The sequence below is a fragment of the Pseudoclavibacter sp. RFBJ3 genome, from assembly GCF_002931375.1.
Taxonomy (GTDB): Bacteria; Actinomycetota; Actinomycetes; order Actinomycetales; family Microbacteriaceae; genus Pseudoclavibacter.
On the sequence record NZ_PSXZ01000012.1, the window covers coordinates 1 to 57,671 of the forward strand.

The 57,671-nt window shown below is 68.0% G+C and carries 48 protein-coding genes and 1 tRNA gene (1 of these 49 running past the window's edge); 20 read left to right on the plus strand and 29 right to left on the minus strand.

What is annotated here, in order from left to right:
* Positions 1-116: 116 nt before the first annotated feature.
* On the minus strand, positions 117-1,586 hold the full coding sequence (locus tag C5E07_RS11940; RefSeq protein ID WP_104299600.1) for an NAD-dependent succinate-semialdehyde dehydrogenase: 1,470 nt from the start codon (positions 1,584-1,586) through the stop codon (positions 117-119).
* Between the two features lie 153 nt (positions 1,587-1,739).
* A complete protein-coding gene (locus C5E07_RS11945; protein WP_104242824.1) occupies positions 1,740-2,774 on the minus strand; it encodes an LLM class flavin-dependent oxidoreductase in 1,035 nt (344 codons plus the stop codon).
* A 341-nt stretch (positions 2,775-3,115) separates the two neighbouring features.
* Here C5E07_RS11945 and C5E07_RS11950 point away from each other — a divergent pair, with 341 nt between their 5' ends.
* Entirely contained in the window at positions 3,116-3,781 is a 666-nt protein-coding gene (locus C5E07_RS11950; protein WP_181057976.1) for a GntR family transcriptional regulator, read from the plus strand.
* On the opposite strand, the gene C5E07_RS11955 is transcribed toward C5E07_RS11950, so the two are convergent.
* Positions 3,778-4,716 (minus strand): NAD(P)/FAD-dependent oxidoreductase, encoded by a 939-nt coding sequence (locus tag C5E07_RS11955; protein WP_104299602.1) that lies wholly within the window; start codon positions 4,714-4,716, stop codon positions 3,778-3,780. The two genes, C5E07_RS11950 and C5E07_RS11955, sit on opposite strands and share 4 nt — an antisense overlap.
* Positions 4,717-4,774: 58 nt before the next feature.
* Here C5E07_RS11955 and C5E07_RS11960 point away from each other — a divergent pair, with 58 nt between their 5' ends.
* The 3 genes from C5E07_RS11960 (at position 4,775) to C5E07_RS11970 (ending at position 8,857) form a co-directional block, all read left to right on the plus strand.
* Positions 4,775-5,416 carry a helix-turn-helix domain-containing protein gene (locus C5E07_RS11960; RefSeq protein WP_104299603.1) on the plus strand — a complete coding sequence of 214 codons (642 nt, stop codon included), beginning with the start codon at positions 4,775-4,777 and terminating at the stop codon, positions 5,414-5,416.
* Between the two features lie 166 nt (positions 5,417-5,582).
* A complete protein-coding gene (locus tag C5E07_RS11965) occupies positions 5,583-6,359 on the plus strand; it encodes an HAD family phosphatase (protein ID WP_104242832.1) in 777 nt (258 codons plus the stop codon).
* Positions 6,356-8,857 (plus strand): glycoside hydrolase family 65 protein, encoded by a 2,502-nt coding sequence (locus C5E07_RS11970; protein ID WP_104299604.1) that lies wholly within the window; start codon positions 6,356-6,358, stop codon positions 8,855-8,857. Before C5E07_RS11965 ends, C5E07_RS11970 begins: the two co-directional genes overlap by 4 nt.
* A 152-nt stretch (positions 8,858-9,009) precedes the next feature.
* On the opposite strand, the gene C5E07_RS11975 is transcribed toward C5E07_RS11970, so the two are convergent.
* Together C5E07_RS11975 and C5E07_RS11980 are read right to left on the minus strand one after the other, a co-directional pair.
* A complete protein-coding gene (locus C5E07_RS11975) occupies positions 9,010-9,588 on the minus strand; it encodes an endonuclease domain-containing protein (RefSeq protein ID WP_104299605.1) in 579 nt (192 codons plus the stop codon).
* Positions 9,589-10,041: 453 nt separating this feature from the next.
* Positions 10,042-10,884: a CPBP family intramembrane glutamic endopeptidase gene (locus C5E07_RS11980; RefSeq protein ID WP_104299606.1), complete on the minus strand. Its 843-nt coding sequence runs from the start codon at positions 10,882-10,884 to the stop codon at positions 10,042-10,044.
* A gap of 461 nt (positions 10,885-11,345) precedes the next feature.
* On the opposite strand from C5E07_RS11980, the gene C5E07_RS11985 reads away from it, so the two are divergent.
* From C5E07_RS11985 to C5E07_RS11995, 3 genes are read left to right on the plus strand one after another with little or no spacing between them, the layout of a single operon-like run.
* Positions 11,346-12,614: a glycine betaine/L-proline ABC transporter ATP-binding protein gene (locus tag C5E07_RS11985; RefSeq protein ID WP_104299607.1), complete on the plus strand. Its 1,269-nt coding sequence runs from the start codon at positions 11,346-11,348 to the stop codon at positions 12,612-12,614.
* A complete protein-coding gene (locus C5E07_RS11990) occupies positions 12,611-13,588 on the plus strand; it encodes a proline/glycine betaine ABC transporter permease (protein ID WP_104242840.1) in 978 nt (325 codons plus the stop codon). Before C5E07_RS11985 ends, C5E07_RS11990 begins: the two co-directional genes overlap by 4 nt.
* Positions 13,589-13,631: 43 nt before the next feature.
* Positions 13,632-14,528 carry a glycine betaine ABC transporter substrate-binding protein gene (locus C5E07_RS11995; protein WP_104242842.1) on the plus strand — a complete coding sequence of 299 codons (897 nt, stop codon included), beginning with the start codon at positions 13,632-13,634 and terminating at the stop codon, positions 14,526-14,528.
* Between the two features lie 120 nt (positions 14,529-14,648).
* On the opposite strand, the gene C5E07_RS12000 is transcribed toward C5E07_RS11995, so the two are convergent.
* Positions 14,649-15,320, minus strand: coding sequence for an HAD family phosphatase (locus C5E07_RS12000; protein WP_104299608.1), 672 nt, complete (start codon positions 15,318-15,320; stop codon positions 14,649-14,651).
* The gene (locus C5E07_RS12005; protein ID WP_104299609.1) at positions 15,317-16,753 is read right to left on the minus strand and encodes a GH1 family beta-glucosidase; all 1,437 of its coding nucleotides are present in this window, start codon (positions 16,751-16,753) and stop codon (positions 15,317-15,319) included. Before C5E07_RS12005 ends, C5E07_RS12000 begins: the two co-directional genes overlap by 4 nt.
* A 268-nt stretch (positions 16,754-17,021) precedes the next feature.
* Between C5E07_RS12005 and C5E07_RS12010 the strand changes: the two genes are divergently transcribed.
* Complete coding sequence (locus C5E07_RS12010) at positions 17,022-19,124, plus strand: Cna B-type domain-containing protein (RefSeq protein ID WP_181057978.1); 2,103 nt, start codon at positions 17,022-17,024, stop codon at positions 19,122-19,124.
* A 183-nt stretch (positions 19,125-19,307) separates the two neighbouring features.
* Here C5E07_RS12010 and C5E07_RS12015 read toward each other — a convergent pair whose 3' ends face one another.
* Both C5E07_RS12015 and C5E07_RS12020 read right to left on the minus strand, forming a co-directional pair.
* Positions 19,308-21,128, minus strand: a complete 1,821-nt coding sequence (locus C5E07_RS12015; protein WP_104242849.1) for a DEAD/DEAH box helicase — start codon at positions 21,126-21,128, stop codon at positions 19,308-19,310.
* On the minus strand, positions 21,118-21,753 hold the full coding sequence (locus C5E07_RS12020; RefSeq protein ID WP_104299611.1) for a TetR/AcrR family transcriptional regulator: 636 nt from the start codon (positions 21,751-21,753) through the stop codon (positions 21,118-21,120). The genes C5E07_RS12015 and C5E07_RS12020 overlap by 11 nt, the downstream gene beginning before the upstream one ends.
* An 82-nt stretch (positions 21,754-21,835) precedes the next feature.
* Here C5E07_RS12020 and C5E07_RS12025 point away from each other — a divergent pair, with 82 nt between their 5' ends.
* Positions 21,836-22,876: an agmatine/peptidylarginine deiminase gene (locus C5E07_RS12025; RefSeq protein ID WP_104299612.1), complete on the plus strand. Its 1,041-nt coding sequence runs from the start codon at positions 21,836-21,838 to the stop codon at positions 22,874-22,876.
* The gene (locus C5E07_RS12030; protein WP_104299613.1) at positions 22,873-24,588 is read left to right on the plus strand and encodes an amidase; all 1,716 of its coding nucleotides are present in this window, start codon (positions 22,873-22,875) and stop codon (positions 24,586-24,588) included. Before C5E07_RS12025 ends, C5E07_RS12030 begins: the two co-directional genes overlap by 4 nt.
* A 175-nt stretch (positions 24,589-24,763) precedes the next feature.
* On the opposite strand, the gene putP is transcribed toward C5E07_RS12030, so the two are convergent.
* Positions 24,764-26,266 (minus strand): sodium/proline symporter PutP, encoded by a 1,503-nt coding sequence (gene putP / locus C5E07_RS12035; protein WP_104299614.1) that lies wholly within the window; start codon positions 26,264-26,266, stop codon positions 24,764-24,766.
* 136 nt (positions 26,267-26,402) lie between these two features.
* Between putP and C5E07_RS12040 the strand changes: the two genes are divergently transcribed.
* Positions 26,403-27,323, plus strand: a complete 921-nt coding sequence (locus tag C5E07_RS12040; RefSeq protein ID WP_104299615.1) for a LysR substrate-binding domain-containing protein — start codon at positions 26,403-26,405, stop codon at positions 27,321-27,323.
* A gap of 28 nt (positions 27,324-27,351) precedes the next feature.
* Here the strand turns inward: C5E07_RS12040 and C5E07_RS12045 are convergent, their stop codons facing one another.
* The 5 genes from C5E07_RS12045 to C5E07_RS12065 all read right to left on the minus strand — a co-directional run bounded on the left by C5E07_RS12045 (position 27,352) and on the right by C5E07_RS12065 (position 33,457).
* The gene (locus C5E07_RS12045) at positions 27,352-28,269 is read right to left on the minus strand and encodes a DUF808 domain-containing protein (RefSeq protein ID WP_104299616.1); all 918 of its coding nucleotides are present in this window, start codon (positions 28,267-28,269) and stop codon (positions 27,352-27,354) included.
* A 77-nt stretch (positions 28,270-28,346) separates the two neighbouring features.
* Positions 28,347-29,963, minus strand: a complete 1,617-nt coding sequence (locus C5E07_RS12050; protein ID WP_104299617.1) for an ABC transporter ATP-binding protein — start codon at positions 29,961-29,963, stop codon at positions 28,347-28,349.
* Positions 29,960-30,883: an ABC transporter permease gene (locus C5E07_RS12055; protein WP_104299618.1), complete on the minus strand. Its 924-nt coding sequence runs from the start codon at positions 30,881-30,883 to the stop codon at positions 29,960-29,962. Before C5E07_RS12055 ends, C5E07_RS12050 begins: the two co-directional genes overlap by 4 nt.
* Positions 30,880-31,845, minus strand: a complete 966-nt coding sequence (locus C5E07_RS12060; RefSeq protein WP_104242866.1) for an ABC transporter permease — start codon at positions 31,843-31,845, stop codon at positions 30,880-30,882. The genes C5E07_RS12055 and C5E07_RS12060 overlap by 4 nt, the downstream gene beginning before the upstream one ends.
* 82 nt (positions 31,846-31,927) lie before the next feature.
* Positions 31,928-33,457, minus strand: coding sequence for an ABC transporter substrate-binding protein (locus tag C5E07_RS12065; protein WP_104299638.1), 1,530 nt, complete (start codon positions 33,455-33,457; stop codon positions 31,928-31,930).
* Positions 33,458-33,614: 157 nt separating this feature from the next.
* Here C5E07_RS12065 and C5E07_RS12070 point away from each other — a divergent pair, with 157 nt between their 5' ends.
* Complete coding sequence (locus C5E07_RS12070; RefSeq protein WP_104299619.1) at positions 33,615-34,358, plus strand: DUF1028 domain-containing protein; 744 nt, start codon at positions 33,615-33,617, stop codon at positions 34,356-34,358.
* Here the strand turns inward: C5E07_RS12070 and C5E07_RS12075 are convergent.
* Positions 34,355-34,954, minus strand: a complete 600-nt coding sequence (locus tag C5E07_RS12075) for a helix-turn-helix domain-containing protein (protein ID WP_104299620.1) — start codon at positions 34,952-34,954, stop codon at positions 34,355-34,357. The genes C5E07_RS12070 and C5E07_RS12075 overlap by 4 nt on opposite strands.
* A 113-nt stretch (positions 34,955-35,067) precedes the next feature.
* Between C5E07_RS12075 and C5E07_RS12080 the strand changes: the two genes are divergently transcribed.
* The 3 genes from C5E07_RS12080 (at position 35,068) to C5E07_RS12090 (ending at position 37,968) form a co-directional block, all read left to right on the plus strand.
* Complete coding sequence (locus tag C5E07_RS12080; protein ID WP_258063922.1) at positions 35,068-35,430, plus strand: hypothetical protein; 363 nt, start codon at positions 35,068-35,070, stop codon at positions 35,428-35,430.
* A gap of 148 nt (positions 35,431-35,578) precedes the next feature.
* Positions 35,579-36,400 (plus strand): CPBP family intramembrane glutamic endopeptidase, encoded by an 822-nt coding sequence (locus tag C5E07_RS12085; protein ID WP_104299621.1) that lies wholly within the window; start codon positions 35,579-35,581, stop codon positions 36,398-36,400.
* A 65-nt stretch (positions 36,401-36,465) separates the two neighbouring features.
* Positions 36,466-37,968: an FAD-dependent oxidoreductase gene (locus C5E07_RS12090; RefSeq protein ID WP_104299622.1), complete on the plus strand. Its 1,503-nt coding sequence runs from the start codon at positions 36,466-36,468 to the stop codon at positions 37,966-37,968.
* Here the strand turns inward: C5E07_RS12090 and C5E07_RS12095 are convergent.
* The gene (locus C5E07_RS12095; protein ID WP_104299623.1) at positions 37,965-39,266 is read right to left on the minus strand and encodes a dicarboxylate/amino acid:cation symporter; all 1,302 of its coding nucleotides are present in this window, start codon (positions 39,264-39,266) and stop codon (positions 37,965-37,967) included. The two genes, C5E07_RS12090 and C5E07_RS12095, sit on opposite strands and share 4 nt — an antisense overlap.
* A 245-nt stretch (positions 39,267-39,511) precedes the next feature.
* Here C5E07_RS12095 and C5E07_RS12100 point away from each other — a divergent pair, with 245 nt between their 5' ends.
* Positions 39,512-40,252, plus strand: coding sequence for a FadR/GntR family transcriptional regulator (locus C5E07_RS12100; protein WP_104299624.1), 741 nt, complete (start codon positions 39,512-39,514; stop codon positions 40,250-40,252).
* A 133-nt stretch (positions 40,253-40,385) separates the two neighbouring features.
* Here the strand turns inward: C5E07_RS12100 and C5E07_RS12105 are convergent.
* The 3 genes from C5E07_RS12105 to C5E07_RS12115 form a co-directional block, all read right to left on the minus strand.
* A tRNA-Ser gene (locus C5E07_RS12105) sits at positions 40,386-40,475 on the minus strand.
* Positions 40,476-40,560: 85 nt separating this feature from the next.
* Positions 40,561-41,019: a hypothetical protein gene (locus C5E07_RS12110; RefSeq protein ID WP_104299625.1), complete on the minus strand. Its 459-nt coding sequence runs from the start codon at positions 41,017-41,019 to the stop codon at positions 40,561-40,563.
* A gap of 152 nt (positions 41,020-41,171) precedes the next feature.
* Positions 41,172-42,128, minus strand: a complete 957-nt coding sequence (locus C5E07_RS12115) for a diacylglycerol kinase family protein (RefSeq protein ID WP_181057980.1) — start codon at positions 42,126-42,128, stop codon at positions 41,172-41,174.
* 121 nt (positions 42,129-42,249) lie between these two features.
* Between C5E07_RS12115 and radA the strand changes: the two genes are divergently transcribed.
* Entirely contained in the window at positions 42,250-43,578 is a 1,329-nt protein-coding gene (gene radA / locus C5E07_RS12120) for a DNA repair protein RadA (protein WP_104242905.1), read from the plus strand.
* 130 nt (positions 43,579-43,708) lie between these two features.
* On the opposite strand, the gene C5E07_RS12125 is transcribed toward radA, so the two are convergent.
* From C5E07_RS12125 to C5E07_RS12140, 4 genes are all read right to left on the minus strand, one after another.
* Positions 43,709-46,015: a 5'-nucleotidase C-terminal domain-containing protein gene (locus C5E07_RS12125; RefSeq protein WP_104299627.1), complete on the minus strand. Its 2,307-nt coding sequence runs from the start codon at positions 46,013-46,015 to the stop codon at positions 43,709-43,711.
* Between the two features lie 124 nt (positions 46,016-46,139).
* Complete coding sequence (locus C5E07_RS12130) at positions 46,140-46,367, minus strand: hypothetical protein (RefSeq protein ID WP_104299628.1); 228 nt, start codon at positions 46,365-46,367, stop codon at positions 46,140-46,142.
* A complete protein-coding gene (locus C5E07_RS12135; protein WP_104299629.1) occupies positions 46,364-46,798 on the minus strand; it encodes a hypothetical protein in 435 nt (144 codons plus the stop codon). The genes C5E07_RS12130 and C5E07_RS12135 overlap by 4 nt, the downstream gene beginning before the upstream one ends.
* A gap of 100 nt (positions 46,799-46,898) precedes the next feature.
* On the minus strand, positions 46,899-47,402 hold the full coding sequence (locus C5E07_RS12140; protein WP_104242911.1) for an amino-acid N-acetyltransferase: 504 nt from the start codon (positions 47,400-47,402) through the stop codon (positions 46,899-46,901).
* A gap of 67 nt (positions 47,403-47,469) precedes the next feature.
* On the opposite strand from C5E07_RS12140, the gene C5E07_RS12145 reads away from it, so the two are divergent.
* The gene (locus C5E07_RS12145) at positions 47,470-48,399 is read left to right on the plus strand and encodes a Ppx/GppA phosphatase family protein (RefSeq protein ID WP_104242939.1); all 930 of its coding nucleotides are present in this window, start codon (positions 47,470-47,472) and stop codon (positions 48,397-48,399) included.
* A 10-nt stretch (positions 48,400-48,409) separates the two neighbouring features.
* On the opposite strand, the gene C5E07_RS12150 is transcribed toward C5E07_RS12145, so the two are convergent.
* Positions 48,410-49,699 (minus strand): MFS transporter, encoded by a 1,290-nt coding sequence (locus tag C5E07_RS12150; RefSeq protein WP_258063924.1) that lies wholly within the window; start codon positions 49,697-49,699, stop codon positions 48,410-48,412.
* A 120-nt stretch (positions 49,700-49,819) separates the two neighbouring features.
* Here C5E07_RS12150 and C5E07_RS12155 point away from each other — a divergent pair, with 120 nt between their 5' ends.
* Together C5E07_RS12155 and C5E07_RS12160 are read left to right on the plus strand one after the other, a co-directional pair.
* Entirely contained in the window at positions 49,820-50,155 is a 336-nt protein-coding gene (locus tag C5E07_RS12155) for a PadR family transcriptional regulator (RefSeq protein WP_104299630.1), read from the plus strand.
* 1 nt (position 50,156) lies between these two features.
* Complete coding sequence (locus C5E07_RS12160; protein WP_104299631.1) at positions 50,157-51,107, plus strand: permease prefix domain 1-containing protein; 951 nt, start codon at positions 50,157-50,159, stop codon at positions 51,105-51,107.
* Positions 51,108-51,182: 75 nt separating this feature from the next.
* Here the strand turns inward: C5E07_RS12160 and C5E07_RS12165 are convergent, their stop codons facing one another.
* From C5E07_RS12165 to C5E07_RS12180, 4 genes are all read right to left on the minus strand, one after another.
* Entirely contained in the window at positions 51,183-53,714 is a 2,532-nt protein-coding gene (locus C5E07_RS12165) for an ATP-dependent Clp protease ATP-binding subunit (RefSeq protein ID WP_104242919.1), read from the minus strand.
* Between the two features lie 198 nt (positions 53,715-53,912).
* The gene (locus tag C5E07_RS12170; protein WP_146080586.1) at positions 53,913-54,629 is read right to left on the minus strand and encodes a hypothetical protein; all 717 of its coding nucleotides are present in this window, start codon (positions 54,627-54,629) and stop codon (positions 53,913-53,915) included.
* Between the two features lie 255 nt (positions 54,630-54,884).
* Entirely contained in the window at positions 54,885-57,425 is a 2,541-nt protein-coding gene (locus C5E07_RS12175) for a LuxR C-terminal-related transcriptional regulator (RefSeq protein ID WP_104299633.1), read from the minus strand.
* A 242-nt stretch (positions 57,426-57,667) separates the two neighbouring features.
* Positions 57,668-57,671: the 3' portion of a hypothetical protein gene (locus tag C5E07_RS12180; protein ID WP_146080587.1), read on the minus strand. The gene runs 1,226 nt beyond the window's last position; 4 of the gene's 1,230 nt are visible here — the last part of the coding sequence; its start codon lies beyond the right edge, outside the window; the stop codon is at positions 57,668-57,670.

The window sequence follows — 57,671 nt, forward strand, 5'->3', positions numbered from 1 at the left end:
GCGGAGGGCAGAGGGCAGGGCGAGGGCGTGGAGCAGACGGCGGAGGGGAGGGAGCGCAGACGAAGATCCCGCCGCCAGCTCTGGGCTGGCGACGGGATCTGCGTGCTGCTTGCTGCTTACGCGTAGGGGTTCGGCGTGAGCGTGTACTTCGTGTACAGGTACTCCTCGATGCCCTCGAAGCCGCCCTCGCGTCCGATGCCGGACATCTTCACGCCGCCGAACGGCGCCGCTGCGTTGGAGAGCACGCCGATGTTGAGGCCCATCATGCCCGTCTCGATGCGGTCGATGAGGCGCTGGCCGCGCTTGAGGTCCTCCGTGAAGACGTAGGAGACGAGGCCGTACTCGGTGTCGTTGGCGAGGCGGATCGCCTCTTCCTCGTCGGCGAACGTCGTGATGGAGAGCACCGGTCCGAAGATCTCCTCGCGGAAGATGTCGCTCGACGATGGGGTGCGGTTGAGCACGGTCGGCTCGTAGAAGGAGCCGTCGCCCTCCACGCGCTTGCCTCCGTGCAGGAGCTCAGCCCCCGCCGCCACTGCGGAGTCGACCAGCGAGGCGACCTTGTCAACGGCCTTGTCCTCGACCAGTGGGCCGATGATGACGCCGTCTTCGGTGCCGCGGCCGATCTTGAACGCGGCGACCTTCTCGGTGACCCGACGCGCGAACTCGTCCGCGACATCCGTGTGCACGAGGATGCGGTTCGCAGCCGTGCAGGCCTGTCCGATGTTGCGGAACTTCGCCGCGATGACACCCTCGACGGCCTTGTCGAGGTCGGCGTCCTCGAACACGACGAACGGGGCGTTTCCGCCGAGCTCCATGGATGTGCGGAGCACGTTCTTCGTGGCCTCCTTCATGAGGCCCTGGCCGACGCCGGTCGACCCGGTGAACGAGATCTTGCGCAGGCGCGAGTCGGCGATGATCGGGGAGGAGACCGCGGCGGTGCTGCGGGTCGTGATGACGTTGACGACGCCCTTGGGCAGGCCAGCCTCTTCGAGGATCTTCACGAAGTAGAGGGTCGTGAGCGGCGTGAGCGACGCCGGCTTCACGACCGAGGTGCAGCCTGCGGCGATCGCGGGCGCGATCTTGCGAGTCGCCATGGCGAGGGGGAAGTTCCACGGCGTGATGAGGAACGCGGGACCGACGGGGTGCTTCGAGACGATCATGCGTCCCGTTCCCTCTGGCTGCGTGCCGTAGCGGCCGTGCACACGGACGGCTTCCTCGCTGAACCAGCGCAGGAACTCGCCGCCGTAGGTGACCTCGCCCTGCGCCTCAGCAAGGGGCTTGCCCATCTCGAGGGTCATGATGAGCGCCATCCCGTCGCGGCGCTCCTGCAGGATGTCGAACGCGCGTCGGAGGATCTCCCCGCGCTCGCGCGGTGCCATCCGGGCGAAGTCCTCCTGCGCGGCGACGGCGGCGTCGAGCGCCTGGATGCCCTGCTCTGGGTTCGCGTTGGCGATGTGCTTGAGCGGCTTGCCCGTCGACGGGTCGTTGACCGCGAACGGCTCATCCGCGCCGTCGACCCACTCACCGCCGATGAACAGCTGGCCGGGGACCTTCGCAAGCAGTTCCGCTTCGTTGGGGTACGTCATTGTGCAAACTCCTCGGTTGTTGGCGAGCTCGCGCTTCCCGGGCCCCGAGTCTCGGGCGCGGTGGCGATGGATGATCCAACGCTACTCGGGCGGGCTGGGCGCTTCACGAGCATTTCGCCCAGCCCGGGGAGCCGAGGTAGTGCATCCGCACAATCAGGCCAGCAGGTCCCTGACCATCGGGATGACCTTCGTGCCGTACAGCTCGATCGCCTTCATGCTGTGCTCGTGAGGCAGCGTGCCTGCGCTGTACTTAAGGTCGAAGCGCTGCAGGCCGAGCACCTTGACCGTGGCGGCGATCTTGCGCGCGACGGTTTCTGGCGAGCCGACGTAGAGGGCCCCGCGCTCGCCGGCTTCCTGCTCGTACTGCGCGTACTGCATGGGCGACCAGCCGCGCTCCTTGCCGATGCGCATCATCATGGTGCGGTAGTTCAGCCAGTGCTCTTCACGCGCCTGCTCGTCGGTGTCCGCGATGTGGCCAGGCGAGTGCGCGCCGATCGGGCCGTTCGGGTGGCCGAACTGCTCGTTGGCCTGCCGGTAGAGCTTCGCGAACGGCGCGAAGCGCGCTGATTCGCCGCCGATGATCGCGAGCATGAGCGGCATCGAGTACTGAGCGGCCCGCACGACGGACTGGGGCGTGCCCCCGACGGCGGCCCATGTGCGCAGGCGGCCCTCTTCGAGCTGCGGATGCACGGTGACGTCGTTGAGCGCACCCCGGACGGTTCCGCTCCAGCTGACGGGCCCACCCGCCGCGATCTTCATGAAGAGGTCGAGCTTCTCGTCGAAGAGCACCTCGTAGTCCTGGAGGTTCAGCCCGAAGAGCGGGAACGACTCGGTGAACGAGCCCCGCCCGAGCATGACCTCTGCACGCCCGCTCGAGATGGCGTCGACGGTGGAGAAACGCTGGAAGACCCGTACGGGGTCATCGGAGCTGAGGACCGTGACCGCGCTGCCGAGACGGATGCGCTCGGTGCGGGCCGCGATCGCGGCGAGCACGGTCTCCGGCGTGGAGATCGCGAAGTCGTCTCGGTGGTGCTCGCCGACGGCGAAGGCGTCGATGCCGACCTGTTCAGCCAGGACGCCTTCCTCGACGACGTCGCGGATGACCTGCGCGTGCGAGCGCGGGGTGCCGTCGAGGTCGTTGGTCGCGTCTCCGAAGGTGTTGAGGCCGAACTCGATCGTGCCGGTCATGGCAGCTCCATCCATTTCAATGCGTTTACATGAACTCTAGTCGCAAGAAAAAGCGCCGCCCCGGGGGAACACGGCATCCCCGAGGCGGCGCAGCTTGTGGTCGAGTGCAACGACGGGCAACGCGGGGCCAGGGGCGGCGTTCCATGCAATCGAATGAAGTTCGATGATCGTGCCAAAAATGCCATGGCGCGTCAACTCAGGCACCCCTCCCCGCGCAGAATGATCACGTTTCGCGGTTCACTTGTCGGTGGCCAGCAGATGCACGCGAAACCGTATATCGTCGCCCGTATCCCCCACCCGAATAGCCCACCCGAGACACCGAGAGGCCGAGCATGACAGGCGTGGCGGAGACCCTTGACCCGAGCCCCTCCGGCAAGACCCAATTGGCCTACGAGTTCATCGAGCAGCGGATCTCGGACGGCACCTTCGCCCCGGGCCACCGACTTGTCCTCGGCGCGATCGCAGGCAAGATCGGCGTCAGCACGCTCCCTGTGCGCGAGGCTCTCCGAATGCTGGAGGCGGAAGGCGCAGTCACCTACGAGCGCTACGTCGGCGCGCACGTGACCGGACTCGAGCCGGAGCGCTACTGGCAGGCCCTGGAATCACTTGCCATCCTCGACGGCTACGCAACCGCGAGCGCCGCCCGTCACCTCACGGAGGACATGCTCAGCGAGGCCCGCAGCGCGAACGCCGAGATGGGTCGGATGCTCGTCGATCCCGACGACCCGACGGGGCTGCATTCGAGATTCCACCACCTCCTCTTCCGGCGGAGCCCGAACACGTACCTCGTGGACCTCGTCGAGCGAACCTGGCGACACCTCGACCGCCTGCGATCCTCGGCGCCGGAATCCGACATCCGCATCACGCCCGCCACGATCGCCGAGCACGACCACCTCCTTTCCCTCCTCGAGATCGGGGCGCCGAGCAGCGTGATCGAGCAGGCGGTCCGCGACCACCACCGGGCGACGTCGCGAGCTCACACGAGCGAGGTGCCCGAGACGGCCTAGACCCTGCCTGCTGCTGCGATCTCGTCCATGAGCAGCGCGAGGGCGATGTCACCGCCGGCCGCTGCACCCTGGCCAATCGAGACCGGCACGTTGGCGCGAGGGTCCCCCGCGTTGCCGACGACCCAGACCCTGGACTCGGGATGCTCTGGGCCGCAGACATCCACGCCGTCGAGCATCCCGGTCAGCGGAACGAAGCTCGGGTTCGTGAAGATCGCCTCGAGCTCGAGCTCTCTGCCGTCAGCGAGACGGACTCCGCGAAGCCGTCCGTCGACACCTGCGAGCACCTCGTCGACCCCGGAGCGCTCGATCCTCACTCCGCGGGCGACGAGTGAGCGCGCCTCCGCCTCACCGAGTGCGAAGGAGCCGTTCACGAGGAGCACGAGGTCGCCGCTCCACTGCCGAAGCATGTGCGCCTTCAGATCCGAGTGCTCGCCGTTGGCAAGAACGGCGATGGGTCGATCGCGGTGCTCGTAGCCGTCGCAGAAGGGGCAGGCGTAGACGCCTCGCCCCCAGAGCGCGCGGAGTCCCGGCACGTTGGGCAGCTCGTCGCGGAGCCCAGTCGCCACGACGACGGCTCGCGCCCGGAAGCCCCGTCCATCCTTGATCATCACCTGCACGCGTGCGCCATCCTCGCCCCCGACAGAGGTGACGCTCGCCACTTCAGCCTCGGCGAAGACACCCTCGTGGGCTTCGACCTCGGCGCGACCCAACCGCCGCAGCTCACCGGGCGCGAGACCCTCGTGGCCGAGGACGCCGTGCATGTGGTCGGTGAATCGATTGCGGGGAACTCCGTGGTCCAGCACGAGCACCCGCCTGCGCCCCCGCGTGAGCATGAGCGCAGTGCTCAGACCGGCGGGGCCGGCGCCGATCACGATCGTGTCCCAGAGCAGGTTCTCGTTCTCTGCCGCGTGCTGCGGCGCATCCAGTTGTGTCATGGGTCGAGTCTCCGGCGGGACTCTCGCGTTTCGCAACCGAGTTTGCTAGTTTCGCAACATGACGGATGCAGCGACGACGGATGCAGCGACACGCTATCCAGACAGCCTTGACGACCCGACCACCGGAATCACCGAGGCGCTCAGCCGCGTCGCGCCCCGACTCCGAGAGATCAGACAGGCCCGCGGCATGACGCTCAGCGAAGTCGCCGAGGAGACGAGCCTCAGCGTCAGCACCCTCTCGCGGCTCGAATCAGGCGGCAGACGCCCCTCCCTCGACGTGCTCCTGCCGCTCGCGCGCTGCTACCGCGTGCCGCTCGACGACCTCGTGGGCGCACCCTCGACCGGCGACCCGCGCATCCACCCCAAGCCCGTGAAGCGCGGCGATCGCGTCTACCTCGCGCTCTCCCGCGCCACGGACGGCATGCAGGCCTTCAAGGTGCTCGTCGCGCCACAGAAGCCCTCAGAACGAGACAAGCCGGTCACCCTGCGCGTGCACGAAGGCACCGAATGGTGCTACGTCCTCGCCGGAAGACTGCGCCTGCAGCTCGACGACGACGTCACGATCCTCGAACCAGGCGAAGCCGCGGAATTCGACACGACGCGCCCCCACTCCATGACCAACGACGGCGACACGACGCTCGAGATCCTCTCGCTCTTCAGCCGGCAGGCCGAGCGCAGCCACATCCACGAAACCGGCTGAACGGATCGTCCGAATATCGGCGCACCGAATACCCGGGAACCCCTACGATATTGAACATCGCGGTGGGGCTCTGCGGTGCGTATCGAGGGCGGAGCGCACCGGGGAATTCCGCCGTGCACCATAGAACGGCGTCACGGCGCCACCCAACGATGCAAGGTTGGATGCAATGATCGCTCCTCGTCTCCGAGACGTGACACAGCTCACCAGTTCAAAGGCCATACTCTTCGACCTCGACGGCGTCATAACGCCAACCGCCGAGGTGCACATGCGCGCATGGGCGCGGCTCTTCACCGACTACCTCGCAGCCAAGGGCGCCGGTCCCGCATACACCGACGACGACTACCTCCGCTACGTCGACGGCAAGCCCCGCTACGACGGAGTCCGCTCGTTCCTCGCCTCCCGCGGCATCACGCTCGAGGACGGCACGCCCGAGGACTCCCCGGAGCTCGAGACCGTCTGCGGCCTCGGAAACCGCAAGAACGACACCTTCAACGCGGAACTCGCCGAGACCGGCGTGCAGGCCTACCCGGGGTCGCTCGAGTTCCTCGACGCCGCCGTCCGGCACGGCCTCCGCGTCGCCGTCGTCTCCAGCTCCCGCAACGCCGTCCCCGTGCTCACCGCGGCCGGGCTGCTCGACCGCTTCGAGACCGTCGTCGACGGCCTCGTCGCCGCCGAGAACGGCATCGCCGGCAAGCCGGCCCCAGACACCTACCTGTACGCAGCGCAGCTCCTCGGACTCACCGCCGCCGAATGCGTGGTCGTCGAAGACGCCCACTCCGGCGTCCAAGCCGGCCGCGACGGCGACTTCGGCCTCGTCATCGGCGTCTCCCGAGAAGCGAGCCACGAAGAGCTCATGTCCTCAGGCGCGGACACCGTCGTCGACGACCTCGCCGAACTCGTGCCGGTGTTCCCGCACTCAGACCTCAAGGAAGATCACGCATGAACCTCTCCACGGAAGACCCCCTGGACCGCCACCGGTTCCCCCTCGACGAGTGGGCGCTGGTCGAGCACGAATTCGACGCCAACTCGCAGGGCCTCGTCGAGACGCTCTTCGCGACCGGCAACGGCTACCTCGGCATGCGCGGCAACCTCGAGGAGAGCCGCGACGGGTACATGTACGGGACCTTCATCAACGGCTTCCACGAGACGTGGCCCATCCGCCACGCGGAGGACGCGTTCGGGTTCGCCCAGGTCGGCCAGACGATCGTCAACGTGCCGGACGCGAAGATCATCCGCCTCTTCGTCGACGACGAGCCCCTCGTCATCAGCGAGGCAGACCTGCTCTCCTACTCGCGCGTCCTCAGCTTCAAGGACGGCATCCTGACGCGCGAGCTCGACTGGCGCACGCCCTCCGGCAAGCACGTGCGCATCCGCTCGCACCGCCTCGTCTCCTTCACGGACCGCCACTACGTCCTCCTCGACTACGAGGTCGAGATGGTCGACCGCGGCGCATCCATCCTCCTCTCGAGCCAGATCATCAACCGCCAGGACGGCGGCGACGAGTTCCAGCGCGGCAAGAAGGAGACCGAGGTCGCCTTCGACCCGCGCAAGGCGGAGTCGTTCACCGACCGGGTGCTCCAGTCCCGCATCGCGCGCGAAGAGGGCCTGCGCTCGATGCTCGCCTACCGCACCACCCATTCGGGCATGACGATCGCCGTCGCGGCCGACCACGACATCATCACCGACAACGAGTGGGACGCCACCACGCGCGTCGACGCCGACTTCGCCGAGACCGCCTTCCGCGTTCGCGCCGAGCCCGGTGTCCCCGTGCGCATCATCAAGCACGTGGCCTACCACACGTCCAAGAGCGTCCCCACCCGCGAACTCGCGGACCGCGCCGACCGCACCCTCGACCGCATGCGCGAAGTGCCCGTCGAGGACGTGTACCGCTGGCAGCGCGAATGGCTCGACGACTTCTGGGACCGCAGCGACATCGTCATCCACGGCCACCCCGTGTACCAGCAGGCGACGCGCTGGAACCTGTTCCAGCTCGCCCAGGCAACGGCCCGCACCGACGGCGGCGGTGTCGCAGCGAAGGGCGTCTCGGGCTCCGGATACGGCGGGCACTACTTCTGGGACACCGAGGTCTACGTCCTCCCGTTCCTCAGCTACACGGCGCCGAACGTCGCCCGCAACGCGCTCCGCTTCCGTCACCAAATGCTCGACGCGGCACGCCAGCGCGCGCACGAGATGAACCAGAAGGGCGCCCTCTTCCCGTGGCGCACCATCAACGGCCAGGAGTCCTCCGCCTACTACGCCGCAGGCACGGCGCAGTACCACATCGACGCCGACATCTCCCACGCGCTCGTGCAGTACGTGGCGGCAACCGGTGACGACGAGCTGCTCGCGCAGGGTGCCATCGACATCCTCGTCGAGACCGCGCGTCTCTGGGCCGACCTCGGCTTCTGGCGCACGGGAGGCGACGACCACTTCCACATCCACGGCGTCACCGGCCCAGACGAGTACACGACCGTCGTCAACGACAACCTGTACACGAACGTCATGGCCAAGGCGAACCTGCGGGCGGCGTACGACGCGTGCGAGCGCCTCCGCGAGACCGACCCGGCCTCGTTCGAGCGCCTCACGATGCGCCTCCACCTTGCAGAGGAGGAGCTCGTCGAGTGGGCTGCCGCCGCCGAGGCGATGTTCCTCCCCTTCGACGAGAAGCTCGGCATCCACCCGCAGGACGCGCAGTTCCTCGAGAAGGAGCTGTGGGACCTCGAGAACACGCCCTCATCGCAGCGCCCGCTGCTGCTGCACTTCCACCCGCTCGTCATCTACCGCTTCCAGGTCCTCAAGCAGGCCGACGTGGTGCTGGCGCTGCTCCTGCAGGGCAACGAGTTCACGCCGGAGCAGAAGCGCAAGGACTTCGAGTACTACGACGCCCTCACCACGGGAGACTCGTCGCTCTCCGCGGTCGTCCAGTCGATCATCGCGGCCGAGGTCGGGTACGCGGACCTCGCCGAGCACTACTTCTCGACGGCGCTGTTCGTCGACATCGCGAACCTGCACCACAACACGAGCGACGGCATCCACATCGCGTCAACGGGCGGCATCTGGAGCGCGCTCGTCTACGGCTTCGGCGGCATGCGCGACCACGGGGGCAAGATCACCTTCGACCCGCGCCTCCCCGCCGACTGGCCGCACCTCGAGTTCCGCATCACCCTGCGGGATTCGCGCATCCGCGTCGATCTCGAGCAGGACTCCATGACGTTCACGGCGGAGACCGGCTCGGGCGCCGAGGTGTTCGTGCGCGGACGCCGCGTCGCGGTCGCCCCGGGTGAACCGACGACCGTCAAGCTGGGTGCCGTTGAGGAGCTCGCCGGCTACCCGACGCTGAGCGACATCGAGGGCTCGATCCGCGAGGACGGGTCCGTCATCACAGCCTCGATCCCGACGATCTCCGTCGACCACGCAGTGCTCGACGCCGGTCTCGACTGACGCGAGCCGCGCATCCACGAACGACGACGCCGTCTGCTCCTGCAGGCGGCGTCGTCGTTCTCTCAGCGGCCCGCGCCCCCGCGCCTCGCCGATCGCCGCCCGGCGTTTCGCCCTCAAGTGGGTCCTCCAGAGGGGGATTCGGCTGGCAGCGATCATGGGCGAAGACCTCGCTCCGCGAGGGCGAGGCGGATGCTCTCGAGCAGGCGTCGAGGCGACTTCAGGTCGGCTTCCGTCACCCTGATGACGCGCCATCCGGCCCGCTGCAGTGCCTCCGTGCGCGCCAGATCCCTTCGCGCTGAGGCCGCGTCCGTGAAGTGCCCCTCACCCTCGAACTCGATGGCGATCTTCTCGCGCACGTCGGCGAGATCGAGGCGAGCTTGCCCGTGTCCCGGCACGACGAGCCTGTGCTGCATGACCGGCTCGGAGAACCCGCCGCCGATGATGAGCAGCCTGAGCTGCGTTTCCTTCGGGGACTCCGATCCCGACCTCGAAAGCTCGAGCGCGGAACGGAGAGTCGCCGCCCCGAGGCGACCCTTCCACTGTCGCGCGGTCATGGTGAGCTCCTCGAGCGTGTGCATCGCGAAGAGCTGGGTTCGACCCGGGTAGTGCTCGAACGACGTGCGGAGTGCATCCGCGAACACCACCGTCTGCGTGAGGGTGAGGCGCGCGGCAAGCTGCGCCAGGAGGGTCGCGGGCGCGAGGGACGGGATGCCCGACGGGCCTGCCAGCACGAACCGCTTCGGGTCCAGTCGATATCCGCGAATCAGCTTCCAGGGCAGCGGAAGCCCCCAGCAACGAGCACCCGAGGCTTCGGCAAGCACTTGGCCGGGCCCGAGGCGCGCTCGAACGAGGCTCAGATCGAGGTCACGTGGTGCGTGGCGACGAGGTCGCTGGCTTCGAGCCGTTTCCTCGGCACAGTGCGCGCCATCGCGGCTGATACGGAGACCCCCTCATCCCTCGTGAGGTCATCGGGCAACGGGCAACGGGCAATGGGCAACGGGCAACGGGCGAGGCAACGGCATGCCGAGAAGATGGAAGCGCACGGCACTCCGACCGTCAGCTGCGTCTCCGACTGTGGACGAGCGTCTCTCCACAACCCCGCCGCCTCGGGAGTCGGTGGAGCCGTCCACCGCGCACCCGCAGAGGGCGAAACGCCGGGCAGCGATGAACGAGAGGGGCGGGGGCTAGTACAGGAAGATCGGGGGCCAGGCGGGGTGATGGGCGTGGACGATCACGAGGAACACGACGAGGTCGAAGAGCAGGTGCACGCAGATGACGTACGTGAGCGACTTCGTCTTCGTGAAGATCCAGCCCTGGATGAGCGCGAACGGCAGCGTCAGGAGCGGACCCCATGACTGGTAGCCGAGCTCCCACAGGAACGACACGAACACGATCGACTGCAGCGCGTTGGCGACCCAGAACGGGAAGTGGCGGAGCAGGAGCGTGAAGACCGTGCAGATGAAGAAGAGCTCGTCCCAGATGCCGACGAACCCGACGCCGACGAAGAGCCGCCCGATCTCGGATGCCGTCGTGACGGCTGGCCAGTTCTGGTACACGCCGGAGGTGATGAAGTAGAACGGCAGGATGAGCCAGCCCAGGACCAGCACGAGGCAGAGCCAGATCTTCTCTGGTCGCGACCAGGGAGTCCCTCGACGCAGCGGGAACCGCACGGCGTGGTCCTTGTAGACCCACCTCGAGATCGCGTAGGGGACGGCGACGGCGAGCGACAGCACGGTGCCCATGACGAAGATGTTGCCCCACGAGATGTCGGCCTTCATCGAGTGGAGGCTGATGATGCCCATGCCGATTCCGACGAGCAGCAGATCGCGCCCGAGGCTCCGGTCCGCGACGAACCCAAGGGCCACCCCTGCGGCGAGCGGAAGGTAGCCGAGGTCGTTCTCCAGGGCGAAGAGGACGGTCGCGCTGCAGACCACCAGCAGGGCGGCGACGAGGTGCAGGAGTCGGGTGCGCGGGGGCGCTTGTTCGGGGGTGCCAGTGACGGGCGGATCCTGCGCTCGTTCGCTCATTCACCCATCCTCGCAGGCCAACTTGGGCGGATGATTGGCCCAGATGGACCCAACGATGTAACGCTCCGGTAACTATCCCGGTTCGCGCCGCGATCCGCATGAGCGTAGGCGAGACGCCAGGTTGACACCCGGCGAATGCACCGACTTTGGCGGAAAATCAGGCCTCTCAGGCAATACCCGGGGAACCCACCTTGCTACCGTTGACTCTCGGAGCAATCGCCGCCACACCGGTTCGGCGCCGCGATTCCCCGCGAAAGACCAACCCAGAGCGCTTTATCCGCTGCCTCAGTTAGGCAATTTTGATCGGCAGCGCGCGCCTGGGGCGACATCTGCGCCCAATCGACGTTCTGGCGCTGATCCGCCTGGTACTCCGCCGCCACCGCGACGACCTCCCCCATCGAGGCACCGTCGAGAAGTGCTGCGAGCTTTCGCGTCCGATCCATCTACCGCAGGGAGAACGCGTGAACGACACAGCTGTGTCTGTGAAAGGCCTCACCAAGGTCTTCGGGCGCAAGCCCAAGGAAGCCGCGAAGCGACTGAGCTCCGGAACGCCGAGATCTGAACTCGGCGCTGGAGTCACCGCGGCAGTCATCGACGCCACCTTCGACGTCAAGCAAGGCGAGATCTTCGTCGTCATGGGCCTCTCCGGCTCGGGCAAGTCCACCCTCATCCGGACCCTCAACGGCCTGCTGGAGCCCACCGCCGGCAGCATCGTGATCCACGGCACCGACCTCGCGACGGCCGACGCCGCCGAGGTCCGCAGCGTGCGACAGAACCATGTCTCCATGGTGTTCCAGCACTTCGCGCTCTTCCCGCACCGCACGGTGCTCGAGAACGCCGCCTTCGGCCTCGAGGTCCAGGGTGTCCCCCGCGCAGAGCGGAACGAGCGAGCCCGCAAGGTGCTCGAGCGCGTGAGCCTCGGGCAGTGGGCCGACTCGCTGCCGTCCGAGCTGTCCGGCGGAATGCAGCAGCGCGTCGGCATCGCCCGCGCTCTGACGGCCGAGACCGACATCCTGCTCATGGACGAGGCGTTCAGCGCCCTCGACCCGCTCATCCGTCGCGAAATGCAGGAAGAGCTCGTCGAGCTGCAGGCCGAGCTCGGCAAGACCATCATCTTCATCACGCACGACCTCAACGAGGCCATGTTCCTCGGCGACCGGATCGCAGTCATGCGGGACGGCGCGATCGTGCAGATCGGGACGCCGGAGGAGATCCTCACGGACCCGGCCAACGACTACGTCGCGCAGTTCGTCCAGGATGTGGACCGGGCTCGTGTGCTCACGGCTGGCAGCGTCATGGAACCCGCGCGCGCCGTCGTCCCGCAGAGCGCGGGACCACGCGGTGCGCTTCGCGTCATGCGCGACACGCAGACCGGCGGAGCGTTCATCACGTCAACGGGCCGCAAGCTCGAAGGCGCCGTCATCGACCGCCACGTCATGCGCCTCGTGAAGGACGGCCAGCCCGACCTCGCGAGCGCCATCAAGCGCGACATCGCGATGGTCTCCCCCGAGACGCCGCTCTCCGACCTGTTCGAGCTGTCCGTCGACTCGACCCTGCCGATCGCGGTCGTCGACGAGAACCAGCGCCTCCTCGGTGTGGTTCCCCGCGTCACGATCCTCGCCTCGCTCGCCAACGTGCCGAGCACCACGGGCCTGCTCCCGATCATCGACCCCGTCACGAGCGTCAGCCCGGCGGACATCGCAGAGACTCTCGAAGGGAGCCACGCATGATCGCGGCCACCGCACTCACGACCCTGCCGGCCACGTTCCGGCTTCCTCTCGGTGACGGGGCGGAGGCGGTCGTCGACTGGCTGACGAACGCACTCTCCGGCGTCTTCACCGTCATCCGCTCGCTCTTCCAGGGCATGTACGAGGGCGTCTACTGGGTACTCGAGACGCCGCCGTTCTGGGCGATCCTCATCCTGGTCGTCGCGATCGCGTACTTCGCGAAGGGCTGGAAGCTCGCTGTCGGCAGCCTGCTCGGCTTCCTCGTCATCGTCGGCGTCAACCAGTGGGAGAACGCCATGGCGACGCTCGCGCTCGTGCTCGTCGCAAGTGCGCTCGCGATCCTCTTCAGCATCCCGCTCGGCATCTGGGCTGCGAAGTCGGATGCTGCATCGAGCGCCATCAAGCCGGTGCTCGACTTCATGCAGACCATGCCAGCCTTCGTGTACCTGATTCCCGCGCTCATCCTGTTCCGCGTTGGCGTCGTCCCCGGCATCGTGGCGACGATCATCTTCGCCATGGCACCCGGCGTGCGCATGACCGAGCTGGGCATCCGCGGAGTCGACAAGGAAGTGGTCGAGGCCGGCCGCGCGTTCGGCGCGACCCCTGGCCGCATCCTGCGTCAGATCCAGCTGCCGCTCGCGATGCCGTCCATCATGGCCGGCGTCAACCAGGTCATCATGCTCGCCCTGTCGATGGTCGTCATCGCCGGAATGGTCGGCGCCGGCGGTCTCGGCGCGCAGGTCGTGCAGAGCCTCAACCGGATCGACGTGGCCCTCGGCTTCGAGGCGGGCATCTCCGTCGTCATCCTCGCGATGTTCCTCGACCGGGTGACCGCCGCATTCGCCGGGCAGAAGCGTCGTGTGCCGTCGTTCCTCCGCTCCAAGCGCACCCAGAAGCGCGAGGCGGCCGGAGATCTCGAGCAGGTCGACACGAGCTCCACCCCGACTCAGGCGCCGGTCGCGGCCGGCACTGCCTGACCCACAGACCTCAACTCCCCCAACCAGAAACGAAAGGACGCGCATGCGTACCAAGAAACGAATCATCACCGGGATCGCGGCGGCTTCCGCCGCGGCGCTCGCCCTCACCGCATGCTCCGGCGACACCGCCGCTGAGACGCTCGAGAACGGCGACCAGAAGGACATCACGATCGCCGTGTTCAACGGCTGGGACGAGGGCATCGCCGCGTCCGAGCTGTGGAAGGCGATCCTCACCGAGCAGGGCTACGACGTCGAGCTCGAGTACGCGGACCCGGCTCCGGTCTACTCCGGCCTCTCCACGGGCGACTACGACCTGACCCTCGACACGTGGCTGCCGGTCACGCACTCCGACTACGTCGCCGAGTACGGCGACGACATCGTCGACCTGGGCGCGTGGAACGACGAGGCGTCGCTGACCATCGCGGTCAACGAGGACTCCCCGATCACCTCGCTGGAGGAGCTCGCCGGCTCGGCCGACCAGTTCGGCAACACCATCATCGGCATCGAGCCGGGTGCTGGCCTCACGCGCGTCACGCAGGAGGACGTCATTCCCGGCTACGGCCTCGAGGGGATGAACTACCAGACCTCGTCCACCGCTGCGATGCTCACCGAGCTGCAGACGGCGACGAACAACGGCGAGAACATCGTCGTCACGCTGTGGCGCCCGCACTGGGCCTACGACGCGTTCCCCGTGCGTGACCTCGAGGACCCGAAGGGTCTCCTGGGCGACGCCGAGGGCATCCACTCGTACGGCAAGGCCGACATCGTGGAGACGCACCCGACCGCGGCTGCTTGGATCCAGAACTTCAAGATGGACTCCGAGCAGCTCTACTCGCTCGAGAACCTGATGTTCAACGAGAACGAGACGGACGACTACGCGCCGATCGTCGAGCAGTGGATCTCCGAGAACCAGGAGTACGTGGACTCGCTCACGGCGTAGCCCGCACTCCGGTCTCGCGGAGCCCGCGAACCACACGAGCCCACCCCGATCTGTCGGGGTGGGCTCGTCTGCGTTCTCGGCGATATGCAGGATGCTGGCTCGAAGCGGAGCCAGCACCCTTCACGGGCGCTGCTGGCGGTCCCGGATGAGCGCCGGGAGCTCGGCCATGCGCTCGAACGTCTGGGCACCGGCATCTTCGAGCCACGCTCGCGGCGTGAGGCCGCCCGCGAAGCCGTAGGCGTGCATCCCGGCTGCCACCGCTGCCTGCACGCCGTACGCGCTGTCCTCGACGACGACGCACGTGGCGGGGTCGACGCCCATTCGGTCGGCGGCGTGGAGGAACAGGTCGGGTGCCGGCTTCCCGTGCTCGACTTCGGTGGCGCTGTAGATGCGCCCCTCGAAGCGCGGGTGGAGCCCGGTGTGCCCCAGCGTCTTGCTGAGCTTCGCGTGGTCTCCGCTCGAGGCGACACAGCTCGCGAGCCCCAGCTCATCCTGGATGACGGCAAGCGCCTCCGGGAGGCCGTCGACCGCCGTCAGCTCGGTGTCGAAGGCACGGAAGAGCGTCTCGCGCTGCAGCTCGAACCACCCCTCCGGCACGGGACGCCCGAGCCCTTCCTGCAGCTTCCGCTCGAAGGTCGCCTGCGAGGTGCCGAGGAATCGGGCGACGTGCTCATCCTGCGTGAGCTGCCAGCCGAGCTCGGCGAGCATCTCCCGCTCGATCCGCACCGCGAGCACCTCGCTGTCGACGAGCACCCCGTCGCAGTCGAAGATGACGAGTTCGACCGGGCTCATGCACCTGCCCCTGGGAGGGTGCGCGTGGCGATGAGCTGCTGGTACCAGCGCCCCGAGTCCTTCCAGGTGCGCTCGAGCGTGTCGTAGTCGACGCGGAGGATGCCGAAGCGCATGTTGTAGCCGAACGCCCACTCGAAGTTGTCGAACAGCGACCAGGCGAAGTAGCCGCGGACGTCCGCCCCGGCGTCGATGGCGTCCGCGATGGCGGCGATGTGGTCACGGTAGTAGGCGACACGCTCCGGGTCGTGCACGAGCCCGTCCTCGCTGACGACGTCGGGGAAGGCCGCGCCGTTCTCGGTGACCATGAGCGCCTGCCCCGGGTAGCGCTCGCTGAGCGACACGAGGAGCTCGGTGAGGCCGTCGGGGAAGATGCTCCACCCCATCGACGTGTACGGCGCCCCCTGGTCGACGAAGTCGATGTCGGTGACCCCCACCCAGGGACTCGCCGCGGACTCTCCGTGGCCGTCGTTGCGCGAGCGCTCCCCCGTACCAAGGTACTTCTTGACGCGGAACGTCGTGTAGTAGTTCACGCCGAGCACGTCGATGCGCTGGTGGATGAGCTGGGTGTCGCCCGGAAGCACGAACGCCCAGTCGGTCACGTGGCGGGTGTCGTGGATGAGGTCCTCGTCGTAGTGCCCCGAGAGCATGGGGCCGAGGAACACTCGGTTCGCGAGGGCGTCGATCTGGCGGACGGCGTCACGGTCGGCGGCGGACTCGGGGTCGTCCGGGCGGATGACGTGGAAGTTCAGGGTGACCGAGACCACGGCGTCCTCGCCGACCGCCGCGCGAATGGCCCGTGTGGCGAGGCCGTGCGCGAGGTTCAGGTGGTGGCAGGCTGCGAGCGCCGCGGCTGGCTCGGTGCGCCCAGGTGCGTGGACACCGGAGGCGTAGCCGAGGTAGGCCGTGCAGAACGGCTCGTTGAGGGTGGACCACGTGTGCACGCGGTCGCCGAACTCGGCCGCCATGCGGGCCGCGTACTCCGCGAAGGCGTACGCGGTGTTGCGGTTCGCCCATCCGCCCTCGTCTTCGAGCTCCTGCGGCAGGTCCCAGTGGTAGAGGGTCGCCACGGGCTTCACACCGGCCGCCACGAGCGCGTCAAGGAGCTCGGAGTAGAAGCGGATGCCCTCCTCGTTGAACTCGCCGGAGCCGCCGGGCTGCACTCGCGACCAGGAGATCGAGAAGCGGTACGCATCCAGTCCCATCTCCCTGATGGTCTCGACGTCGTCGCGCCACCGGTGGAAGTGGTCGATGGCCACGTCGCCGGTGTCGCCGCCCTCGACCTTGCCAGGCGTGTGCGAGAACGTGTCCCAGATCGACGGGGTCCTCCCGCCTTCTGCCGCACCGCCTTCGATCTGGTAGGAGGCGGTCGCAGAGCCCCAGACGAAATCGTCCGAGAAGACTCGAGGGGAAGATGCCGCGGTTGGTTCAGGCACGATACTCCTTGGCTGAGTGGGACGCGCGTCGTCGCGCACGCCAACTCTAGCGAAGCGGTGGACGGCGGCCGTGGCGTTCACCACTGCCCGCTGTTCACGGAGGAGACCACCCCCGAGCGACGGTGAGATGTCTGCAATCGACAGAACGAGCAGTCAACGGCAGGGAATGCTTGTTTACATGATCTCAATCCGTCGGCAGATTGGACCGGGCTATAGTCTGGTTCTTCGTGCTGCGCCAAGGGGCCAGCAGACGGGGGAAAGACGAGAAGTGAAACGCACATTCCGAGACACCGCGGGGGCGGCTCTCAAGACACTGCTCGTCGGAGCACTCGCAGTCGCAGGCCTGACGTTCGCAGCACAGAGCGCGGCGGCAGCAACCGTGCAGCCGACGACAAGCGGCGTCACGTTGACCAACGCAGCTGGCGAGGCCGTCGACACGGTTTCGCCGAACCAGCCCTACAAACTGGGCTTCAGCTTCAACATGCCAACCGGCGTCGAACCGGGCGATTCGTTCGATGTGACGCTGCCAGACGGCTTCGCCGTGGCATCGACCGAAAGCGTGGCGCTCGGCCAGATCGCCACTGCTGTCCCGAACGGCACCGGAAAGGTCACGGTGACCTTCACCGACGACGCTGCTGGTGCCGCCAGCCTCTCGGGTGGCTTCGAGTACGTCATCACCTACGTGAAGATCCCAGATGAGGGCACCCCCGTCGACAACCAGGTCATCATCGGTGGCGAGACGGTGTACTTCCCCGTCGTCAAGTTCGGAGCCGCTCCCGGCGAGAACCCCATGATGATCACCAAGTGGTCGGGGAACAGCAGCGACTCGGTCAACCTCCAGCAGAAGCTGAAGCTCGATTCCTTCGCGTACGACTTCGCGTGGATCCAGCCGGCGAACAGCGGCCAGATCTTCGCGCAGTGGTTCGTGGAGCTGAACAACTGGCAGTCTGGCGAGCCCACGGCCCTGGGCCAGAACATCATCCTGAAAGACAAGCTGCAGAACCTCGGTGGCTTCGCGCCCGAGATCAAGCAGGACCCGGACGGCGGACGACGGACGCTCACCGCGGCCGAGCTCGACGGCCTGCTCGCTGGCCCGTACCTGAAGGACTTCCTCACGCTCAACGTCCGCGACGGCGGCACAACGCAGTCGTTCTCCGGCCTTGCCGACAGTGAGTTCCTCACCTTCGCCGCTGACCCAGACGGTTCGACGACACTCGAGCTGCGCATCAGCGACTACCTCGCGTCGCAGGGTGTGAAGCCGAGCGACAAGGCCCAGTATGCGCTCTCCTACCGCACGGTGCTCCCGAAGATGAACGCCGAGATCAAGAACTCCGCGAGCATCACTTCCACCGAGATCGAGGGCGAGGTCGTCGACGGCGGTTGGTTCAAGTTCGTGAACGCCTCAGGTTGGGGCGAGACCGAGTTCGCCGAGCAGCCCACGACCTCTCTCATGCTCAAGAAGGAGTGGGCGGGCAAGTCCGAGGCCGGCGTGAGCGCCGGAACAGGAACCTGCCCTGCGGCGCCGCCCGCGGGCCCGCTCGACGTGCCTGCCGCGACATTCAAGCTCCTAGCGAACGGCGCACCCGCCGTCGGCCTCGACGGTGCTCTCCTAGCGGACCAGACGGTGACTCTGGAGCCCGGTACTCAGCACTACGTGTGGCGGAATCTGCCGACGCAGCTCACCCCGGGCGAGCCTGTCACGTACACGATCGAAGAGGAAGCCGTCGCCGGTTACACATCGGTTGTATCCGGGCCGTATTCGGTCGACCTCACGAAGTCGAACGCCTGCGGAGTGATCACGGTCACGAACACGCCAACGCCGACCTCAACACCGGAACCGACGCCGACCGCAACGCCGGAACCGACGCCGACCGCTACGCCTACGCCTGCGCCTACGCCGACCGCAACACTGGAACCGACGCCAACGCCAACCGTGACGCCCGAGCCCACAGCTACGCCGACACCGACGCCCGAGCCGACCGCAACACCGGAACCAACGCCGACGCCGACGCCAACCGCGACGCCAGGGCCCACCTCAACACCAACACCGACGCCAACGCCAACGCCAACGCCGACTCCGAAGCCCACGCCGACCGGAACGCCAGCGCCGACCCCGACGCCTGAACCGACCACGACACCGACACCCACGCCCACCGCGACTGAGCCCGCAGTTCCTGCCCAGCCGCCGACGACCCCAGACACGCCGACGACGCAGCCGGGCAAGTCCACGCCACCTACGCCGCAGAGCGGCGGAAGCCTCGCCACGACGGGAGGAGAGATGCCGACCTGGCTGATTCCGGCTGCGGCCCTCGTCACCCTGTCCGGCGGCGCGCTCTTCCTGCTGAAGCGGCGGCGCACCGCGCGCGACTAGTCTCCGCTGAGGAGTCCAAGCAGGAAAGGCGGGTCACTCTCACGAGTGGCCCGCCTTTTCGCCAGCACAGAGACAGGGACCGCCAGAGGGGAAGCAAACACCTCGATACGAGCGAGCGACAACGTGGACGAAGCAGAGATGCCCCTCGCCGCATGGGCGAGGGGCATCTCACGGAGTCGCGACTCAGCTGTCGTAGCGCTTCTTGTAGGGGCGGTCGCCCGAGTCGCGCGACGGCCCGCGGTCTGGGGTCAGCTCGATGAGCTTGCCCGAGATGCGCGTGCCGGTCAGCTTGTCGAGCACGTCGTTCGACAGGTCGGCGGGCAGCTCGACGAGCGAGAAGCCGGGGCGGATGTCGATCGCACCGAAGTCGTCGCGGCTCAGGCCGCCCTCGTTCGCGAGCGCGCCAACGATCTGGCGGGGCTCGACCTTGTGGCGCTTGCCGACGGCGAGGCGGTACATGGCCATGGGCTTGCCGTTCGAGCGCGGGCGGCGGGGTGCACGCTCTCCGCCGCTCTCACGACGGTCGCCCCCGCGCGAGCCACGGCTGTCGCCGCCGCCTTCGCGGTCGCGGCGCTCCTTGCGCTCCGCCTGCTCGCGCTGGTTGCGCTCGAAGCGCTCCTTGCGCTCTGCTTCCGCGTCGAGGAGCAGAGGCGTCTCGCCCTGGGCCACGATCGCGAGGGCAGCAGCGACGTCGGCTTCCGGCACGTCGTGGTGGCGCACGTAGTGCTCGATGATGTCGCGGAACTTCTCGACACGGTCGGACTGCGTGAGCGCCTCGCTGATGGCGTCGTCGAAGCGCGTGAGGCGCGTCGTGTTGACGTCGTCGACGCTGGGGAGCTGCATCTGCGTGAGCTCCTGCTTGGTCGCCTTCTCGATCTGGCCGAGCAGGTAGCGCTCGCGCGGCGTGATGAAGCTGATCGCGTCACCGGTGCGACCGGCACGGCCCGTGCGGCCGATGCGGTGCACGTACGACTCGGTGTCGGTCGGGATGTCGAAGTTCACAACGTGGCTGATGCGCTCCACGTCGAGACCGCGGGCCGCGACGTCGGTCGCGACGAGGATGTCGAGCTTGCCCGACTTCAGCTGGTTGACGGTGCGCTCGCGCTGCACCTGAGCCACGTCGCCGTTGATGGCGGCTGCCGAGTAGCCGCGTGCGCGGAGCTTCTCGGCGAGGCCCTCCGTCTCGTTCTTCGTGCGAACGAAGATGATCATGCCTTCGAAGTTCTCGACCTCGAGGATGCGAGTGAGCGCGTCGACCTTCTGCGCGTAGCTCACGATGAGGTAGCGCTGCGTGATCGTCGACGAGGTGGTGGTCTTCGTCTTGACCGTGATCTCGGCGGGGTCGTTGAGGTACTTCTTCGAGATGCGGCGGATCTGCGACGGCATGGTCGCCGAGAACAGCGCGACCTGCTTGGTGTCCGGGGTGTCGGCGAGGATCGTCTCGACGTCTTCCGCGAAGCCCATCTTGAGCATCTCGTCGGCCTCGTCGAGGACGAGGAACTTGAGCTCGCTGAGGTCGAGCGTGCCCTTCGAGAGGTGGTCCATGATGCGACCCGGGGTGCCGACGACGATGTGCACGCCGCGACGCAGCGCGGAGAGCTGGACGCCGTAGCCCTGGCCGCCGTAGATGGGCAGCACATGGACGCCGCGCATGCGGGCCGCGTACTTCTCGAACGCCTCGCACACCTGGAGTGCGAGTTCGCGGGTCGGTGCCAGCACGAGCGCCTGAGGCGTCTTCTGGTCGACGTCGAGCTGGGAGAGGATGGGCAGCGCGAACGCGGCCGTCTTGCCGGTTCCCGTCTGCGCGAGGCCGACGACGTCGCGGCCTTCGAGGAGGGTGGGGATGGTCGCGGCCTGAATGGCGGAGGGGGTCTCGTACCCGACGTCGCTGAGGACCTTGAGTACGGGCCCGTCAAGACCGAGATCGGCGAATGTAGGCAGGGCCTGGGCCTCTTCGGAGGGAGCCTCGGCCTCGGTCTGAACGGAAGAATTGCTAGAAGTCACGCTTTAGACTAGTCGTTTCTGTAGGAATTTGGGCAGTTTCACTTCTGAGTATCGCATCAAGCACTGAGCGAAGCAGATCAGCGCGGTCTGCATCGCGCCCCCAGCGCACGAGCGCGTGGGCGTTGAGGCCGTCGATCATGCCGAGGATCTGCCAGGCGACGGCGTCCGCCTCGCGCACCCGGAACTCCCCCGTCGCGCTTCCGTCGACGAGGATGCGCGTGATGGCGGCGTGCCATCTGTCCATCTCGGCACGCACCCCCTCGGCGAGGATCTCGTTGCGCCGCCCGAGCGACCATCCGTCGACCCACACGTGCGTCACGGCATCGCGGCTGCCGTCGAGGAGGGTGCCCACGAGCAGGTCCAGCTTCTTGGATGCCGACGAGACGGGCGCGAGCTGCACTTCGAGCTCGTCGAGCTCACCTCCCACGATGGCCCTGAACGTGGAGGTGACGAGCTCGTCCATGTTGGGCTCGTAGTGGGCGACGAGGGCTGGGGCGACGCCGATTCGCGTGGCGACGGCGCGCATGGTGATACCGGCGAGCCCCTCTTCGAGGGCGAGGTCGATCGCGGCCGCGGTGATGTCGGCGCGGCGCTCTGCTGCTGGCTTCCTGATGGCTCTTGACACGATGTCCCGAGTCTACGTACTCTTCGAGCACTTGTTGATCACATGATCAACAATGCTCGCTTCGAGTTCTGGAGGACCGGATATGGCCTGGAAGATGCCCGCCGAGACGGCACCGCACGATCGCACGTGGATGGCCTTCCCCCGCGAGGGGATCACGCTCGGCGACACGGCCGCGCAGCGCGAGGACGGCTACGCGGCCTGGACCGCGGTCGCGCACGCCGTCGCGCGCTTCGAACCCGTCACGATGGTCGTCGATCCCAGCGAGCTGCATCGCGCCCGCCGGATGCTCGGCGAGGAGATCGAGATCCTCGAGGCACCCCTCGACGAGTTCTGGATGCGCGACATCGGCCCGACCTTCGTCACCGACGACGAACGGCCCGGCGTCCTCGGCGCCGTCGACTGGATCTTCAACGGCTGGGGCGCGCCGGCGTGGGCCGAGTGGCAGAAGTCGGCGGGGATCGGCCGCTTCGTCGCAGAGGCCAGCGGTGCTGAGCTCGTGAGCTCGCTGCTCGTCAACGAGGGCGGCGGCATCCATGTCGACGGCGAGGGCACGCTGCTCGCGACGGAGACCGTGCAGCTCGATCCGCGACGCAACCCGCTCGCCGACAAGTCGCGCGTCGAAGCCGAGTTCGCGAGGACGCTCGGCGCGACGCACACCATCTGGCTGCCGCGGGGGCTCACCCGCGACTACGACGATTTCGGCACGAACGGGCACGTCGACATCGTCGCGACCCTCACGGCACCTGGCACGCTCCTCCTGCACGAGCAGCTCGACCCCGAGCATCCTGACCACGAGGTGGTCGCCGGCCTGCGCGAGCACCTCGCAGGTCAGCGGGATGCCGCGGGGCGGGAACTCGAGATCGTCGGCATCCCGGCGCCGAGCACGCTCCGCGATGAGGAGGGCTTCGTCGACTGGAGCTACGTCAACCACCTCGTCACGAACGATGGCGTCGTCGCGTGCGGCTTCGACGACGAGGCGGCGGATGCGCGGGCGCGCGAGGTGCTCGAGTCGGTCTACCCCGGCCGCACGGTCGTGTCGGTGGATGCCCGTGAGCTGTTCGCGCGCGGGGGCGGCATCCACTGCATCACCCAGCAGCAGCCCACGCTCGGGGGTGCACGGTGAGCTTCGACGTGGTCGAGGCGCCGATCGCGCAGCTGCGGGCCGCGCTCGAGGACGGGCGCGCGACGAGCGCCGGCCTGGTCGAGGCCTACCTCGCGAGGATCGCGGCCTACGACTCGAGCGGTCCGAAGCTCAACGCGGTCGTCGTCCAGAACCCGGATGCGCTCGAAGAGGCTCGCGCCTCGGACCGGCGCCGCGCGGCGGGGCGCCTGCTCGGCCCGCTCGATGGCATCCCCTACACGGCGAAGGACAGCTACCTCGTCGAGGGCCTGACCGCGGCGTCCGGGAGCCCCGCCTTCGCGGGCCTCGTCGCGCAGCGCGACGCGTTCACGATCGAGCGCCTCCGCGCCGGGGGTGCGATCTGCCTCGGGCTCACGAACATGCCGCCGATGGCGAATGGCGGCATGCAGCGCGGCGTGTACGGCCGCGCCGAGAGCCCGTACAACGCCGCGTTCCTGACGAGCGCGTTCGGCTCCGGCTCCTCGAACGGCTCGGGAACCGCGACGGCGGCGAGCTTCGCGGCGTTCGGTCTCGGCGAGGAGACGTGGTCGAGCGGTCGGGCCCCGGCTTCGAACAACGCGCTCTGCGCGTACACGCCATCACGGGGCGTGATCTCGGTGCGCGGCAACTGGCCGCTCGTCCCGACGATGGACGTCGTCGTCCCCCACGCCCGCTCCATGGCCGACCTCCTCGAGGTGCTCGACGTGGTGGTGGCCGACGATGCGCAGACGCGAGGCGACTTCTGGCGGGCGCAGCCGTGGGTGCGCATCCCTCCCGTCTCGGAGGTGCGTCCCGCCTCGTACGTCGCCCTCCTCCCGTCGAACCAGGCGGATGCGCGTGCCGGCCTCGCGAGCACCCGCATCGGCGTGCCCCGCATGTACATCAACGCCGACCCGGACGCGGGAACGTCGTCCGAGCCGGGTATCGGCGGTCCGACCGGCCAGAAGATCGACACGCGTCGATCCATCGTCGAGCTCTGGGAGGCGGCGCGGGCCGACCTCGAGGCGGCGGGCGCGACCGTCGTCGAGGTCGACTTTCCTGTCGTGTCGAACTACGAGGGCGACCGGCCGGGAGCTCCGAAGATCCACACGCGCGGGCTCGTCTCCCCCGAGTACCTCAAGCGCGAGATCGTCGACCTGTCGGCATGGGGATGGGAGGACTTCCTCGCGGCGAACGCCGACCCGCAGCTCAACTCCCTGACCCAGGTCGACGGCTCGCGTATCTTCCCGCACCCCGAGGGGGCACTCCCTGACCGCTACACGGGCTTCGACGACGACATCGCCACCTACCCGGACCACGCGCGCGAGCATCCGGTCGCCTCGTTCGCCGACATCCCCGAGCTCGCGGCCGGCGTGCGCGGCCTCGAGGAGACTCGGCGGGTCGACCTCGAGGAATGGATGCTCGCGCAGCGCCTCGACGCCGTCGTCTTCCCAGCGGTGGCCGACGTGGGCCCAGCCGACATGGACGTCGACGTGGCCTCAGCCGACCTGGGCTGGCGCAACGGCGTGTGGGTCGCCAACGGGAACCTCGCCATCCGCCACCTGGGCATCCCCACCGTGACCATGCCGATGGGCACGATGGCGGACATCGGGATGCCCGTTGGGCTCACCTTCGCGGGAAGGGCCTACGACGACACGGCGCTCCTCCGCCTCGCCGCGGCCTTCGAGGCGACGGGTGAGCGCCGCACGGAGCCGCCGCGCACGCCGCGGCTCTGACGTCTCGCCGCGCCTCGCGGCGCCTCGCCGCGCCTCGCCGCGCCTCGCCGCGCTCGGCAAGCCTCGGCGCCGACAGAGTTGTGGCCCGGTGTGCCTCCCGAGTCCGGGAAGCGCACCGGGCCACATCTTCGTGCGACAGGGTCCGACTGGGGTGCGGCAGGGCGCGGCGAAGCCGCTACTTCGACGGCTTGACGATTGCCAGCGCGCCGGTCTCCGCGAACTCTCGCTCGACGTCCACGTCGGTCGTGCTCCCAGGCTTGTGCGTCGCCAGACTGACGCCGACGGCGACGACGAGGTTCAGGATGAACCCGGGGATGATCTCGTACAAGTCGGTGCCGAGCGCTGACCAGATGAAGACCGTCGCGGCACCGACGACCATGCCCGCGAGCGCACCCCAGTTGGTGAGCTTCTTCCAGTAGAGGCTCAGCAGGATAATCGGGCCGAAGGCGGCACCGAAGCCAGCCCAGGCGAAGCCCACGAGCGCGAGGATCGAGTCAGATGGGTTGATCGCGAGCAGGCCCGCGACGACCGCGATGGCGAGCACCGCACCTCGTCCTGCGAGGACGAGTGTCTTCTGCTCCGGCTTCTTCTTCGCGATGACCATGAAGAGGTCTTCGACGAGCGCCGACGAGCACACGATGAGTTGGCTCGAGATCGTGCTCATGATGGCGGCGAGCACCGCGGCGAGGATGAACCCGCTGACCAGTGGATGGAACAGCACCTGCGCCATGACGAGCACGATCGTCTCGGGGTCGGCGATGTCGATCCCATTCTGCTGAACGTAGGCGACACCGACGATGCCCGCGGTGACTGCGCCCAGCATCGAGAGCAGCATCCATCCCATACCGATTCGACGGCCGGCGATCGCCGAGTGCGAATCGCGGAGCGCCATGAACCGCACGATGATGTGCGGCTGCCCGACGTAGCCGAGGCCCCACCCGAGCGCCGAGATGATGCCGATGATGACGGGCCAGCTCAGCTCTGCTGGGATGAGACCCGTGTGGTCGACGCCCGAGGCGACGATGGCTTCGCTCACGCCCCCGAATCCGCCCAACGACATGATCGCGACCACTGGGATGGCGACGAGCGCGAGGAGCATCATCATGCCCTGGACGACGTCGGTGAAGGTGGCGCCGAGGAAGCCGCCGAAGAGCGTGTACGCCAGCGTGACTCCGGCCACGAGGAGCATGCCCGTCAGGTAGTCGCCGTTGAAGCTGCTCTCGAAGAACACGCCTCCGGCAACCATTCCGGACGAGATGTAGAAGGTGAAGAAAACCAGGATGACGACACCGCTCGCGATTCGCAGCGTGCGCGACTTGTCGTGCAGGCGGTTCTCGAAGTAGCTCGGCACCGTGATCGAGTTGCTGGCGACCTCGGTGTAGGCGCGCAGTCTCGGCGCCACGAAACGCCAGTTCAAGTAGGCACCGATCAGCAGGCCGATGCCGATCCAGGCTTCGACGAGACCCGACACGAAGATCGCGCCGGGCAGCCCCAGCATCAGCCAGCCGGACATGTCAGATGCTCCGGCGCTGAGCGCCGCGGTGCCCGGGCTGAGATTGCGCCCGCCGAGCATGTAGTCCTCGTGGTCTTTGGTCTGGCGGAACGCGTAGATCCCAATGCCCACCATGGCCGCGAAGTAGATCGCGAGGGCGATGAGCTGGAAGGTCAGATCGGACATCGGCAGTGACTCCTTCTGGAAGCGACGCGTCGACCCCGGTGGGTACGCGTCCTTTCCAGTGTTGCTGGCATGATTGCGGACGAATAGCGAAGATAGCCGAAACGAACTCATCGATGAAATCGAAAGGTGGTGCAAGATGTGGGACCTCCGCCGCCTCCGCCTGCTGCGAGAGCTGCAGCTGCGAGGCACCATCACCGCCGTCGCGGCCTCGCTCAACTTCAGCGCGTCGACCGTCTCGCACCAGCTGGCGCAGCTGCAGCGCGAGGTGGGCGTTCCCCTGCTCGTGCAGGATGGCAGGCGCGTGCGGCTGACGCCGCAGGGGGTGACGCTGGCCGAGCACGCCGCGCGTGTGCTCGACCTGGAGACCCGCGCTCGCGATGAGCTCGCCGCGATGCGCACGGGCACCGAGCGGGTGCGCGTGGCCGCACTGGAATCCGTCGTCCGCGCGTTGCTCCCCCGGACACTGACGCTCCTGGAGCAGGCCCGTCCGGACATCCGGGTCGAAGTGGACGCCGTCTCACCTGAGGAGGGGCTCTTCGAACTCGAGGCGCACCGGTACGACCTCGTGGTCGCCGAGGAGTATCCGGGCCACACCAGGCCCCACGCGGAGGGCATCGAGCGTGAGGTCCTCGGGTTCGACGCGATCTCGCTCGCGACCAGCGCGGCCTCGGCTGCCACCTCGATCGCCGATTTCCGCGGCACCCCCTGGGTGATGGAGCCCCCGGGCACCGCCGCGCGCAACTGGGCGGAGCAGCAGTGCAGGGCGGCGGGATTCGAACCGGAAGTGCGGTACGTGGCCAGTGACCTGCACACGCACCTGCGCCTCATCGCCGCGGGTCACGCGGTTGGCCTCGTCTCCGAGCTCGTGGGTGCCGCATCCGGCGGAGGGCTGCGCTTCCTGGACCTCCCGGGGCGGCCCCACCGGGACATCTTCACGGCGACGCGTGGCGCGCTCCGCGATCGGGACAGCGTGCGTCTCGTCAGGGATGCGCTTGGCACGGCGTTCGCAGAGCTCGTCGCGGCAGGCTCTCAGACGGGCCCCGGCGTGCCGGACTGAGCCGAACATCCGGCCCCGCAGTGCGTCGTTAGTGCTTCTCGACGCCGGGAGCTTCTGCGGTCGCGGCCGCCTTTGGCTTCTTCGGCAGGATGCGTCCGACGAGCAGCGTGATGCCGACGACCACGAGGCCGACGACGAGGCCGACGATGGCGGAGATGAGCGTGTCGACGAGCCAGACGACGACGGCACCGGCGTTCATGAGGGCGTGCTCGATCTCGTGCAGCAGGTCTGCCGGCGCGTGCAAGCCGACCTCGCCGACGTTGATGATGACGAGGTGGCCGCCCACCCAGAGCATCGCGACGGTTCCGACGATGCTGATGACCCGGAAGACGGCGGGCATGGAGCGCACGATGCGCACGCCGAGGTGGCGGGTGCGGCGGTCGCGGCGGGTCGCCATGTGCAGGCCGACGTCGTCGATCTTGACGAGCAGCGCCACGGCGCCGTAGACGAGGGCCGTCATGGCGAGCGCGATGACGACGAGCGCTGCCAAGCGCATCCAGAACCCCAGCTCGGGGTCGAGGTTCGACAGCGAGATGAGCATGATCTCGGTCGAGAGGATCAGGTCGGTGCGCACCGCTCCCGAGACGAGCTTCTTCTCGTCGCGCGGATGGTCCTCGTCGAGCGCGTGATGGTGGCCGAACCACTCGGTGACCTTCTCCGCGCCCTCGAAGCACAGGTACACGCCGCCCACGATGAGGAGGTAGGGCAGCACCCAGGGCGCGAAGGCCGTCAGCAGCAGCGCGATCGGGATGATGATCACGAACTTGTTGAAGAGGCTGCCCTTGGCGATGTTCCACACCACCGGCAGCTCCCGTGCTGGCGTGATGCCCTGCACGTACTGCGGCGTGACGGCGGCGTCGTCGATGACGACTCCCGCCGACTTCGCCGAGGCCTTCAGCGCAGCGGTGAGGATGTCGTCGACGACGGCGAGCAGTCCAACGGGCACGGTGTTCTCCTTGGTGTTCTGGTGCAGCGCGGAACGCGGCAGACAGAGCTTACCCGCGGTGTGCGAGAGCAGGGAGGTCAGGACGGATGCGCGTTCAGGCTTCTTGGGAGCTCCGGCGGGATCGCCGCGAGGAGCTGCTTCGTGTACTCCTCCTTCGGGGCGCCGAAGATCTCGTCGGCAGGGGCATGCTCGACGATTCGCCCGCGCTGCATGACGAGCACATCGTGGCTCATCTCCTCGACGATCGCGAGGTCGTGCGCGATGAAGAGGTAGCTGAGCGAGAGCTCGTCCTGCAGCCTGCGCAGCAGCTCGAGGACGCGGGACTGGATGGACACATCCAAAGACGCCGTCGACTCGTCGAGGATGACGATGTCGGGCTCGAGCGCGAGTGCCCTGGCGATCGAGACCCGCTGCCGCTGCCCGCCGGAGAGCTCGTGCGGATACCGGCCGATGAAGTCCCGCGGCAGCTCGACGAGGTCGAAGAGCTCGTCGATGCGCGCGGAACGCGAACCGCCAGCGGGGAGGCGGTGGACGCGCAGCGGCTCGGCGACCGACTGGCCGACGGACATGCGGGGGTCGAGCGAGGAGAACGGGTCCTGGAACACCATCGCGATGCGGCGCCGCAGCTGGTTGTCGGCCTTGAGCACATCGAGGCCCTCGAGCGTCGCTGTGCCGCCCGTCGGCTTGACGAGGCCGGTGAGGGCGTTCGCGATGGTCGACTTCCCGGAGCCAGATTCGCCGACGATGCCGAGCGTCGTCCCCTGGCGCAGCTCGAACGAGACGCCGTCGACGGCGTGCACGTGGCTGCGGCCCTTGGGGGTCTGGATGGGGAAGCGCACGTCGAGCTCGGAGACCTGGAGGATCGTCGTCGCGTCCGGCCTCGCTGGGGTGGGCTTCGCCTTGCCGAGCCGGGGCCTCGCTGCGAGCAGCTCCCTGGTGTACGGATGCCGTGGAGCAGTGACGAGGTCGATGGCGCTGCGCCGTTCGATGGCCTCGCCGTGGCGCATCACGAGCACCTCGTCCGCGACCTGCGAGATGACGCCCATGTCGTGGCTGATCCAGATGACGGCGGTGCCGTGCTCATGCTGGAGCGTGCGGACGAGATCGATGATCTGCGCCTGCGTGGTCACATCGAGGGCGGTGGTCGGCTCGTCGGCGACGAGCAGGCCGGGGTCGCAGGAGAGCGCGATGGCGATCATGACGCGCTGCCGCTGCCCGCCGGAGAGCTCGTGCGGGTAGGCGTCGAAGCGAGCTTCGGGCTCTGGGATGCCGACGGATTCGAGGAGCTCGATGGCCTTCGCGCGCGCGGCGCGGCGCGAGAGGCGTCGGTGCGTCTCGAGCGACTCGGTCAGCTGCCGGCCGAGGGTGAGCAGCGGGTTGAGCGAGGTGCTCGGGTCCTGGAAGACGAAGCCGACCCCGTTGCCGTGCACGCTCCGCAGGGTTCGAGCGGATGCGCCGATCAGCTCGACCTGCCCGAGCTTCTGGTCGTTGAGCGTGCTGGTGCCCGTGACGCGGGCGCCTGGCGCGTCGAGGAGTCCGGTGGCGGCGAGGACGGTCATCGACTTCCCCGATCCGGACTCCCCCACGATGCCGAGCGTTCCGCCCGGCTCGATCGAGAAGTCGATCCCGCGGACGATGTCCTTGCGGCCGATGGAGACCCGCAGGTCGGCGACGCGGAGCGCTGGAGCGGTCATCGCTTCCTCCTTGACTCGATGAGGGTGCGCTGCTTGGGGTCGAGGACGTCGCGCATCCCGTCGCCGAGCAGGTTGAAGGAGAGCGCCGTGATGAAGATCGCGACGCCGGGGAAGAGGCTCATCCACCAGGCCTGGCTGATGAAGCCCTGCGCGGCGAAGAGCATGCCACCCCAGGAGGGGGCCGGCGGCTGGATACCGAGGCCGAGGAAGGAGAGGGCAGATTCGGCGAGGATCGCGAAGGCCAGGGAGAGGGAGGTCTGCACGATGATCGGGCCGGTGATGTTGGGCAGCACGTGGCGGCCGAGGATGCTCGCCCACGGGGTACCCATCGTGCGGGAGACCTGGACGTACGGCTCGACGCGGACGGAGAGCGTGCTCGCTCGGGCGACCCTCGCGAAGATCGGCGTGTAGACGATGCCGATCGCGAGCATGGTCGTCGCGAGCCCCGGTGCGAGGATCGCGACGATGGCCAGCGCGAGCAGCAGCACGGGGAACGCGAACATGACGTCGACGAGGCGCATGAGCACGGTGTCGAGGAGTCCGCCCGCGTAGCCGGAGATGACGCCGACCAGCACGCCGACGACGAACGCGAACGCGACGGAGACGAACGCCACCTGCAGGGAGACGCCAGACGCGATCATCACGCGGCTCAGCACGTCCCGTCCGAGGTCGTCGGTGCCGAACCAGTGCGCGGCGCTCGGCGGCTGGAGCTGGTTCGCGACGTCGACGTCGTTGACGCCGTATGGCGCGATCCAGGGGCCGAGCAGGGCGACGAACACGACGATGAAGAGGAGCACCGCGCTGACGACCGTCACGGGGTTGCTGAGGAGGAGGCGCCAGGCGGCGACGCGCGTGCGTTCCTCCGGTGCGGGCGGGCCGGACTCCGCCTGCCGCGTGGCTTCTGAGTTCTGTGCGGTCATGAGAGCCGGATCCTCGGGTCGACGAGCGCGTAGAGCACATCCACGATGAAGTTCACGGCGAGGAACATCACGGCGATGAGCAACACGGAGCCCTGGATGAGCGGGTAGTCGCGGGAGGAGACGGCGTCGTAGACGAGGCGTCCGAGCCCTGGCCAGGCGAAGACGACCTCGACGACGATGACGCCGCCGAGGATCGTCGCGAGCTGGATGCCGGCGATCGTGAGCACGGGCACGAGCGCGTTCCTGACGATGTGGCGCATCGTCACCGTCCACGCCGAGAGTCCCTTGGACTTCGCGGTGCGGACGTACCCCATGGACGCCACCTCGAGCACGGCCGAGCGGATGTAGCGGGTCATGATGGCGCCAGCGACGAGGCCGACGGTGAGGCCGGGCAGGAGCACGTGCCTGGCCCAGTCGCCAGGGTCATCGCTGATCGACGAGTAGCCGCTCGAGGGGAGCCAGCCGAGCGTCGACGAGAACAGCCCGATGAGCAGCATGCCCATCCAGAAGTCCGGAATCGAGACGCCGAACTGGCTCGTGACGCGGATGACGCCGTCGCTCACGCGCCCTTCCCGCAGTGCCGACCAGATGCCGGCTGGCACGGAGATGAGGAGCGCGATCACGAGCCCGACGCCGGCCAGCGAGAGCGTCGCCGGCAGGCGTTCGAGCAGCGTCGTCGTCACGGCGTCGCCGTTGCGGAAGCTCACGCCGAGGTTGCCCGTGAGCGCGTTGCCGACGTAGGAGAAGAACTGCTCGAGGATGGGCCGGTCGAGCCCGGACGCCGCCCGGAGCGCGTCGTACGCCTCCTGCGTGTACCTCGTGCCGAGCGCCAGCCGAACTGGATCGCCCGGCACGAAGTGCACGAGGGAGAAGACGACGACGAGCACTCCGAGCAGCACGATCGCCGAGTAGAGCAGGCGCCAGCCGAGGAACGCGGCGATGGAGCCGAACGACATTCTCATTGGGTTTTCCCCTCGTGGACCCTGTGTCCTGGGTTGTTGTCTTGCTGTGTTGCCGTCTCGCCCGGTTGCTGGGCGGGGCGGGCTACGGGGTCAGCGTGGCGTCGCGGAACCGCGTCGCCCGGTCAGCGCGCGCCTCGTAGTCGCCGAGGCTCGGGCTCCACACCTGGATCACCGACGGGTTGTACAGGTAGATGTAGCTGGCGTCGTCGGCGATGATCGTCGCGGCCTGCGCGTACAGCTCCTTGCGCGCAGCCTGGTCGGTCTCCGTGCGGGCCGAGTCGAGCAGCGCGTCGACCTCCGGGTTGGAGTACTTCTGGGCGTTGCTGCCGCCGTCGCTGTGGTGCTGCGAGTAGTAGAAGTCGTCCGGGTCGATGTTGCCGAGCCAGCCCATCATGAGCATGTCGAAGTTGCCGGAGTTCTGCTCGTCGAGCCAGGTCGAGAAGTCGGGCTGCCTGATCTCGACGGTGATGCCGAGCGGCTCGAGGTTGGATGCGATGATCTGCGCGGCCGTGACGGTCTCGGGGTACTCGCTCGTCGCGAGCAGGTCGAGCGTTCCGCCGGTGAAGCCGGCCTCGCTGAGGAGCCGCTTCGACTCCTCGATGTCGGTCGAGTACTTGTCGTATTCCGTGTACCAGATGCTGTCCTGCGGGATGGCGAGCTGGTTGGCCTCGGCGGTGCCGTAGCTGACCGCCTGCACGATGGCGTCGCGGTCGATGGCGTAGGCGATGGCCTGGCGCACGCGTGGGTCCTGCCACTGCTCCTTGCCCTCGTTGAGTGCCAGGTACCAGTAGTCGCTCGACGGGTTCTGCCCCAGCTCGATGGACTCGTCGCCGCTGAGCTCCTCGACCTGCTGCGCGGGGACGACGTCGGTCCACTGGATCTCACCGCTCTTGAGCGCCGCGAGCGCCGTCGAGGGCTCCGAGATGAACTGGAACTCGACGCCGCCGATGCTCGGGGCGCCGTCCCAGTAGTCGGGGTTGGCGGCGAGCTCGATGCGGTCGCCGCTCGTGTAGCTCGCGAGCGAGAAGGGGCCGGTGCCGACGGGCGCGTTCGCGATCTCGCCGGATTCGACGTTGGACTGCTCGACGATCGCCATGCCCTTGAAGCCACCGAGGTTGGAGAGCAGGTTCGGGGTCGGCTGCGAGACGGTGATGACGACCGTCGAGTCGTCGGGCGCCTCGACGTTCGTGACGGCGTCGAACTTCCACGCGTTGGCGAGCTCTTCCTCGATGATGCGGTTGTACGAGTAGACGACGTCCTCGCTCGTGAAGTCGGAGCCGTCGTGGAAGGTGACGCCGTCGCGCAGCGTGAAGGTCCAGGTCAGCTGGTCGTCGCTGGTCTCCCAGGACTCCGCGAGCGCGGGCTGCATCTCGAGGTTCTCGTCGGGTTCGACGAGGGTGTCGTAGACGTTCTCGAGCACCTGGAACGAGAAGTAGGAGGACGTCTTGTGGGGGTCGAGCTGGTCGGGTTCCCCGCCGATGGCCGCGTGGAGCACTTCGCCTCCGACGGCGTCTCCGCCACCGAGGTCGACGCTCTCGCCGGCCGAGCATCCGCTCAAGACGAGGAGCGCGCCGATGGCCGCGGCTCCGATCCCTGCACTTCGTCGTTGCATGATGCACTCCACTTCGTTCATTTTCGTGAATGTTTCATCAGTATGTGGCACGCTTGGGCGAGGTACAAGGCCGCAGGGCGGCCGAAACAGGATCGTCACAAACGATTCCAGTGCCCGGGGTTCCCCCTCGAGGCGCGCTGCTGAGACGAGGACGAGCATGACCTTCACACTGCTGGCACGCGATCGCACGGCGGGCCTCCTCGGCGCCGTGACCGCAAGCCGATCCCTCGCGGTGGGCAACGCCGTGCTCGCCATCGATCCGACCGTGGGGGTCGTCGCCAGCCAGGCGTGGACCAACAGAGCCCTGCGCGGCCGCATGCTCGACGCCCTGGCGGCCGGCGAATCGCCCGACGCCGTCGTCGGCCGCATCGCCGAATGGGACGAGGCTCCCCAATACCGACAGACGGCGGCACTCGACCTGAGCGGACGCACGGGCGCGTGGGTGGGCGACCTCACGAGCCCCTGGACGGGCCAGCGCCACGGCGCAGGCTACGTGACCGTCGGCAACCTGCTCACCGGGCCAGAAGTGCTCGACGCCATCGCCGACTCCTTTGAGCGCAGCGCCCCGGAACCCGGGTCCCCCGAGCTCGAGCAGACGACCGCGATCGCCGTGTTCGCGAGACGACTGCTCGTCGCGCTGCACGCCGGCCAGAGCGCAGGCGGGGACGCGCGAGGCCGGCAGAGCGCGGCGATCCTCGTCGCCACCAGTCAGGAACGTCGCATCCACCCGCCGGAGCTCGCGGTCGACCTGCGCGTCGACGACCACACCCACCCGGTCGACGAGCTCGACCGCCTGCTCGAGCTGCGCATCCACGACCTTCATGAGGCGCTGGTCTCGAGCTCGTCCGTCGACGCCGAGCCGGAGAGCTCCCGCAGGGGCGAGGGCTCGACGCAGGCCTAGTGCTCGAAGGGGCTCACGGCTCCGATCACGACCGTCTCGCCGTCGTGCTCGTTCGACCACCAGTGGGCGGTCGAGCATGCGTAGGTCGCGGTGTCCCCCGCCTCGAGGACAACCCGCTCCTCGCCGTGCACCACCATGAGGCGACCCGAGAGCACGGTGACGCTCTCCGTTCCGATATGCCGGAACGGGCGGCCCGCGTTCGTGAAGCGCGGCGGCAGCACGGACCGGATGAGCTGCAGCGTCGACTCGCTGCGGGGCGTCAGCAGCTCACGGACTGCGCGTTCGTCCTCCGGAACATCGGTGGGAGTCGGCAATCGCAACCGTCGGTCGTGGGTGACCACGGCGAAGTCGGGTGCCGGCGGTTCCAGGAGCTGCGTGATGGGCACCCCGAGCGCGGTCGCCAGTCGCTGGATCGAGCCGAGCGACGGATTGCCGATGCCCCGCTCGAGCTGGCTGATGAGCCCGAGGCTCACCCCCGCCTGCTTCGCGAGCGCGTGCACCGAGAGGTCGAGGCGCTTGCGGCCGGCACGGACCGCGAGCCCGAGCGAGGTGACCGCGAACTGCTCTTCGTCCTCGGATCCTCGCGGGTCTGCCATGCCGCGAGTCTACCGACGCAGCTTGCCTAGGCTGGGTGCATGCGTGATCATGCGGTTCCCAATCTCCCCTCGAGGCACTTCGACGCGACGCAGCTGAACCTGATCGGAGCATCGTGAGCAACCGCCCCATCGCCCAGCTGCCAGGTGCCGCCCGGATGCTCTGCCTCAGCCGCCGCAACGGCGAGATCTGCACGCGTCGCGCGGGGCACGCCGGCCTCCACAATCGGACGGGGTCGAGCATCCTCTGGAGCGATATCGACGCGGACGCACCCCGGTGCCCGGCGAGTGGGTCGGCCGCGGTTCCGGCGCCGAGACTCCCGGACGGCTACCCCAACGGCCGAGCTCTGTGCGGCGTCTGCTTCGCATTCGTCACGCTCGACGACGGTGCCCTGTCGGCACACGACTCGTGGCGCGGCGATGAGTCACGCGAAGAGGCCGACCGACGCCGAGCGTGGATGAACACGCACGGCTGGTGAGCCTCGCACGGCGCGGGCGCGCAGTCCCCTCGCCTCCATCGCGGGCCCACCGACTGGCTAGGATCTCGTGACAGGCCGAGCAACGCCCGAGGCGGCCCCTCCCCGACTCCCCTGATCCCCGACTCCCCCGACGACTTGGAGCGCGCCCATGAGCGGCCGAAGCGAAGACCCCTCGACGTCGACGTCGATCTCCCCCTGGAAGCGTTTCTGGGAGCGCGGCGGCTGGTGGAAGGCGACGCTGCTCGTCGTCGTCTATTACGCGCTCTACCAGCTCGGGGGCTTCCTCTTCGTGCCCTTCAGGGGCGACCCTGCACCCGGCTCCGCCTCCGCGCTGCTCTTCGACTACATCCTGCCGATCGCGTTCGGCGGTGCGCTGCTCGTCGCCTTCGCGCTCTCGCTGGGCTGGCTGCGCGAGCTGTTCGCGCGGCAGCCGATCAACGGCAGGGGGTGGATGTGGATCGGCGTCGCCGTCGTCCTGGTCTTCAACGTGCTCCGCTTCGCGTCGCTCGACTACGCGGCGGCTGGGTTCGATGTCGTCGCTGCCTGGCTGGTCGCCGGCCTCTGCATCGGCTTCGCCGAAGAGGTGCTGACACGTGGCTACGTCGTGAACCTCATGCGCAAGGCCGGCCACTCGGAACTCGCGACCGCGCTCGTCTCGGCCGCGCTGTTCGCCGGGCTGCACTCGGGGAACCTGCTCGGCGGGCAGAGCCTCCTGGCAACGGGCATCCAGGTCGTCTACACGTTCGCGTTCGGCATCTGCATGTACCTCACGCTGCGGGTCACGGGCCACCTCATCTGGCCGATCCTCCTGCACGCGAGCACCGACCCGAGCATCTTCCTGCTGACGACGCATCCGGGGGACGGGCCGCTTGCGACGTTCGCCGGATTCGGGAACATCCCGGTCATCCTCGTCGGCCTCGTGGCGATCATCTTCATCCGCGGACGAGTCACTCCGCCCGCCACGAGCTGAAGTCAAGGGGTCTGGAAACTCCAGGGGCGCCTGCGACGCTCAACCGGAACACACCGGGAGCCCACATGACTTCGATCTGGCACGACACCACCGCTCGCCCCATCACGGACCCCTCCGACGAGTTGCCGAGCAGAAGCGACGTCATCGTCGCGGGCGCCGGCATCGCGGGACTGACCGCGGCGGTCCTCCTCAGCGAGGCCGGGCTGAAGGTCACCCTCGTCGAGGCGCGCACCATCGCAGCGCTCGCGACGGGGAACACCACCGCGAAGTTCTCGCTGCTGCAGGGATCGCAGCTCTCCAGCGTGCGACAGAAGCGCGGCCACGAGATCGCGGCGGCCTATGTCGAGGCGAACAGGCTCGGACTCGACTGGACGGCAGCGTTCTGCGCCGAGGAGGGCGTGGGCTGGCAGACGAGGCCGGCCGTGAACTTCGCCACGACGAGGGCCGGGGCGAGAAAGGTCGACGAGGAGCGTGCAGTCGTCGAAGAGCTCGGGCTGCCCGTCGAGACCGGCGGACACCACGGGCTGCCCTTCACGGTCGAGAACTTCTTCGCGGTTCCCGGCAACGGGCAGCTCGACCCGTACGAGCTGTCGATCGCGCTCGTCGCCAGGGCTCGCCGGGCAGGCGCGAAGGTCGTGGAGGGCCTGACCGTCACCGCCGCGTCCCAGCACAAGGCGCACGTCGAGGTGCAGGCGACGAAGGCACCGAACGCCGACCTCGTCTCGTTCTCCGCATCGCACCTCATCCTCGCCACCGGCTTCCCCGCGCTCGACCGCGGCCTGCACTTCGCGCGCCTCACCGCCCACCGCTCGCACCTCGTGTCGTTCAGATCGGAACGCGAGGTGCCGACGGGCATGTACCTGTCGATGGACTCGGGCGGCCACTCGTACCGACAGTTCCGTCGCGGCGGTGACGACTACCTGCTCGTCGGCGGGGCAGGACACCAGGTCGGGGCTTCCATCTCGTCACGAGCGCTCGTCGACGCCCTCATCGCCCAGGCCCACGAGCGCTTCCCCGGCCTCAGCGAGACCCATCGGTGGGCGGCCCAGGACTACACGAACGTCGACGCGACGCCGCTGTCCGGCCCCATCGACCCGCGCGACGACCGCATCCTCGCCGTGACCGGGTTCGCGAAGTGGGGCATGACCAACGGCGTCGCGGCCGCCCACGACCTCGCTGCACGCATCCTCGGAGGACGGGCCGAGTGGATGAAGACCCTCTTCGATCGTGCCCCCAGCGCGAAGGGCACCCTGGGGCTCGCTGAGCGCGGCGCACACACCGCGGCCAGGCTGACGAGCGAATGGGGCAAGGCGCTGAGTCACACCGACGACGCGCCACCCGCGGAGGGCGAGGGGCGCGTCGGTCGGGACGGAGTGCATCCGGTCGCGACGAGCACCCTCGGCGGGACCACGCGCACCGTCTCGGCCGTGTGCCCGCACCTGGGAGGCGTCGTCGTGTGGAACGACGAGTCCTGCTCGTGGGACTGCCCCCTGCACGCTTCACGCTTCGAGGCGGACGGGACGCGGATCGAGGGGCCAGCCACGACGGGCCTGCCCCGTGTTCCCTAGTCGACGGCGTCCGCCTTCTCGAACTGCCCCTTGAGCTCGTCGAGGTCCAGAGCATCCGTGGTGACCTGCTTCTTGTCGTCGTAGACGTCCCGGTCGATCTCGTTGGTGGCGTTGGCGACGAGCATGGCGACGAAGGTGTCGCCGTTGACGTTGAGGAAGGTGCGGAAGATGCCCGCGAACCAGTCGACGGCGATGAGGAGGCCGACGGCCTCGAACGGGAGGCCGAGCGAGGTGGCCAGGAACATGGCGACGACGGGGAAGCCGCCCGGCACGGTGATGGTGCCCATGTTCAGGAGGATGGCGAGGGCCATGCCGAGCACGATCGTGCCGAAGTCGAGGGTGATGCCGCCCGACTGCGCGAGGAACATGACGACGATCATGTAGTTGAGCACGGCGCCGTATGACCCCATCGTGAGGCCGACGGAGAGCGTGAAGTTGGCGACGGGCTGGCTGACGCCGACCTTCTCGATCGCCGTCTTCAGCACCGTCGGGTAGGTGACGGCCGAGCTGGTCGTCGTGATGGCGATCATCGTCTGATCGCTGAGCTTGGCGGGAAGCCGCGCGGGGTTGAGCCCCGTTCGCAGCCACACGACGACCACGAAGAGCACGAACAGGATGAGCACCCCGATGAGGGTCGAGCCCAGGTACTTGAGTCCGCTCGTCACGACGGCGAACCCGACGGTGCCCGCGAGGTTCGCGAGCAGGCAGAAGACGCCGATCGGCGCGATGATCATGACGAAGCGGATCATCGTGAGGACGATCTGCTGGATCTGGTCGAAGAAGTCCAGCACGAGGCGGTTGCCGGTCTTGGCGATGAAGGCGTTGAGCGCGACGCCGAACAGCAGCGAGAAGATGATGATCGGCACCATCGTAGCCGTCGACATGGCCGCGAAGATGTTCGTGGAGACGAAGTTCACGACCGTCTCCTGCCAGCCCGTGGCCTCGGCCGCGGACTCCTGCAGCGCTGGGTCGACCGCGGCGGAGAAGTCGATGCCGGCTCCGGGCTGGAGCACGGCGCTGATGCACCAGGCGAGGAGCGCGGCGACGACGGAGAAGCCGATCATCCACGTGAAGGTGCGGGCGGCCATCCGACCCATGCCCGAGCCGCTCATGGCCCCGGTCGCGACGATGACCGAGGTCATGACTAGCGGCACGATGGCCATCTGGATGAGCCGGATGAAGAGGTCGCCGACGAACTTGAGGTTCGCCGCCCACTCGCCCACGAGCAGACCGAACACGATGCCGAGGATGGCAGCGGACCCGATCTGGAGGGCGGGGTTCTTCAGAGTTCTCTTCACGGTGTCCTCCGGGCGACTGACGGTGAGCGGCGCAGAGCTGCGTCGGTGCGACCCAAGCTAGGGCCGCCAGAAGCTTCATCTCAGCGGATTGGTAGGACCGTTACATGCTGTTCACGTGGCGCCTCAGGCCGTAACACGCTCTTTACAGGAGCGGGCATCTCCCGCCGCGAATGGGCCTCCAGTGCGTGCCACACTGAGGATGTGGTGACGGTCGCCACACCGCTCACGCGAGAACAGGTGGCCCCGTGACTGACACGACCGACCGAACCCTCGGTCCGCTTCCGCGCACGCGGGCTCTCATCGCGGACGACATCGTGCTGCACCTGGAACGCCTCATCGTCGGGGGTGACCTCGAGCCAGGAGCACCCCTGCCCCCGGAGCGCACTCTGGCGCTCGAGCTCGGCGTCTCGCGCAATGCGCTCAGGGAAGCCCTGACGCGACTCGAGGGCCTGGGCCTGCTCGAGCGCCGCCACGGGAGCGCCAATCGCGTCAGCCGCGCTATCCCCCTCACCGCCACGCTTGCCGGCAGGCTCCAGGCGGTGCAGGCGGACTACGACCACTCGGCGGAGTTCCGCGCCCTCGTGGAACCGCGCATCGCGCGGCTCGCGGCCGAGCGCATCGACCGGGAGCAGCTGACGACGCTCGGAGAGCTGCTCGCGCGCTCGGCCGACGAGACCGATGCCGACCTCTCCGCCAGACTGGACATCGCCTTCCACACGGCCATCGCCCAGGCCACAGCGAACCCCCTGCTCGCGACGCTCGGCGAGCTCACGGCGTCCTGGACCGTCGAAGCACGCGTGCTCTCGCACCTCGAGGGGGAAGGACGCAGGGTCTCCCACGAGGGCCACTCGCGCATCTTCGCCGCCCTCTCCGCTCGCGACTCGGAAGCGGCCGAGTACGCCATGCGCATCCACCTCTCGGAGATCCGGGACGTCATCGAGCAGGCTCGGAGCGAGGATGCCCACAGCACACACCCGCAGCGGTAGGGGGCCTCGAGGACCGCGTTGGTCCAACCAATCTCAGGCCGTCGAAGAGCTGAGCCACCCGAGGCGACGCTGCCCTGAACAACAGAAAGGCCCCGGCTCCCTTGCGATTGCAGGGAAATCGGGGCCTTTCAGATGGCGGTGACGGTGGGATTTGAACCCACGGTAGAGTCGCCCCTACACAACATTTCGAGTGTTGCACCTTCGGCCGCTCGGACACGTCACCGTGAGGAATCTTATACCGAGACCAGGGGTGCGCCGCAAATCGAGCCGCCCAGGCGTGTTCTCGAGAAGCCAGCCGGGGCGGACTCTCAGACGATCGGGATCTGGAACGTCTCGGTGAAGGGCGGCAGCGCCACCGTCGACACGTAGGAGACGTTGGCCCCTGACGGTCCGGTGACCCGGAAGTTCGCGACCAGTGTGGTGACGCCGGAGTCGACGGTGGCGGTGAAGCTGCCGTCGCCGTTGTCCGTCAGGACACCACCCGTGATGGCCGTGTTCACGATCGTGACGCCGGCATCCGGCGTGATGACCACGGTGGAGTTGTCGGGGAGTACGGAGTCGTTGCCGTCTCCGTCATCGCCCGTGAGCGTGAACCGGGCGACGTTCCCGCTCACGACGCTCGTCGAGCCACCCGTGTACCAGGTGTTCGCGAGGGGAACGGGCGTCGAGGCCACGGCGATCGGCGCCGCGACCGTGATGGCCACGGCCGGGACGGACCAGGCTGCGCCGGCCAGAAGGGTACGACGGGAAGTGCTGTCAGCAGACACGAGGATCCTGTTCGAGAGGGGGAAGCACGCAGGGGGATGGACGAGTCGGCAGATGGGGAATCGGCTCGGCCAGGTGGATAATCGCACGCGCGAGAGGATTCGCGTTGCCCCTTGCATTTCGACGTCACAAAACGTATGCGGCCTCGACCGGTCTACCGACGCGTTCCGGTCTCGATCAGGCGCACAGCTCCCGCGTCGATGCGGAGATCAAGCGTGCAGGCGGCCCGGCCCGGGCCGCGGAGCTCCTCGCCGTCGGCGTAGACGAGCACGCCCTTCGGCACCAGCACGCGGATGCCCGTCAGCCGCTCGAAGGTGACGGCCGGGAGGCGCGTGTGCAGGCCGGCCATGGCGAGTGGGAAGAGCGTGAGCAGGCCGATCCTCGGGAGCCCGCCGACGACGAACAGGTCGAGGAGCCCGTCGTCGATGACCGCGTGCGGCGCGACTGCGATGCCGCCGCCGATCGACGAGCCGTTCAGCACCGTGAGCATCTCGGCGGTGACCGACTCGGCAGGGCCGCCATCGATCCGAACACCGAACTCGAGCGGCTCGAAGTGCCGCACGGACTCCAGCAGGGCGGCGACGTAGCGGGCCGTTCCCGGCAGACGCCGCAGCTCGTTGGCGCGCCGATTCACGACGGCGTCGAAGCCGACGTTGACCGAGTTGATGGCCACATGCTCGGCGCCGTCGAGCACCAGTCGCATGGCGTCGACGCTCCGGGTGCTCGCGGTGCCGGTGCGCAGCGCGGTGAGCATCCGCTCGATGCCGACTGCTGGCACGCCGCGTTCGATCCCGGCGGCTCGAGCGAAGTCATTGCCTGTGCCAGATGGCACGACCCCGAGGGGGACCTCGGTGCCCGCGACGAGGCCGGCCCCCATCGACACCATGCCGTCCCCGCCCTGCACGATGAGCGCATCGGGGCGACGCTCCCCACCGAGCTCGGCCGCAGCCTGCCGTCGCAGCTCCTTGAACGAGTCGGCCGCCACGAGCACGACCTCGAGATCCGGCGAGGAGGCGGCGCCAGCTCCCCCGGCGAGGCGCCTGCCGAGGTGCGCGGATGCGCCCAGCCCAGCCGCCGGGTTCACCACGTACAGGACTCTCTGCGCTCGCACGAGCCCATTCTGCACGCCCCCGGTCCCCGCGCGACCTCACCCCGCACTTCAGCGCCCGAGAATCGCGCCGCCACGGGCCCGCTGACGCGCCAGTGTCGGTGGTGCCGCCTAGCCTTGGCACATGCCTCCCAAGACCAAGCAGCAACCAGCGTTCAAGTGCACCGAATGCGGCGCAGCGTCGCTGAAGTGGTTCGGGCAATGCCCCGAGTGCCAGGCCTGGGGCACCCTCGTCGACCGCTTCGAATCGCAGACCGCTGGCCGCATCCAGGCGGCCACGATCAGCGAGTCACGCGCCGCACGTCCGATCACCGAGGCGCCTATCGACAACGTCGCCCACCGCCCGACGGGCATCGGCGAGTTCGACCGCGTGCTCGGCGGTGGACTGGTGCCTGGCGCCGCCATCCTGCTGAGCGGCGAGCCCGGCGTTGGCAAGTCCACGATCCTCCTCGAGCTCGCGTCACGCGTCGCCGCGAAGGGCACGACCGTGCTGTACGCATCGGCAGAGGAGTCCGTGAACCAGGTGCGGATGCGCGCCCAGCGCACCAACGCGCTCCACGACACCCTGTACCTCGCGAGCGAGACCGACCTCTCGACCGTCCTCGGCCAGATCGAGCGCCTCGACCCCGGCCTCATCATCGTCGACTCCGTGCAGACCGTCGCGAGCGATACCGTCGACTCGCTCGCCGGCCAGCCCAGCCAGGTGCGCGAGGTCGCATCCGCCCTCATCCGAGTCGCGAAGACCAGGGGCGTGCCCGTCATCATCGTCGGCCACGTCACGAAAGACGGCACGATCGCGGGGCCCCGACTGCTCGAGCACCTGGTCGACGTCGTCGCCCACATCGAGGGCGACCGCCACACGGCGCTTCGCTTCGTGCGCACCATCAAGAACCGCTTCGGCCCCACGGACGAGGTCGGCTGCTTCGAGATGACCGGCGAGGGAATGACGGAGGTGCCAGACCCCTCAGGACTCTTCCTCAGCGAACGCCCCGAGCCGGTCAGCGGCACGTGCGTGACCGTCGCGCTCGAGGGGCGACGCGCCCTCCCCGTCGAGATCCAGGCGCTGGTGCAGAAGACCAACGCCCCGAACCCTCGCCGCGTCACCAACGGCGTCGACACGAGCCGCGTCGCCATGCTGCTCGCCGTGCTCGAACGACGCACCAAGCACAAGCTCTCCGAGTACGACGTCTACGTGTCGACCGTCGGCGGGGTCAAGCTGCAAGAACCCGCGGCCGACCTCGCCATCGCCATCGCCATCGCCTCCTCCATCCGCAACCGGCCCGTGCGCGACGGCACCGTCGTCTTCGGCGAGGTGAGCCTCGCCGGAGAGATCCGCCGTGTCGCATCCGCCAACCTCCGAGCAGCCGAGGCCAAGCGCATGGGCCTCGCCCACGTCGTCGACCCCTCCATCGGCAGCATCGACCGCGCCCTCACGGCCGCGCTCGGCAACTGACCGCAGACCTCTCACTCGGAACGCGAGCCACCCGAAGGCTCGAGGAGTCCAGAAACGCGAGTAGGCCCGGAGCGATGCTCCGGGCCTACTGCTCATCGACCGCTGGCCGACTCAGTGCTGCGTGCGCGTGCTACGCGTCGCTGCCCGCGCGTCGGCGGAGCAGGATCGCGGCGCCACCGGCGACGAGGAGCGCAAGCGCGCCCGCGATAGCCGCGAACATGGCGTTCTCGTCAGCGCCGGTCGTGGCGAGGGCACCGTCTCCGGCGTCCGCCGTCGGAACCGGCGCAGCCGTGGCGCTTGCCGTCGGCTCGACGGTCGCGGTCGGGGTGACGGAGACCGTCGGTCCCGGCGTCGCGGTCGGCGTCTCAGCGGCCGCCTGAACCGAGACCGGCACGGCGACGGATGCCGCAGACAGGTCCGCGAGGAACGTCAGCGTGCCATCCCCCACCGTCGAGTCGACGGGAACGGTGAAGCTCACATCGACGAGGTTCGCGTCAGCAGCGACGTCGACAGACCCGATGCCGATCTGCTCATCGCCGAGCCACACCGTGACCGAAGAGCTCTGGATGAATCCCACCGACTGCAGGTTGAACTTCGCGACCTTCAGCGAGTAGCTCTCACCTGCCTGGAACTTGTTGTCCGTGGGCAGGCCGACGACCTCGAAGCCGTTGCGCTGAACATCCGGGACGACACCAGTCGAACCCGCGGCAGTCTTCGCGCGAACCCAGTTGACGAACGCGTCGAGATCGATGAGGCCCGTGTCCTTGACGCTCTCGGCGTTGTTCAGCGAGTGGAAGTTGTCGCCACCCGCGGCGAGGAACGTCGGCATCGCCACGTTGTAGACCTGGCCGCTCGAGACGGGCTCACCGTTGATGGAGAGCGACACGATGCGCTCCATGCGAGGCCGCGAGCTGTCGAACGCGTACGTGAAGTTGTCGCTCAGCCCGAGCTGCAGGTAGTCGCGCGACGGCACCTCGCCGTCAGCGGTGAGCTGCCACTGCTCCTCGAGCACATTCTTCAGCTCGGCTCCGGAGATGCTGACGACCGAGAGGTTGTTCGCGAAGGGAAGGACGGTCGCGGCTTCCTTGTACGTGATCTGACCGTCGTTGTCCAGCAGGTCAGCACGGAGGCCACCCGGGTTGATGATCGCCGCGTCGACGTCGAAGCGGCCCGTGTCACTGATCGACTCGAGCATCGACTGCGCGACGATGCCACCCAGCGACGACTCCTCCGCACGGTTGTCCTGTCCGCCTTCGGCGACGACACCGGTGGTGGAGCCATCCTCGGCCATCTCGATGGAGTCGGGGACGAACGTCTTTGCCCTGGAGATGTCACCCTGCTGGGTGCCGATGACCTCAGCCCCAAGCACGTCGGCCGTCGCGACGGCCGCGTCGAGCTTCGCCTTGATGTCGATGATGCGCTTGTCGTTGACGTACTCGATGGGCGCCGGGTTCTTCGGCGGGGCAGCGTCAGGCTTCAGCGTCGACGGGTCGATCGAGTCGTAGACGGGCACGATGGAGCTGTCCGAGGCGGTCACGTTGCCCGCGGCGTCGACCGTGAGCACGACCTGCGCGAGGTTCTCGGCGTACTGCCCGGCCTGCACGATGGGACGGGTCGATGCACCGTTCGGGGCGTCGTAGGCGTAGGTCTGGTGCGTGTGCGCGTTGAAGATCGCGTCGACCTCGGGGGCCGTGTCCTCGGCGATGGAACGGAAGGTGCTGCTCTCCTGGTTCTCATCGAGAGGAGCGTCGGACTTCGGCGCGCCCTCGTGGTAGGAGGCGATGATGACGTCGGCCGACTTCGCCGCCGTGATCTCGGCAGCCACCTCGTTGACCGCCTCGACGGGGTCGCCGAAGGTGACGCCCGTGATGCCGTCGGGCGAGACGAGCGCAGAGGTCTCCTCCGTCACGGCCCCGATGACGGCGACCCTGACGCCGTCGACGTCGAAGATGGCGTGCGTGTCGAAGGGGTGGCTGCCGTCCGCGAGCGTGACGTTCGCGGCGAGATCGGGACCATTGGTCGCCGAGGCGAGCCGACCGGTAGCGTCGTCGATGCCCTTGTCGAACTCGTGGTTGCCCTGCGTCCACGCGTCCACGCCGATCGCGTTGAGCAGGTCGATCGTCGGCTGGTCCTGCTGGATCGAGGACTCGAAGAGGCTCGCGCCGACGGCATCGCCGTTGGAGATGACGAGGCTGCTGTCCTCGCCGAACTCCTTCTGCGCCTCGAAGACGGAGGCGGCGAACTTCTCGCCGTTGAGGATCCGACCGTGGAAGTCGTTGAAGCCGATGAGGTTGATCTGCTTCGCGCCGTCGGTGGGCGTGATGAAGCTCGGCGAGAGGACGGCTGCTTGAGCTGGTGCCGCGAAGGCAGACACAAGAGCTGCCGTGCCGAGAACGGCAGCGGCAGCGGTGGCGCGCTTGCGAGTGGGCGTCGTCATGAGTCTCCTGGCGATCGACGAACGGACGGAATCGTGCGGAACGTGAGGATGCTCTCAGCTCACACTGTCTTCAAGGTTAACGTTCAGGAGATTTTCGCGAAAGCCCCCGGGCACCCCGCGCGAGTCAGTCGAGAACGAACGTCGCCGGCTGCGACGCGATGCCGTTGACGCTCACGACGAGCTGGTAGTAGGCACCCCCGGCCACCGCATCCGCCCGGTCGGTCCCGCACGTGTCGAGCGAGGAACGCTCGCGCACCCAGGTGATGGGAGGGGCTGTCACCGACTGCCCGGCACCGATCGTGACGATCTCGTCAGCTGGGTCGGTCTGGCAGTGCGACGACACCCAGATCACGTCGGCGCCGCTCGAGATCGGTAGACCTGCACGGCCGTGCCGACGTTCATGACACACGCTTCGCCGCCCGTGTTGGCGATCGAGAGCGACAGCTGAGGCTGCGCGTCGGGCGCGTAGCTCGTCGCGTCGAGCATCGCCGAGACGACAAGCTCAGGGGCTGCGCACTCGGCGGGCCCCGTCGGAGTCGGAGTGGGAGTGGGAGTGGGCGTCGGTGTCGCCTCGGCCGCCCCACCACCGTCGCTTGACGCCGTCGCGGCGGATGACGCCGTCGGCGCACCGGATGCGGAGGCTTCGCCGGGTTCGCCGGAACCCGCCCCGAAGAGGCTCGCGATTCCCCAGATGAGCGCCCCGATGACAAGTACGCAGACGATGAGGAGCGCCAGCCGCCGACGGCGGTAGACGGCCTTGCTTGGTCTGCGGGTCGAACTCACTCGCCAAGGGTACGGACCCGTCCTTGGGACTCCCGTGAGGCGCACCGTGCGACCACTGCGACGCGCCCGAAGAGCCCGTCGCGGCGGCGGAGACTGGCTCTTAGAGCACCTTCAGCATGCGCGTGTTGCCAAGCGTGTTGGGCTTGACGTGGGCGAGGTCGAGGAACTCCGCAACGCCCTCGTCCGGCGAGCGGCGCATCATCTCGTAGGTCTCCGCGTCCACGATCTGCTCGCCGACCGAGACGAAGCCGTGCCGCTCGAAGAACCCCGTCTCGAAGGTGAGGCAGAAGAGGCGCTCGAGGCCCAGCTGACGGGCGTCCGCCATCAGCCGATCGAGGATCACGTGCCCGACACCGGTGCCGCGAACCGAGTCCGCCGTCGCGATGGTGCGCACCTCGCCGAGGTCGCGCCAGAGCACATGCAACGCGCCGCAGCCGACCAGCTGCCCCCGCTCATCGACCGCCACCCGGAACTCCTGCACCGCCTCGTAGAGCGTCACGAGCTCCTTTCGCAGGAGCACGTTTCGGTCGACGAGCGGCTGGATGAGCTCGCTGATGCCCACGATGTCGTGCGTGGTGGCCCGTCTGATGGTGATCTCCTGCATCCGACCAGCGTACGCGCGGGCACGAGAGCAGGACGCTCAGGACGACAGCACGGGTAACATCACGGTCATGCGCCTTGGAGTTCTCGACGTCGGATCCAACACCGTCCACCTCATCGTGGTCGACGCCCACCCCGGCGCGAAACCCGTCCCCGAGACGTCCCAGAAGAGCGTGCTGCGCCTCATGCGCTACCTGCAGGCCGACCGCTCCATCTCCGACGAAGGTGTCGCGAAGATCATGGAAGCCATGCACCGCGCCGCCGATGCGGTGAAGAAGAGCAAGCTCGACCACTTCATGCCCCTCGCCACCAGCGCCATCCGCGAAGCCAAGAACGGGCCGGAGCTGCTGAAGCGCATCCACCGCGAGACCGGCATCGACCTGCAGGTCATGAGCGGCGAAGAGGAGGCGCGCACGACGTTCCTTGCGGTCCGCCGCTGGTTCGGCTGGGCCGCCGGGCGCATCATGCTCGTCGACATCGGCGGCGGCTCCCTCGAGCTGGCGGTCGGCGACGACGAGCTCTCCGAGCACGCCATCTCGGTGCCGCTCGGAGCGGGTCGCAGCACCGTCAACTTCCTGCACAACGACCCGCCGACCGACGATCAGGTCGAGGAGCTGCGCAAGTACGCACGAAAGCTCATCAAGGAAGCAGCGGAGACCTTCGAGGGCGGGGCGCGACCCGACCAGTTCGTGGGCTCGTCCAAGACCATCCGCTCCCTCGCCCGCCTCGCCGGCTCGTCCATCGACGGCATCGGCGCGGGGCAGCGCACGACCCTGCAGAAGTGGCAGCTCGACGACTGGGTGCCCCGCCTCGCGAAGCTGCACTCCGAGGCGCGCCCCGCGCTCCCTGGCATCACCACCGACCGGGCCCTGCAGATCGTCGCCGGCGGCGTCGTCCTCTCCGAGGTCATGCACGTCTTCGACATCAAGCAGCTCGACGTGTCCCCGTGGGCCATGCGCGAGGGGGTCCTCCTCGACTACCTGGACCGCCTCCCGCACTGAGCGCCCGGCGTCACCGCCGCTGTCGCGGGACGTGCTTCGGGATCTGCCACCCCATGAGGGCCGCCCCCACGAACCCAAGCACCCCGAGCATCCCGGACGTGAACGAGATCGACACGACCGCCGTTGCCACCGCCACGATGACGGGCACGGATGCTGCCGACGAGTCGGTGATGAGCCTCCAGGCCCCGAGAAACGGGGCCGGATCCTGGCGCGGCGCGAGGTCGGCGCCGAGCGTCATGAGGATGCCGGAGCCGATGCCGTTCGCGAAGCCCAGCCAGATCGCGAGCACCGTGAACCACTGCTGAGCGGCGTCCCCGACGAGGTCGTGGGTGAAGGCGAGTGTCAGGAATCCCGCGCCGAGGCCGAGCAGCGCCGGCACGGCGCCCCACACTCGACCGAAGCGGTCCATGACCCAGCCGGACACGAAGAAGAGAGCGAAGTCGACGCCGGCGCTCACGCCGATGACAAGCACCGCCGTGGCGGTGTCCATGCCGATCGACAGCGCCCACAGCGGCAGCATCACGTTGCGCGCCGCCCGCAGCGCTGCCATGATTCCCGCACCGGTCCCGAGCCGGACCAGCACGCCGGCGTTGGCGCGGATCGTCGCGAACACGCCGAGGCGTTCGGGCACGCCAGCCCCCGCACCCCCATCCCCCGCTGAGACCGGCGCCTTCGCGGAATGCGACGGGCGTGCGACCGTCTCGGGGTCCGGCGCGAACAGCAGGATGAGCGCGGCCACCGCGCCGCACACGACGAAGACCCAGAACCCGTACTGGGGAGCATCGAACAGGACGAGGATTCCCGCGATGATGAACGGCCCGACGAAGAAGCCGGCGCGGAACACCCCGCCGAGCGTCGAGAGCACTCGCGCCCGGTAGCGCAGCGGCACGTAGGTCGTGAGGAACGCGTGCCTCGCGAGGTTGAAGTTGGCGGCGGAGATGCCGATGATGACGACCCCGACGAGCAGCATCCACGGCGCGACGGCGAACGCGCAGAGCAGGATGCCGAGGAGGCTCACCCCGAGGGCCGCGAGCATGGCCCGCTTCTCCCCCAGGCGCTGCACGACGGCACCGGCGGGAAGATCGCCGATCATCTGGCCGATCATGAGCGACCCGGCGATGAACCCGGCCAGCTCGATGCCGGCTCCCAGCGAGACCGCCACGGTCGGGATGATCGGGATGATCGCTCCCTCGCCGATCGCGAACACGAACGACGGCAGGAGCGCCAGCAGAGTCACCTGCGCGAGCGTGGCTTCCTTCTTCGGCTTGCCGTGTGACGAGGGTGACGGGGATGCAGGCACGCGTTCCAGCGTAAGCCCGTCCGGTCGTGCGCCGGACAGGGGCCGCCGGCACTGCATGCTCGCTGCGCGCTCTTGCAGTGCCATTGACGACACTGTGTGACACACACTATGGTGTGAGTCATGGGCACAGAAGAGACGCACGACATCCACCTGCAGGAGCTCCGCAGGGGCACCGTCGTGCTCGCATGCCTTCGCCTCCTCTCCGAGCCGGGCTACGGCTACGGACTCCTCGAGGCACTGCAATCCCGAGGCTTCGACACCGACGCCAACACCCTCTACCCGCTCCTTCGCCGCCTGGAGAAGCAGGGTCACCTCACGAGCGAGTGGAACACCGACGAGGCGCGACCTCGCAAGTTCTACCGCGCCAGCCCATCCGGTGCCGCACTCGCCGCCGCGATGACCACCGACTTCCGCTCGCTCGCCCAGGCGATCGAGCACCTCCCAGAAGGGGCCTGACATGACGACCATCACCGACACCCTGACCGAGCGCTACGTGAGCGCCGCCATGCGCACGGTGCCCGACGACCAGCGCGCCGACCTCGAGGCCGAGCTGCGCGCCTCCATTCGAGACCTCGTCGATGCGCGAGTCGAATCCGGCGAGGCGGGCGATGCCGCCGAGGTGGCCGTGCTCACCGAGCTCGGCGACCCTGAGCTGCTCGCCGCCAGCTACACCGACCGTCGACTGTTCCTCGTGGGGCCTCGCTACTACCTCATGTGGTGGCGGCTCCTGAAGACCCTGCTGTGGATCGTGCCGGTGTGCGCCGCCTTCGGTGTCGCGATCGCGCAGACGCTCATCGGCAGCACCATCGGCGAGATCATCGGCGAGGTCGCGGCAGTCACCTTCAGCGTCATCATCCACGTCACGTTCTGGACGACCCTGGTGTTCGCGGTGCTCGAGCGCTCCGGTGGCCAGTCCAAGCCGGAGCAGTGGAGCGTCGCCGACCTGCCGGAGATCCGCCAGACCGGGGCCGGCAGATCCGAGCTCATCGCCTCGCTCGTGTTCCTCGCACTCGGGACCGGCGCCGTCGTCTGGGACCGCTTCATCGGCTTCGTGCCGACGCAGCCGGGCCTGTCGTTCTTCGGGCACGACCTCTGGCCGTGGTGGGCCCTCGCGCTTCTGGTGCTCTTCGTGCTCGAAGCGGCCTACAGCGTGGCGCTCTACCGGACGGGCCGCGTCACGCTGCCCCTCGCCTGGGCCAACGCGGTCCTCGCGGTCCTGTTCATGTCGCTGCTCCTGACCACCCTGGGTCGCGGCCTGCTGCTCAACCCGGACTTCTTCGCCACGGTCATCCCGAGCGCGGACAGCGCGGCGACGGTGACCACCATCGTGACCGTGATGATCGCCTTCGGAGTCCTCGCCACCAGCGTCTGGGACATCTGGGACGGTTTCCGCAAGGCAACCCGCTAGCGGGCGACGGGGCGCGCACGACGAAGCCCCCGCATCACGTAGATGCGGGGGCTTCGTCGTCTGCGCGTGCGGAGGTTACGCGGTCGGCGCGTCACCCTCACCGGCGTCGGCGATGATGCCCTCAGCCTGCGAGGTCACTCCGCCTGCCGCGACCGTCTCGGGGACGAGACGCTTCGAGACGTTGAACACGAACTCGTCCTCCGGGTAGTCGACCTCGACGTGGTCGCCGGCCTTGAGCTCGCCGCGGAGGATCTTCTCGGAGAGAAGGTCTTCCACCTCGTGCTGCACGGCGCGGCGCAGCGGGCGAGCGCCGAGCGTCGGGTCGAAGCCGACCTTGATGAGCTTTCGCTTCGCGAGCTCGGTGATCTCTACGGTCATGTCGCGGTCGAGCATGCGCTCGCTGAGGCGACCGATGAAGAGGTCCACGATCTGCAGCAGCTCGTTGGTGGAGAGCTGCGGGAACACGATCGTGTCGTCGACGCGGTTCAGGAACTCGGGCTTGAAGTGCTTCTTGAGCTCCTCGTTGACCTTCGACTTCATGTTGTCGTACGACACCGAGGCGTCGCCTTCGAGCTGGAAGCCGACGGGGCCGCCGGAGATGCCCTTCGTGCCGAGGTTGGTCGTCATGATGATGACCGTGTTCTTGAAGTCCACGACGCGACCCTGGCCGTCGGTGAGACGGCCTTCTTCAAGCACCTGGAGGAGCGAGTTGAAGATATCGGGGTGAGCCTTCTCGATCTCGTCGAACAGCACGACGGAGAACGGCTTGCGGCGCACCTTCTCGGTGAGCTGGCCGCCCTCTTCGAAGCCGACGAACCCTGGAGGGGCACCGAAGAGCCGCGAGACCGTGTGCTTCTCGCCGAACTCGGACATGTCGAGCGAGATGAGCGCCGACTCGTCATCGAAGAGGAACTCCGCGAGCGCCTTGGCGAGCTCCGTCTTTCCGACGCCCGTCGGGCCGGCGAAGATGAACGAGCCGGACGGACGGTTCGGGTCCTTGAGTCCGGCGCGGGTGCGGCGGATGGTCTTGGACAGGGCCGCGATGGCCTCGTTCTGGCCGATGACCCGCTGGTGCAGGGCATCCTCCATGAACACGAGACGCGCGGTCTCTTCCTCGGTGAGCTTGAAGACGGGGATGCCGGTGGCCTGCGAGAGGACCTCGGCGATCAGGCCCTCGTCGACGGTGCCGGTGGACTTGACGTCGCCCGACTTCCACTGCTTCTCCAGGCGGAGGCGCTCGCCGAGGAGGTTCTTCTCGTCGTCGCGCAGTGACGCGGCGCCTTCGAAGTCCTGCAGCTCGATAGCCTGCTCCTTGTCGGCGCGGACGATCGCGATCTTCTCGTCGAGTTCGCGCAGCTCGGGGGGCGAGGACAGCACCGAGAGGCGGAGGCGGGCGCCTGCCTCGTCGAGGAGGTCGATCGCCTTGTCCGGCAGGAACCGGTCGGAGACGTAGCGGTCGGCGAGGGTTGCCGCGGCGACGATGGCGTCGTCGGTGATGGACACCTTGTGGAACGCCTCGTACTTGTCGCGGAGCCCCTTGAGGATGTTGATCGTGTGCGCGATCGACGGCTCCTCGACCTGGATGGGCTGGAAGCGTCGCTCGAGCGCCGCATCCTTCTCGAAGTGCTTCTTGTACTCGTCGATCGTGGTGGCGCCGATGGTCTGCAGCTCACCTCGCGCGAGGAGCGGCTTCAGGATGCTCGCGGCGTCGATCGCGCCCTCGGCGGCACCCGCACCAACGAGGGTGTGGATCTCGTCGATGAAGACGATGATGTCGCCGCGTGTGCGGATCTCCTTGGTGACCTTCTTGAGGCGCTCTTCGAAGTCACCGCGGTAGCGGGACCCGGCGATGAGCGAGCCGAGGTCGAGCGAGTAGAGCTGCTTGTCCTTGAGCGTCTCGGGAACCTGCCCCGTGACGATCGCCTGGGCGAGGCCCTCGACGACGGCGGTCTTGCCGACGCCCGGCTCGCCGATGAGGACGGGGTTGTTCTTCGAGCGGCGCGACAGGATCTGCATGACGCGCTCGATCTGCTTCTCGCGCCCGATAACGGGGTCGAGCTTGCCTTCGCGAGCGGCCTGCGTGAGGTTGCGGCCGAACTGGTCGAGCACGGCGGAGCCCTGGGCTGCCTGCTGCGGCTGGTCCGCTCCCGCGACGACCTGCTCCTTGCCCTGGAATCCGCTCAGCAGCTGGATGACCTGCTGGCGCACCCGGTTGAGGTCGGCGCCGAGCTTCACGAGCACCTGAGCTGCGACACCCTCGCCCTCGCGGATGAGGCCGAGGAGGATGTGCTCCGTGCCGATGTAGTTGTGGCCGAGCTGCAGCGCTTCGCGGAGCGACAGCTCAAGCACCTTCTTGGCTCGCGGCGTGAACGGGATGTGCCCCGTCGGACGCTGCTGGCCCTGGCCGATGATCTCCTGGACCTGCTCACGTACGGCAGGCAGCGAGATGTCGAGGGATTCGAGCGCCTTGGCGGCGACCCCTTCACCCTCGTGGATGAGGCCGAGGAGGATGTGCTCGGTCCCGATGTAGTTGTGGTTGAGCATCTTCGCCTCTTCTTGGGCGAGGACGATCACGCGACGGGCGCGGTCGGTAAATCTCTCGAACATCCGTTTCTCCTTCGACTCCCTGACCTCGACACCTGGCTACAGGGTCGGGGGCCGTGTACAGAGAGAGTAACGGCGTCAACCTCCGTTTCCCTCCCCTGTTCGCCCTGGGCGTGCGGATGCGTCGCCCAGGTACGCGAATGCGCCGCCGCTGGTCTCTTCGACCGCGCGACGGCGCATCCCTTGTTCAGCTTCAGAGCGCTAGAGGCACTTCTCGAAGGCGAGGTCGCTCAGCCCGATGAGCTGGTTGTGGTTGGCGTCCAGCTTCTTGAGGTCCTGGTAGTAGCGGAAGGTGACCTCGCTGATGGGACCCGTGTAGAAGAGCTGCACGTTGCCGTTCAGGGACGTGCTGGGGATCTCCCCTTCGGTGGCCTTGCGCCACGGGCTTGCGAGCGTGCCGCTGCCTTCGAGCGCGGATGCCCGCGTGGACGAGGTCGGCGTGGTCGTGGCGATGACGGCGTCGCGGTGGTTGCCCGGCGCCCAGTCGAGGTCGAAGATCGTGAACGAGAGCTTCGTGACCGGTTCGCTGAAGACGATCTTGACGTCGACGCCGCTGCCGGAGCGGGCGGTCCCGTTCTCGATCTTGATCCACTTGAGCGACTGCGGGTTGCCACCCTGTGGTCCGTCCTGGACGGTCCCGTTGGTCGATGAACCCGTGAAGCCTCCGTAGCCGACGTAGCTCAGGGTCGCGGTGACGCCGGTGCCGGGGAAGGGGATGCTCGTGGGCTTGGTGCCCGTCCTGAGCGCGTTGTAGTTGGTCTTGATGACGCATCGGGAGGCCGCCTGAGCTGGCGCGGCGGTTGCGAGGGCGATGACGGGGGTTGTCCACGCGGCGGCGCGCAGCACGGAGCGGCGAGTGGTGCCGCCGTTCTCGTCGGTGGTGACTGGGGTGGATGAGGAGCTGGGGGTTTCTGACAAGGGGGAACCTCTTCGGAGCAGATCGGGGGAAGTTGCTTCCGCGCCGGTGGGCGCGTGGTTCGCCGGTGCATCCAGTTCGGAGGTACCGAGCGGCTCAATAGCACCCCGGTTTCGAATCCGTTCTCGTGAAGTCACCCCAGACTTCACCCTAAGTTGTATCTACAATTAAATGGCCCACCAATTTCCCCGGGCACCAACGACGAAACCACCCCGGGCTTCACCCCGGAGTGGCTTGCGGAACAGAAGAGCGACGAACTACTCGCCGTTGCGATCCCGGAGCAGGCCCAGAGATTCGGCGCGACGCAGGGCCTCTGGCCGCGTGTGGACACCGAGCTTCTTGTAGGCAGAGCGCAACTGGGTCTTCACGGTGTTGGGCGAGACGAACAGCTCCTCGGCGATCCGCGTCGGCGAGGTGTGCCTTGCGAGCGCGTGAACCACGACTCGTTCGCGCTCCGTGAACTGCGGCATGGCGCTCACTTCCTGGAAGTTCGTCACCACGTCGAGCGAGTCGAACATCGCGATGTCATCCGCGCCGCCGGATTCTCGGCTGAGCTCAGCCAGCGCGTTGCGGTCGCGATCGGGCAGCATGAGCAGGGGCGAGACGAGCCCATATTGGAGCGAGAGCCCGGCAGCGAGGCCGACCATGCTCCGGGCGACGTCACGGTCGCCATCGCGCAGCGCACCGGCCGCGCCGATGAGGTGCATCGCCATGCGCATCCTCGGCGTCGTCACGAAGTCCAGCGACCGCGAGACCCACTGCATCGACTGATCCGTGTCGCCGTCGACAAGAGCGAGCAGCGACCTTGCCGGCAGCGTCCGGAAGTCGTCGACGGCGTACCCCTCCAGCAGCTTGCGTGCGCGTGCCGGGCGACCGGCGGCGAGCCAGAGGACGACGAGGAGGGACTTCACGCGGAACAGGCCGAGACTCTCGCCGACCCCAGAGGCGGCAAGCGGGCCCTCGAGCATCTCCTCGACCCGCCTGGCCTCCGCGAGCGCCTCGCCCTGCGCCAGCCGAGCAAGCATGACGGGCTCCTGCAGGTAGGGCCAGAGGTCGGACGTGACGGTGAAGCGCTCGATATCCTCGAGAGCCGCCTGCGCCTGCATCCACTCACCGCGCTCGAGATACCCGTAGGACTTCGCGATATGCCCGAAGGTGCCGAGGTGTCCGCGCGAGCTTGTCGTCATCCACGCACCATCTTCGACCTGCGCGAGCATCGCCTCCGAGGCGGGCATGTCACCATCGATGGCCTTGTAGCCCGCCGCGTCCCAGAACGACAGGTTGCGGGAGCTGTTCGACTGCGGCACCACGAAGGTCCCCTCGAGTGCGGCGTGCGCCCCCGTCATGTCGCCGACGAGGAACAGCGAGAGCGCCGCCCCGCGAGTGAAGACCGGAGACAGCGTGGGCGACGCCCCCACCCGGGACTGGGCAGCGGCGAGGCCGAGCGCTTCCCGCGCGAGCTCAGCCGACTCGAGGTACCTCCCGAGGGTGCGCAGCGCGAAGACCTTGAAGCAGAGGTACTCGCAGCGACGTGCGACCGAGAGGTCGCTCGGGATGCGCATCCCGGCCGCGATCTGCAGGAGCGGTTTCGCACCGCTCCGCAGCACTGGGTTGGCGAGACGGGCGAGGCCGAGCACGAACGCGAGCACGGGGTACGCGACGAGCACGTCCTGCGGGAGGTGCTGCAGTCGCGATACATAGCGATCCGTCGTGTAGGCCTCGACGACCGTGAGCAGCAGGCGTGCGCAGATGCGTGACGCGAGGTCGAAGTCGTCGACCTCGAGCGCCAGCTCGAGAGCCCCTTCCGGGTCGCCGTTTGCGCTCAGCCACGCCGCGGCGAGAGACGCTGCGCGTCGATACTCGGCCGGGGAATCGGCCCGCAGCTCCTCGTGCAGCGCCTCGCGGAGCGCCGTGACGTACTGGAAGGCCCTGCTGCTGCGGGTGAACGAGATGTGCCTGCCGAAGCCGTCCGCTTCCAGCATCTCGATCGCCGCGTCCGGATCCAGGTCGGGCACGAGCATCCGCGCGAGCGATGCGTCGAAGTACGGCACGACGCTGGTGATTCTCGCGAACCTGGCGAGCTCGGCGTTGGGCAGCTGACCGGAGAGGTTCGTCGAGTTGAGCGCATTTTCGCGCCAGTGGAATGCGCGCGGGCCTGACCGGGAGAGCTCGAGGATGGCCGCGCGGACGGCGATGGCGTAGCCACCGGTCGCCTCGTACACCTCCGCTGGCGTCGCGATATGGGTCTCCCCCACGACGAGCTCGAAGAAGGCCGCGACCTCGGCCTCCGTGAACTCCAGGTCGATGTTGGTCACGACACGAACTCGGCCCTGCAGCTGGAGCCTCGACTGGTCGAGCGTGGTGCGGCCCCTCGCGGCGATGATGACCCGCATGTTCGGGACGCTCTCGGCGCCCCTGAGGAGGTCCTGGTCGACAATCGGCACGAGGTCGCCGAGCCGCTCGTAGCCGTCGAGGATGATCGTGAAGGGAACCTCGCTGCGCATGGCCACGACGAGGTCGCGCTTCTCGAAGTCATCGCTGTTGATGAGCGTCACGAGGTCGTCGTATTCGAGGCTGGTGAGGAGACCCTCGCGGAGGGCCGCGCGCGCGATCTGCTCCCAGACGCTGTTGCGGGTGGTCGTGGCGGTGCTGAAGGTCACCCAGAGCAGGCGGCCCGTGTGGCGACCGGATTCGGCCCACATCCGCAGGAGCGTCGTCTTGCCGTATCCGCTCGGCGCGTGGAGCAGGGTGATGCGCGTCGAATCATCGTCGAGCGCCCGGAGGAGGCGCTGCCTCACCAGTAGTTCTCGCGTGGTTGCGTGCACTGAATTCACCCCAGCTCAAGTCCATGAATACTCACCTACCAAATGGATGGTCATGACTCTAACTCGCTGATCCAGCTTTGACGAGATCCGGGTGACCGGGGATTCACCGGGGATCATGCCATACCACACCAGAGGTTTACCACTTTCTGGCGGGCGCGGGACGGGCGAATCGACACTCATCGAACGCTCTTCCCGAGGGAGAATCGACCTGCAATCTAG

Excerpts from the sequence above, each read along its gene's own strand:
- C5E07_RS11940 (WP_104299600.1), bottom strand. The coding sequence starts at position 1,586 with ATGACGTACCCCAACGAAGCGGAACTGCTTGCGAAGGTCCCCGGCCAG.
- C5E07_RS11945 (WP_104242824.1), bottom strand. The coding sequence starts at position 2,774 with ATGACCGGCACGATCGAGTTCGGCCTCAACACCTTCGGAGACGCGACC.
- C5E07_RS11955 (WP_104299602.1), bottom strand. The coding sequence starts at position 4,716 with ATGACACAACTGGATGCGCCGCAGCACGCGGCAGAGAACGAGAACCTG.
- C5E07_RS11960 (WP_104299603.1), top strand. The coding sequence starts at position 4,775 with ATGACGGATGCAGCGACGACGGATGCAGCGACACGCTATCCAGACAGC.
- C5E07_RS11965 (WP_104242832.1), top strand. The coding sequence starts at position 5,583 with ATGATCGCTCCTCGTCTCCGAGACGTGACACAGCTCACCAGTTCAAAG.
- C5E07_RS11970 (WP_104299604.1), top strand. The coding sequence starts at position 6,356 with ATGAACCTCTCCACGGAAGACCCCCTGGACCGCCACCGGTTCCCCCTC.
- C5E07_RS11980 (WP_104299606.1), bottom strand. The coding sequence starts at position 10,884 with ATGAGCGAACGAGCGCAGGATCCGCCCGTCACTGGCACCCCCGAACAA.
- C5E07_RS11990 (WP_104242840.1), top strand. The coding sequence starts at position 12,611 with ATGATCGCGGCCACCGCACTCACGACCCTGCCGGCCACGTTCCGGCTT.
- C5E07_RS11995 (WP_104242842.1), top strand. The coding sequence starts at position 13,632 with ATGCGTACCAAGAAACGAATCATCACCGGGATCGCGGCGGCTTCCGCC.
- C5E07_RS12000 (WP_104299608.1), bottom strand. The coding sequence starts at position 15,320 with ATGAGCCCGGTCGAACTCGTCATCTTCGACTGCGACGGGGTGCTCGTC.
- C5E07_RS12025 (WP_104299612.1), top strand. The coding sequence starts at position 21,836 with ATGGCCTGGAAGATGCCCGCCGAGACGGCACCGCACGATCGCACGTGG.
- putP (WP_104299614.1), bottom strand. The coding sequence starts at position 26,266 with ATGTCCGATCTGACCTTCCAGCTCATCGCCCTCGCGATCTACTTCGCG.
- C5E07_RS12040 (WP_104299615.1), top strand. The coding sequence starts at position 26,403 with ATGTGGGACCTCCGCCGCCTCCGCCTGCTGCGAGAGCTGCAGCTGCGA.
- C5E07_RS12050 (WP_104299617.1), bottom strand. The coding sequence starts at position 29,963 with ATGACCGCTCCAGCGCTCCGCGTCGCCGACCTGCGGGTCTCCATCGGC.
- C5E07_RS12055 (WP_104299618.1), bottom strand. The coding sequence starts at position 30,883 with ATGACCGCACAGAACTCAGAAGCCACGCGGCAGGCGGAGTCCGGCCCG.
- C5E07_RS12060 (WP_104242866.1), bottom strand. The coding sequence starts at position 31,845 with ATGAGAATGTCGTTCGGCTCCATCGCCGCGTTCCTCGGCTGGCGCCTG.
- C5E07_RS12065 (WP_104299638.1), bottom strand. The coding sequence starts at position 33,457 with ATGCAACGACGAAGTGCAGGGATCGGAGCCGCGGCCATCGGCGCGCTC.
- C5E07_RS12070 (WP_104299619.1), top strand. The coding sequence starts at position 33,615 with ATGACCTTCACACTGCTGGCACGCGATCGCACGGCGGGCCTCCTCGGC.
- C5E07_RS12075 (WP_104299620.1), bottom strand. The coding sequence starts at position 34,954 with ATGGCAGACCCGCGAGGATCCGAGGACGAAGAGCAGTTCGCGGTCACC.
- C5E07_RS12085 (WP_104299621.1), top strand. The coding sequence starts at position 35,579 with ATGAGCGGCCGAAGCGAAGACCCCTCGACGTCGACGTCGATCTCCCCC.
- C5E07_RS12090 (WP_104299622.1), top strand. The coding sequence starts at position 36,466 with ATGACTTCGATCTGGCACGACACCACCGCTCGCCCCATCACGGACCCC.
- radA (WP_104242905.1), top strand. The coding sequence starts at position 42,250 with ATGCCTCCCAAGACCAAGCAGCAACCAGCGTTCAAGTGCACCGAATGC.
- C5E07_RS12125 (WP_104299627.1), bottom strand. The coding sequence starts at position 46,015 with ATGACGACGCCCACTCGCAAGCGCGCCACCGCTGCCGCTGCCGTTCTC.
- C5E07_RS12140 (WP_104242911.1), bottom strand. The coding sequence starts at position 47,402 with ATGCAGGAGATCACCATCAGACGGGCCACCACGCACGACATCGTGGGC.
- C5E07_RS12145 (WP_104242939.1), top strand. The coding sequence starts at position 47,470 with ATGCGCCTTGGAGTTCTCGACGTCGGATCCAACACCGTCCACCTCATC.
- C5E07_RS12155 (WP_104299630.1), top strand. The coding sequence starts at position 49,820 with ATGGGCACAGAAGAGACGCACGACATCCACCTGCAGGAGCTCCGCAGG.
- C5E07_RS12160 (WP_104299631.1), top strand. The coding sequence starts at position 50,157 with ATGACGACCATCACCGACACCCTGACCGAGCGCTACGTGAGCGCCGCC.
- C5E07_RS12165 (WP_104242919.1), bottom strand. The coding sequence starts at position 53,714 with ATGTTCGAGAGATTTACCGACCGCGCCCGTCGCGTGATCGTCCTCGCC.